The organism is Vibrio sp. Isolate25 (assembly GCF_022398025.1).
GTDB lineage: Bacteria > Pseudomonadota > Gammaproteobacteria > Enterobacterales > Vibrionaceae > Vibrio > Vibrio coralliilyticus_A.
The window spans coordinates 57,672-115,342 of the sequence record NZ_JAKEUT010000009.1 but is presented as its reverse complement, the minus strand read 5'-3'; the positions used below and the strand labels follow the sequence as shown (position 1 = coordinate 115,342).

The 57,671-nt window shown below is 44.5% G+C and carries 49 protein-coding genes, 1 tRNA gene and 1 other RNA gene (1 of these 51 only partly in view); 25 read left to right on the top strand and 26 right to left on the bottom strand.

The window, feature by feature from the left end:
- Window positions 1–1,452 carry the 5' portion of an N-acetylglucosamine-specific PTS transporter subunit IIBC gene (gene nagE / locus L1D15_RS16360; RefSeq protein WP_239837541.1) on the bottom strand. The gene continues 87 nt to the left of window position 1, outside the view, so 1,452 of the gene's 1,539 nt are visible here — the first part of the coding sequence; its start codon is at window positions 1,450–1,452; its stop codon lies beyond the left edge, outside the window.
- Between the two features lie 481 nt (window positions 1,453–1,933).
- Between nagE and nagA the strand changes: the two genes are divergently transcribed.
- The 5 genes from nagA to L1D15_RS16335 all read left to right on the top strand — a co-directional run bounded on the left by nagA (window position 1,934) and on the right by L1D15_RS16335 (window position 9,584).
- Window positions 1,934–3,070, top strand: coding sequence for an N-acetylglucosamine-6-phosphate deacetylase (gene nagA / locus L1D15_RS16355; RefSeq protein WP_239876443.1), 1,137 nt, complete (start codon window positions 1,934–1,936; stop codon window positions 3,068–3,070).
- Between the two features lie 2 nt (window positions 3,071–3,072).
- Complete coding sequence (locus tag L1D15_RS16350) at window positions 3,073–4,287, top strand: ROK family protein (protein ID WP_239837539.1); 1,215 nt, start codon at window positions 3,073–3,075, stop codon at window positions 4,285–4,287.
- An 80-nt stretch (window positions 4,288–4,367) separates the two neighbouring features.
- Window positions 4,368–5,957: a cation:proton antiporter family protein gene (locus L1D15_RS16345; protein WP_239876442.1), complete on the top strand. Its 1,590-nt coding sequence runs from the start codon at window positions 4,368–4,370 to the stop codon at window positions 5,955–5,957.
- A 223-nt stretch (window positions 5,958–6,180) separates the two neighbouring features.
- Window positions 6,181–7,845: an asparagine synthase B gene (gene asnB / locus L1D15_RS16340; RefSeq protein WP_239876441.1), complete on the top strand. Its 1,665-nt coding sequence runs from the start codon at window positions 6,181–6,183 to the stop codon at window positions 7,843–7,845.
- 347 nt (window positions 7,846–8,192) lie between these two features.
- Window positions 8,193–9,584, top strand: coding sequence for a peptide MFS transporter (locus L1D15_RS16335; protein WP_239867426.1), 1,392 nt, complete (start codon window positions 8,193–8,195; stop codon window positions 9,582–9,584).
- Window positions 9,585–9,668: 84 nt separating this feature from the next.
- Here the strand turns inward: L1D15_RS16335 and L1D15_RS16330 are convergent, their stop codons facing one another.
- The gene (locus tag L1D15_RS16330; RefSeq protein WP_239876440.1) at window positions 9,669–12,320 is read right to left on the bottom strand and encodes a beta-N-acetylhexosaminidase; all 2,652 of its coding nucleotides are present in this window, start codon (window positions 12,318–12,320) and stop codon (window positions 9,669–9,671) included.
- A 402-nt stretch (window positions 12,321–12,722) separates the two neighbouring features.
- Here L1D15_RS16330 and L1D15_RS16325 point away from each other — a divergent pair, with 402 nt between their 5' ends.
- The gene (locus L1D15_RS16325; RefSeq protein ID WP_239876439.1) at window positions 12,723–13,592 is read left to right on the top strand and encodes a TraB/GumN family protein; all 870 of its coding nucleotides are present in this window, start codon (window positions 12,723–12,725) and stop codon (window positions 13,590–13,592) included.
- Window positions 13,593–13,659: 67 nt separating this feature from the next.
- On the opposite strand, the gene L1D15_RS16320 is transcribed toward L1D15_RS16325, so the two are convergent.
- Window positions 13,660–13,736 (bottom strand) — tRNA-Pro (locus L1D15_RS16320).
- 357 nt (window positions 13,737–14,093) lie between these two features.
- Here L1D15_RS16320 and L1D15_RS16315 point away from each other — a divergent pair.
- From L1D15_RS16315 to rluF, 3 genes are all read left to right on the top strand, one after another.
- On the top strand, window positions 14,094–14,234 hold the full coding sequence (locus tag L1D15_RS16315; RefSeq protein WP_006959603.1) for a DUF3149 domain-containing protein: 141 nt from the start codon (window positions 14,094–14,096) through the stop codon (window positions 14,232–14,234).
- A 156-nt stretch (window positions 14,235–14,390) separates the two neighbouring features.
- Complete coding sequence (gene smrA / locus L1D15_RS16310) at window positions 14,391–14,972, top strand: DNA endonuclease SmrA (RefSeq protein WP_239876438.1); 582 nt, start codon at window positions 14,391–14,393, stop codon at window positions 14,970–14,972.
- Between the two features lie 127 nt (window positions 14,973–15,099).
- Window positions 15,100–16,134, top strand: coding sequence for a 23S rRNA pseudouridine(2604) synthase RluF (rluF, locus tag L1D15_RS16305; RefSeq protein WP_239876437.1), 1,035 nt, complete (start codon window positions 15,100–15,102; stop codon window positions 16,132–16,134).
- Between the two features lie 60 nt (window positions 16,135–16,194).
- Here rluF and upp read toward each other — a convergent pair whose 3' ends face one another.
- Window positions 16,195–16,821, bottom strand: coding sequence for a uracil phosphoribosyltransferase (upp, locus tag L1D15_RS16300; protein ID WP_239837531.1), 627 nt, complete (start codon window positions 16,819–16,821; stop codon window positions 16,195–16,197).
- A gap of 178 nt (window positions 16,822–16,999) precedes the next feature.
- On the opposite strand from upp, the gene purM reads away from it, so the two are divergent.
- From purM to L1D15_RS16275, 5 genes are all read left to right on the top strand, one after another.
- A complete protein-coding gene (gene purM, locus L1D15_RS16295; protein WP_239837530.1) occupies window positions 17,000–18,040 on the top strand; it encodes a phosphoribosylformylglycinamidine cyclo-ligase in 1,041 nt (346 codons plus the stop codon).
- Window positions 18,041–18,043: 3 nt separating this feature from the next.
- On the top strand, window positions 18,044–18,685 hold the full coding sequence (purN, locus tag L1D15_RS16290; protein ID WP_239867412.1) for a phosphoribosylglycinamide formyltransferase: 642 nt from the start codon (window positions 18,044–18,046) through the stop codon (window positions 18,683–18,685).
- 115 nt (window positions 18,686–18,800) lie between these two features.
- Complete coding sequence (locus L1D15_RS16285) at window positions 18,801–19,451, top strand: tellurite resistance TerB family protein (protein ID WP_239876436.1); 651 nt, start codon at window positions 18,801–18,803, stop codon at window positions 19,449–19,451.
- Window positions 19,452–19,577: 126 nt separating this feature from the next.
- Window positions 19,578–19,784, top strand: coding sequence for a YaeP family protein (locus L1D15_RS16280; RefSeq protein WP_239837527.1), 207 nt, complete (start codon window positions 19,578–19,580; stop codon window positions 19,782–19,784).
- Window positions 19,784–19,975 carry a DUF4250 domain-containing protein gene (locus L1D15_RS16275; RefSeq protein WP_006959611.1) on the top strand — a complete coding sequence of 64 codons (192 nt, stop codon included), beginning with the start codon at window positions 19,784–19,786 and terminating at the stop codon, window positions 19,973–19,975. Before L1D15_RS16280 ends, L1D15_RS16275 begins: the two co-directional genes overlap by 1 nt.
- A 58-nt stretch (window positions 19,976–20,033) precedes the next feature.
- On the opposite strand, the gene L1D15_RS16270 is transcribed toward L1D15_RS16275, so the two are convergent.
- Together L1D15_RS16270 and purL are read right to left on the bottom strand one after the other, a co-directional pair.
- The gene (locus tag L1D15_RS16270) at window positions 20,034–20,384 is read right to left on the bottom strand and encodes a DUF3622 domain-containing protein (protein WP_019275555.1); all 351 of its coding nucleotides are present in this window, start codon (window positions 20,382–20,384) and stop codon (window positions 20,034–20,036) included.
- 164 nt (window positions 20,385–20,548) lie between these two features.
- Window positions 20,549–24,460: a phosphoribosylformylglycinamidine synthase gene (purL, locus tag L1D15_RS16265; RefSeq protein ID WP_239876435.1), complete on the bottom strand. Its 3,912-nt coding sequence runs from the start codon at window positions 24,458–24,460 to the stop codon at window positions 20,549–20,551.
- Between the two features lie 329 nt (window positions 24,461–24,789).
- On the opposite strand from purL, the gene mltF reads away from it, so the two are divergent.
- Together mltF and L1D15_RS22070 are read left to right on the top strand one after the other, a co-directional pair.
- Complete coding sequence (gene mltF / locus L1D15_RS16260; protein ID WP_239876434.1) at window positions 24,790–26,310, top strand: membrane-bound lytic murein transglycosylase MltF; 1,521 nt, start codon at window positions 24,790–24,792, stop codon at window positions 26,308–26,310.
- A 211-nt stretch (window positions 26,311–26,521) separates the two neighbouring features.
- Window positions 26,522–26,656 carry a hypothetical protein gene (locus L1D15_RS22070; protein WP_255906193.1) on the top strand — a complete coding sequence of 45 codons (135 nt, stop codon included), beginning with the start codon at window positions 26,522–26,524 and terminating at the stop codon, window positions 26,654–26,656.
- A gap of 38 nt (window positions 26,657–26,694) precedes the next feature.
- Here the strand turns inward: L1D15_RS22070 and tadA are convergent, their stop codons facing one another.
- The 6 genes from tadA to L1D15_RS16230 form a co-directional block, all read right to left on the bottom strand.
- Window positions 26,695–27,204 carry a tRNA adenosine(34) deaminase TadA gene (tadA, locus tag L1D15_RS16255; protein WP_239837523.1) on the bottom strand — a complete coding sequence of 170 codons (510 nt, stop codon included), beginning with the start codon at window positions 27,202–27,204 and terminating at the stop codon, window positions 26,695–26,697.
- A gap of 145 nt (window positions 27,205–27,349) precedes the next feature.
- A complete protein-coding gene (locus L1D15_RS16250) occupies window positions 27,350–28,909 on the bottom strand; it encodes an AbgT family transporter (protein ID WP_239867402.1) in 1,560 nt (519 codons plus the stop codon).
- A 276-nt stretch (window positions 28,910–29,185) separates the two neighbouring features.
- Window positions 29,186–29,617, bottom strand: a complete 432-nt coding sequence (locus L1D15_RS16245; protein ID WP_239876433.1) for a prepilin-type N-terminal cleavage/methylation domain-containing protein — start codon at window positions 29,615–29,617, stop codon at window positions 29,186–29,188.
- Window positions 29,607–30,899: a hypothetical protein gene (locus tag L1D15_RS16240; RefSeq protein WP_239876432.1), complete on the bottom strand. Its 1,293-nt coding sequence runs from the start codon at window positions 30,897–30,899 to the stop codon at window positions 29,607–29,609. Before L1D15_RS16240 ends, L1D15_RS16245 begins: the two co-directional genes overlap by 11 nt.
- A 1-nt stretch (window position 30,900) precedes the next feature.
- On the bottom strand, window positions 30,901–31,452 hold the full coding sequence (locus L1D15_RS16235; protein WP_239876431.1) for a pilus assembly protein PilW: 552 nt from the start codon (window positions 31,450–31,452) through the stop codon (window positions 30,901–30,903).
- 77 nt (window positions 31,453–31,529) lie between these two features.
- Window positions 31,530–32,036: a GspH/FimT family pseudopilin gene (locus tag L1D15_RS16230; RefSeq protein ID WP_239876430.1), complete on the bottom strand. Its 507-nt coding sequence runs from the start codon at window positions 32,034–32,036 to the stop codon at window positions 31,530–31,532.
- Between the two features lie 88 nt (window positions 32,037–32,124).
- Between L1D15_RS16230 and L1D15_RS16225 the strand changes: the two genes are divergently transcribed.
- Complete coding sequence (locus tag L1D15_RS16225) at window positions 32,125–32,562, top strand: type IV pilin protein (RefSeq protein WP_239876429.1); 438 nt, start codon at window positions 32,125–32,127, stop codon at window positions 32,560–32,562.
- Window positions 32,563–32,609: 47 nt separating this feature from the next.
- Here the strand turns inward: L1D15_RS16225 and dnaJ are convergent, their stop codons facing one another.
- From dnaJ to grpE, 4 genes are all read right to left on the bottom strand, one after another.
- Window positions 32,610–33,755, bottom strand: coding sequence for a molecular chaperone DnaJ (dnaJ, locus tag L1D15_RS16220; protein ID WP_239876428.1), 1,146 nt, complete (start codon window positions 33,753–33,755; stop codon window positions 32,610–32,612).
- Window positions 33,756–33,935: 180 nt separating this feature from the next.
- Window positions 33,936–35,849, bottom strand: a complete 1,914-nt coding sequence (dnaK, locus tag L1D15_RS16215) for a molecular chaperone DnaK (protein WP_239876427.1) — start codon at window positions 35,847–35,849, stop codon at window positions 33,936–33,938.
- Window positions 35,850–36,088: 239 nt separating this feature from the next.
- Window positions 36,089–37,366, bottom strand: coding sequence for a dicarboxylate/amino acid:cation symporter (locus L1D15_RS16210; protein WP_239837646.1), 1,278 nt, complete (start codon window positions 37,364–37,366; stop codon window positions 36,089–36,091).
- Window positions 37,367–37,650: 284 nt separating this feature from the next.
- Entirely contained in the window at window positions 37,651–38,247 is a 597-nt protein-coding gene (grpE, locus tag L1D15_RS16205) for a nucleotide exchange factor GrpE (protein ID WP_239876426.1), read from the bottom strand.
- A 144-nt stretch (window positions 38,248–38,391) separates the two neighbouring features.
- Here grpE and nadK point away from each other — a divergent pair, with 144 nt between their 5' ends.
- From nadK to bamE, 3 genes are all read left to right on the top strand, one after another.
- Window positions 38,392–39,276, top strand: a complete 885-nt coding sequence (gene nadK / locus L1D15_RS16200) for an NAD(+) kinase (RefSeq protein WP_239867377.1) — start codon at window positions 38,392–38,394, stop codon at window positions 39,274–39,276.
- A 242-nt stretch (window positions 39,277–39,518) separates the two neighbouring features.
- Entirely contained in the window at window positions 39,519–41,183 is a 1,665-nt protein-coding gene (gene recN / locus L1D15_RS16195) for a DNA repair protein RecN (protein WP_239876425.1), read from the top strand.
- 189 nt (window positions 41,184–41,372) lie between these two features.
- Window positions 41,373–41,732, top strand: coding sequence for an outer membrane protein assembly factor BamE (bamE, locus tag L1D15_RS16190; RefSeq protein ID WP_239837510.1), 360 nt, complete (start codon window positions 41,373–41,375; stop codon window positions 41,730–41,732).
- A gap of 110 nt (window positions 41,733–41,842) precedes the next feature.
- Here the strand turns inward: bamE and L1D15_RS16185 are convergent, their stop codons facing one another.
- Together L1D15_RS16185 and L1D15_RS16180 are read right to left on the bottom strand one after the other, a co-directional pair.
- Window positions 41,843–42,196: an RnfH family protein gene (locus tag L1D15_RS16185; protein ID WP_239876424.1), complete on the bottom strand. Its 354-nt coding sequence runs from the start codon at window positions 42,194–42,196 to the stop codon at window positions 41,843–41,845.
- Window positions 42,186–42,629 carry an SRPBCC family protein gene (locus L1D15_RS16180; RefSeq protein WP_239837508.1) on the bottom strand — a complete coding sequence of 148 codons (444 nt, stop codon included), beginning with the start codon at window positions 42,627–42,629 and terminating at the stop codon, window positions 42,186–42,188. The genes L1D15_RS16185 and L1D15_RS16180 overlap by 11 nt, the downstream gene beginning before the upstream one ends.
- A 118-nt stretch (window positions 42,630–42,747) precedes the next feature.
- Here L1D15_RS16180 and smpB point away from each other — a divergent pair, with 118 nt between their 5' ends.
- Both smpB and ssrA read left to right on the top strand, forming a co-directional pair.
- Window positions 42,748–43,233: an SsrA-binding protein SmpB gene (gene smpB, locus L1D15_RS16175; RefSeq protein WP_008081122.1), complete on the top strand. Its 486-nt coding sequence runs from the start codon at window positions 42,748–42,750 to the stop codon at window positions 43,231–43,233.
- Between the two features lie 66 nt (window positions 43,234–43,299).
- Window positions 43,300–43,666, top strand: a transfer-messenger RNA (tmRNA) gene (gene ssrA, locus L1D15_RS16170).
- 151 nt (window positions 43,667–43,817) lie between these two features.
- On the opposite strand, the gene L1D15_RS16165 is transcribed toward ssrA, so the two are convergent.
- From L1D15_RS16165 to L1D15_RS16150, 4 genes are all read right to left on the bottom strand, one after another.
- Window positions 43,818–44,828: a succinylglutamate desuccinylase/aspartoacylase family protein gene (locus tag L1D15_RS16165; RefSeq protein ID WP_239837644.1), complete on the bottom strand. Its 1,011-nt coding sequence runs from the start codon at window positions 44,826–44,828 to the stop codon at window positions 43,818–43,820.
- Window positions 44,829–44,865: 37 nt separating this feature from the next.
- Window positions 44,866–45,771 (bottom strand): 30S ribosomal protein S6--L-glutamate ligase, encoded by a 906-nt coding sequence (gene rimK, locus L1D15_RS16160; protein ID WP_239837489.1) that lies wholly within the window; start codon window positions 45,769–45,771, stop codon window positions 44,866–44,868.
- 6 nt (window positions 45,772–45,777) lie between these two features.
- Window positions 45,778–46,212 carry an ATP-dependent zinc protease gene (locus tag L1D15_RS16155; protein WP_239867364.1) on the bottom strand — a complete coding sequence of 145 codons (435 nt, stop codon included), beginning with the start codon at window positions 46,210–46,212 and terminating at the stop codon, window positions 45,778–45,780.
- Between the two features lie 152 nt (window positions 46,213–46,364).
- Window positions 46,365–47,708, bottom strand: coding sequence for a magnesium transporter (locus tag L1D15_RS16150; protein ID WP_239867361.1), 1,344 nt, complete (start codon window positions 47,706–47,708; stop codon window positions 46,365–46,367).
- A gap of 96 nt (window positions 47,709–47,804) precedes the next feature.
- On the opposite strand from L1D15_RS16150, the gene L1D15_RS16145 reads away from it, so the two are divergent.
- The gene (locus L1D15_RS16145) at window positions 47,805–48,671 is read left to right on the top strand and encodes a universal stress protein (protein ID WP_239867358.1); all 867 of its coding nucleotides are present in this window, start codon (window positions 47,805–47,807) and stop codon (window positions 48,669–48,671) included.
- 375 nt (window positions 48,672–49,046) lie between these two features.
- Window positions 49,047–50,768 (top strand): diguanylate cyclase, encoded by a 1,722-nt coding sequence (locus tag L1D15_RS16140; RefSeq protein WP_239867355.1) that lies wholly within the window; start codon window positions 49,047–49,049, stop codon window positions 50,766–50,768.
- A 21-nt stretch (window positions 50,769–50,789) separates the two neighbouring features.
- Here L1D15_RS16140 and L1D15_RS16135 read toward each other — a convergent pair whose 3' ends face one another.
- The 3 genes from L1D15_RS16135 to L1D15_RS16125 form a co-directional block, all read right to left on the bottom strand.
- Window positions 50,790–52,199 (bottom strand): aspartate kinase, encoded by a 1,410-nt coding sequence (locus tag L1D15_RS16135; RefSeq protein ID WP_239867352.1) that lies wholly within the window; start codon window positions 52,197–52,199, stop codon window positions 50,790–50,792.
- A 381-nt stretch (window positions 52,200–52,580) separates the two neighbouring features.
- A complete protein-coding gene (locus L1D15_RS16130; protein WP_239867349.1) occupies window positions 52,581–52,925 on the bottom strand; it encodes an ATPase in 345 nt (114 codons plus the stop codon).
- A 9-nt stretch (window positions 52,926–52,934) separates the two neighbouring features.
- A complete protein-coding gene (locus L1D15_RS16125) occupies window positions 52,935–55,286 on the bottom strand; it encodes a S8 family serine peptidase (RefSeq protein WP_239867346.1) in 2,352 nt (783 codons plus the stop codon).
- A 549-nt stretch (window positions 55,287–55,835) separates the two neighbouring features.
- Between L1D15_RS16125 and L1D15_RS16120 the strand changes: the two genes are divergently transcribed.
- Window positions 55,836–56,600, top strand: coding sequence for a 1-acylglycerol-3-phosphate O-acyltransferase (locus L1D15_RS16120; protein WP_239867343.1), 765 nt, complete (start codon window positions 55,836–55,838; stop codon window positions 56,598–56,600).
- Here the strand turns inward: L1D15_RS16120 and L1D15_RS16115 are convergent.
- Window positions 56,597–57,568: a chemotaxis protein gene (locus L1D15_RS16115; RefSeq protein WP_239867340.1), complete on the bottom strand. Its 972-nt coding sequence runs from the start codon at window positions 57,566–57,568 to the stop codon at window positions 56,597–56,599. The genes L1D15_RS16120 and L1D15_RS16115 overlap by 4 nt on opposite strands.
- Window positions 57,569–57,671 lie beyond the last annotated feature (103 nt).

The following is a 57,671-nucleotide window of genomic DNA, read 5'->3' as shown; positions in this document are numbered from 1 at the left end:
AATAACTTGGACATTGTTAGAACCAAGCTTCACAACTCCCATCGCTCCCAAGTCTTTCAGTGTCTTCTCACTGATTAAGCTAGTGTCTTTGATAGTGAGACGTAGGCGAGTGATACAAGCATCGATATTATCGATGTTGCTGTGACCGCCAAGAGCTTTAAGGTATTGTTTCGCTAGCTCAGAAGAATTTTCAGAGCCTGTCACACCAGACGTTTCAGCGCTTTCGTCGTCTTCGCGACCCGGGGTCTTCAGACCAAACTTCACGATAACAGTACGGAAGATTGTGTAGTACAGAGCGAAGAACACAAAACCTTGAAGGATTAGCATATACCATTGGTTTGACTCAGGTTTCGCTGAAGATAGAACCATATCAACTAAGCCTGCAGAGAAGCCAAAGCCAGCGGTCCAGTTCATTAGGTCAGCAATGTATAGAGAAATCCCTGTTAGAGCCGCGTGTATAACATATAACACAGGCGCTAGGAACATGAATGAAAACTCAAGAGGCTCAGTAACACCAGTAAAGAACGATGCAAAACCAGCAGCAATCATAATAGAAGCAACTTTGGCTTTATTCTCAGGTTTAGCAGTGTGGTAGATAGCAAGTGCAGCACCTGGCAGACCAAACATCATTACAGGGAAGTAACCTCCCATGTAGCGACCTAGCTCACCAATAACACCAATCACTTCACCATCAGAGTTTAATTTAACAAGTTGACCACCTTGCTCGACAACGTTACCTGCCGCCCAGAAGTTACCCAAGTCATTAATGCCAGCCATGTCAAACCAAAATACAGAGTTCAGCGCATGGTGCAGACCTACAGGGATAAGTAGACGGTTGAAGAAGCCGTACAAACCAGAACCAACCTCACCTAGGTTAGTGATGCCTTCACCGAAAGAGACTAGACCCGTAAAGATGACTGGCCACACGTACATAAGCACAAAAGAGAGGATGATACCGGCGAAAGAAGTTAGGATTGGTACTAGGCGCTTGCCTGAGAAGAACGCCAATGCTTTTGGTAGCTCAACTTGGTAATAACGGTTGTAGAGCTCAGCAGCAACAATACCAGAAAGAATACCAATAAACTGGTTACCAACTTTAGCAAAAGCCAATTTAGTTTCTGGGTCATCAAGAGCTACTAGGCCAATTTGCTCAACCGTACCAGGGCTAAGTAAAGTGGTAATGACTGTGTAAGCAACGAAGCCTGCGAGAGCTGCTGCGCCATCTTTGTCTTTTGACATACCGTAAGCAACACCAATTGCAAACAATACAGACATGTTATCAATGATTGCTGCACCAGCTTGGACTAGGAAAGCGGCAACTGCACTGTTACCACCCCAACCTGCTGGGTCTATCCAGTAACCAATACCCATGAGTATTGCTGCAGCAGGAAGAGTAGCTACAGGCACCATAAGCGCCTTACCTACCTTCTGAAAGTATCCGAGAATATTCACCGTATAGTTCCCCCTATAGGATTTTTGTATTTTTGGCTGAGCGACTTTTTTTATTCGCTCAATTTAGTCCTGCTCAGTGTATGCCATTAATTTTGCCCCGCAAATTAAAACCTTATCAATTGTGATCATAATCACCAGAAAATGGCCTAATTCGAGGATTTTGCTAGCGAGATCATAAAACTTATTTTACAATACAAAAAAATAACAACGCACACCTAATATTCACGGTATTCTGAACTTATTATCATCATGACAATGCTCGTAGTTCAAGAAGTCTATCTGGTATTACCCAGTAAGCTTCTTCATATTCAGCAAGCTTTTAAATGAGACAGAATGTAATTTCAGATAGAATATCTCTTGCTTGCTCAAGATATTTTGCGACCTAATTGAAGCTCACGAATAAAGTATAAAGATACGTAATGAATGTTTCAGTTAGGCGGATAGAAGTATTAAAAATCAAACTTATAAGGATTAGCTAACCATGTATGCGCTAACTAACTGTAAGATCTTCACCGGCAACGACGTTCTTGTCGACCACGCAGTCGTCATTAAAGACCAACTGATAGATTCGCTATGCCCGGTAGCTGACCTTCCTCATGATATTGAAGTTCAGGACTTAAACGGAGCAAATCTTAGTCCCGGATTTATCGATCTGCAGCTAAATGGTTGTGGTGGTGTCATGTTGAATGACGAGATCACTGCTGAAACCATGCAAATCATGCATGAAGCAAATCTTAAGTCTGGCTGTACTAGCTTCCTTCCTACTCTTATCACTTCTTCTGATGAAGATATGCGTCAAGCAGTATCAGCTGCACGTGATTACCATGCTCAATACCAAAACCAATCACTAGGCCTGCACCTTGAGGGGCCGTATTTAAATGTGATGAAAAAAGGCATTCATAGCGTTGATCATATCCGACCATCAGAAGACAACATGATCGATTTCATGTGTGAAAACGCAGATGTCATTGCAAAAGTGACACTCGCACCAGAACATAATGACCCTGCACACATCAAACGCCTAAGAGCTGCGGGGATTGTCGTATCAATCGGTCATACCAATGCGACGTATTCTGAAGCTCGTCAGAGCTTTGACGCTGGTATCACGTTCGCTACTCATCTATTTAATGCAATGACGCCTATGGTAGGGCGTGAGCCTGGGGTAGTTGGAGCAATCTACGATACCTCAGACGTTTACGCGGGCGTCATCGCCGATGGGTTCCACGTCGATTATGCAAACATTCGCATCGCTCACAAAATCAAAGGCGAAAAATTAGTATTAGTGACAGATGCCACAGCTCCTGCAGGCGCTGACATGGATTACTTTATTTTTGTTGGTAAGAAAGTATATTACCGAGATGGTAAGTGTGTTGATGAAAATGGCACACTAGGCGGTTCAGCACTGACAATGATAGAAGCTGTACAAAATACCGTTGAGCACGTCGGTATCGCGCTGGACGAAGCACTTCGCATGGCAACCCTATACCCAGCGAAAGCAATAGGGGTTGATGAGCAACTAGGCCGTATCAAACAAGGCATGGTTGCAAATCTGACAGTCTTCGATCGTGACTTCAAAGTTCAAGCGACGGTTGTTAATGGACAATACGAGCAAAGTTAAGAATGAATGGCGGACAAATAGGTAACGTAGACTTAGTAAAACAGCTAAATAGCGCAGCAGTTTATCGACTGATCGATCAACAAGGGCCGATATCTCGAATCCAAGTCGCGGACGTTAGTCAACTCGCGCCAGCAAGCGTTACAAAAATCACCCGCCAATTACTCGAACGTGGTCTTATCAAAGAAGTCGCACAGCAAGCCTCAACGGGAGGGCGTCGTGCGATTTCACTGACCACCGAAGTCGAGCCTTTCCATTCAGTAGCCGTACGTTTGGGCAGAGATTACATTCAATTCAGCCTCTACAATCTTGGTGGTAAAGAATTGGTTTCTGGATATCAGGAATTCTTCTATACCACTCAAGAAGATTTAGTTGACGGTCTCACCTCTCACCTAAAAAACTTTATTCAATCTAACCACTCGGTCATCAACCAGTTGATCGCCATTGGTGTTTCTCTACCCGGTCTGGTAAACCCTGAAACTGGCGTTGTCGAGTATATGCCTAACATCAGTATCGATAACCTTGCCCTCGCCGAGCTGATCGAAAACACCTTCCATGTTCAATGCTTCGTCGGTAATGATGTTCGAGGTATGGCGCTTGCGGAACATTACTTTGGCGCGAGTAAAGATTGCCAAGATTCGATTTTAGTCAGTGTTCATCGTGGTACAGGGGCAGGTATTATCGTCAACGGCCAAGTTTTCTTGGGTTTCAATCGCAACGTCGGTGAAATTGGTCATATTCAGATCGATCCCCTAGGGGAACAATGCCAGTGCGGTAACTTTGGTTGCCTCGAAACGGTAGCAGCTAACCCCGCGATCGTTGAGCGAGTAAAAAAATTAATCAAACAAGGTTATGAATCCAGCCTGACAGAACTGGAAACCATTACGATTAAAGAAGTGTGTGATCACGCAAACATGGGTGATGAACTGGCCAAACAAAGTTTGGTTCGGGTAGGTAACCAGTTAGGTAAAGCCATTGCAATTACTATTAACTTGTTTAACCCACAAAAAATCGTTATCGCCGGGGATATTACCCGTTGCGAAGAGATTATTTTCCCTGCAATTCGTCGCAATGTGGAAAACCAGTCTCTCACTACTTTCCACAGTGGACTGCCGATTGTCGCCTCTGAGATCGATAGCCAGCCAACGATTGGCGCATTTGCAATGATAAAACGTGCGATGCTTAACGGCGTTTTGTTACAAAAATTGCTCGAAGATTGATCTAGTAAGCAATCAGTTGAGTTAGAATAACGGGTTACAATTATGTAACCCGTTTTTATTAGGACAAGAATCAGATTCATATGGAACTCATTTTAATCTCTTCCGCCTTTCTGGCTGGGTTCATTACCCTCAAGTGCAACTTGCCCCCTTTGGTCGGTTTCTTACTGGCTGGTTTTGCTTTGCACGCTTTTGGTTTTGAAACGAATGGCACCATAGTCACGCTAGCCGATCTTGGAGTGACCCTCTTGCTGTTCACAATCGGTTTAAAACTGGATATCAAAACACTACTATCCAAAGAAATCTGGGCGGGGGCCACCATACACAATCTGCTATCTACCCTTTTATTTAGTGCTGCCCTACTCTGCTTCAAATTCTTAGGTGTCAGCTCACTAGCGAGCATGTCAGCAGAGCAATTGCTCCTGCTTGGTTTCGCACTCTCTTTCTCTAGTACCGTTTTCGCCGTGAAATCTCTCCAAGAAAAAGGGGAGATGAATGCCACTTACGGCACTATGGCGATTGGTATTCTAGTTATGCAGGACATCTTTGCTGTGGTGTTTCTAACCGCTTCAACGGGCAAACTGCCTGAGTGGTACGCCATTGTACTCTTTGCTCTGCCATTATTGCGCCCTGCCTTTTACAAGATGCTCGACTGGGTTGGCCATGGCGAAATGCTGGTACTATTCGGTATTTTCTTTGCGCTAGTCGTCGGTGCTGGGTTATTCGAGCTGGTCGGAATGAAGCCAGATCTTGGCGCTTTGATCCTAGGAATGCTCCTTGCTGGGCACCGCAAGGCATCAGAACTTTCTAAATCACTGTTTAATCTAAAAGAACTTTTTCTCGTTTGTTTTTTCCTCAATATCGGTTTGGCAGCGCAACCTACCATGTCAGGTTTTGCCTTAGCTATTTTGTTCTTACTGCTATTGCCACTGAAAGGGATTCTATATTTTGCCGTACTGAACACCTTTAAGTTCCGTGTACGGACTTCATTACTCACCACACTGAGCCTATTTAACTTTAGTGAATTCGGTCTCATCGTTGGTGGACTCGCCTTTAAAATGGGCTGGATGAGCGGAGATATATTGGTTGCTTTAGCATTGGCGGTCTCCATCTCCTTTGTTCTAGCATCACCACTCAACCGTAAAGGCCACGAGTTATACCGTCGTTCTGGCCGCTGGTTAAAAGAACATGCAGCGGAGAAACTTCACACTCGCGATCAGCTCATTAATCCGGGGAATGCTCAAGTTCTGATCCTTGGTATGGGACGCATAGGCACTGGTGCCTATGATGAGTTACGCTCGCGTTATGGAAAGATTTGCTTAGGTATTGAAGTGAGAGAGGACGCGGCTGTACAGCATCAAGCTGAAGGACGAAATGTGATCGCCGGAGATGCCACTGACCCTGACTTCTGGGAACGTATCCTCGATACGGCCAACGTAAAGTTAGTTCTACTCGCCATGCCTCATCACCAAGGGAACCAAACTGCACTAGAGCAGCTACAGAGCAAAAAATTTCAAGGCCAGATCGCAGCTATCGCAGCATACCCTGATCAGCTTGAAAGCCTGAATGAAGGAGGGGTAGACGCTGCGTTTAACATATATAGCGAAGCAGGGAGTGGCTTCGCTAGGCACGTCTGTGAGCAATTGAAACCGACCTTCAGCACTTCACAATAACGTACGAACAAGGCAGCGACATAGCTGCCTTTTCTTTACTAACACCTTAAATCGTTTAAAAAACGAACCAAACATAGAGCCCATTCATCAAATCAAGGTTAATGTTAGATAAAATTTAACAACAACCTTGTTAGTTAAACTTTTTTATCAGTGACTGTTGATTTTTTTAATCAAAATGGCAAATTGAACTCAGCAGATTAAATAAGGTTTATAAGGAAGTTGTATGTGTTCTATCTTCGGTATTCTAGACATCAAAAGTGACGCTCAAGCTCTTCGCCCTGTAGCGCTAGAAATGTCTAAGAAACTTCGTCATCGTGGCCCTGACTGGTCAGGTATCTACTCTTCAGAAAAAGCCATTCTCGCTCATGAGCGTCTTGCTATTGTTGGATTAAATAGTGGAGCACAACCTCTGTATAGCGCTGATAAAAAGCACATCCTTGCGGTAAACGGTGAAATCTACAACCACAAGGAAATCCGTGCACGTTATGAAGGTAAATACGATTTTCAAACCGACTCTGACTGTGAAGTCATCCTAGCGCTTTACCAAGATATGGGCGCTGACCTTCTCGAAGAACTCAACGGTATTTTCGCATTCGTTCTGTATGATGAAGAGAAAGACACCTATCTCGTCGGCCGTGATCACATTGGTATCATTCCGCTTTACCAAGGTTACGATGAACACGGTAACTACTATGTCGCTTCTGAAATGAAAGCATTGGTGCCAGTATGTAAAACCGTCAGCGAATTCCCTCCTGGTTGTTACTATGGAAGTGGTGATGCAGAACCTAAGCGCTATTACATCCGTGACTGGAATGAGTACGCTGCAGTCCAAGGCAACTCCACCAGCAAAGAAGAGTTGACTGAAGCACTTGAAGCTGCAGTTAAGCGCCAGCTCATGACAGACGTGCCTTACGGTGTGCTTCTCTCTGGCGGCTTGGACTCTTCTATTACTTCAGCGGTAGCAAAACGTTTTGCGGCGATGCGTATTGAAGATGATGAGAAGTCCGAAGCATGGTGGCCACAACTGCACTCATTTGCGGTCGGCTTAGAGGGTGCGCCTGACTTAAAAGCAGCGCGAGAAGTGGCAGACAAAATCGGTACTGTTCACCATGAGATGACTTATACGATTCAAGAAGGTTTAGACGCAATTCGTGATGTTATCTACCACATCGAGACATACGACGTTACGACTATCCGTGCTTCAACGCCAATGTTCCTAATGGGTCGTAAGATAAAAGCGATGGGCATTAAGATGGTACTGTCTGGTGAAGGTGCCGATGAAATCTTCGGTGGTTACTTGTACTTCCACAAAGCGCCAAACGCAAAAGAGTTCCACGAAGAGACGGTTCGTAAGCTGCTTGCTCTCAACATGTTCGACTGTGCACGCGCGAACAAATCACTTGCGGCATGGGGCGTTGAAGGTCGAGTGCCTTTCCTAGATAAAGAATTTATCGATGTGGCAATGCGCCTAAACCCAGAAGATAAGATGTGTGGTAACGGTAAGATGGAGAAACACATCCTGCGTGAGTGTTTCGAACACTACCTACCAGATTCAATCGCATGGCGTCAGAAAGAGCAGTTCTCTGATGGTGTCGGATACAGCTGGATCGATACGCTTAAAGAAGTGGCTGAAGCAAAAGTCTCTGATCAGCAAATGGAAACGGCTGCCTACCGCTTCACATACAACACGCCGACAACAAAAGAAGGCTATGTATACCGTGAAATCTTTGAAGAACTATTCCCGCTTCCATCGGCGGCAGAATGTGTCCCTGGCGGCCCATCAGTCGCTTGTTCTTCAGCTAAGGCGATTGAATGGGACGAGTCATTCAAGAACATGGCTGACCCATCAGGCCGAGCTGTTCAGAGCGTTCACAACGATTCATACTAACCAAACTTAAAAGAGGCTCATTGAGCCTCTTTCTTATTTCACAACAAACTTCTTCAAATACTGCAAAGCAATCAGTTTGCTCACTTACTAGCCCCCCTTTCTCAGCGCTGCCCACTTCTCTTTTTTTCAGATATGACAGCATATTGTAAAAATCATAATCTCGATTTTGCAAACTAAGTTTATGGTACGTTATTTTCAGCAATTAAAAGCCATTATTTCTTTTATTTCAAACGGTTACAACAAAACCATAAGCATGACTAATAAATAGAGCCATTGCAGATAGATCTACTACGGAGTATATGTAGAAAACAAATAAAATTCTTTAATAACAAACATTAGTAATATTTATGTCAAACCAACATCAACAATTCTTTGGACACCCTCGTGGCTTGTTCCTTTTGTTCGGTACCGAACTTTGGGAACGCTTTTCTTACTACGCAATGCGTGCAATCCTTGTTCTTTACCTTACCGATGCAACACTTGACGGTGGTTTAGGCTGGTCGACTAAAGATGCTTTGGATCTCTACGGCATCTATACTGGACTCGTTTACATCACTCCCCTTATTGGCGGATGGCTAGCCGATAACTACCTCGGACAACGCCGCTCTATTCTTATTGGTGGCGCTTTAATGGCCGTCGGCCAATTCACCTTAGCCATGCCAGCAGATATGTTGGGGCTAGGTACCGTACACACCTTTTATCTCGGTCTTGCGCTTTTAATTGCGGGTAATGGCCTATTTAAGCCAAACATCTCAACCATGGTGGGTGACTTGTATCAGGAAGGCGATAACCGACGCGATGGAGCGTTTACCATTTTTTACATGGGTATCAACATAGGCGCGCTACTAGCAGGAGTTGTTGCGGGCTCTGTTACCAATGAATTTGGCTGGAAGTCTGGCTTTGTTGTCGCGGGTATCGGTATGCTCATCAGCCTGATCATGCAGATGAGCCTCGCTCAGTCATGGCTTGGGGACATTGGCCGTGAGCCTGCAGCCAAGAGAGATTTGGCCCTCAAAAAGTCCTCTAAGAAAGAGCCATTAACGAAAGAAGAGTTTGACCGCATCAAAGTTATTTTGGTGATGAGCCTGTTCACTATTGTCTTCTGGGCTGGCTTTGAGCAAGCGGGTGGCCTGATGAACATCTACACCCAGCAATACACAGATCGTATGATTGGCGGCTTCGAAGTACCTGCGGCTTGGTTCCAATCACTCAATCCATTCTTCATCATTACACTTGCTCCTTTACTTGCAGTACTTTGGGTCAAGCTTGGGAAACGAGAGCCAAACTCACCGGTCAAATTTGCTCTCGCTATGTTCTTCCTCGCACTTGGTTTCCTATGTATGGTTGGTGCGGTAATTGAACAAGGTGGTGATACCACGGTGAAAACCTCCATGCTATGGCTAGTTGGCGCTTTCTTCTTCCATACTCTCGGTGAGCTTTGCCTGTCTCCAATCGGTTTGTCATTAGTGACTAAGTTAGCCCCGCTCCGCCTCGCTTCTCTGATGATGGGCGCGTGGTTCGGCTGTAATGCGATTGCTAACTATGTCGCTGGCTATGTTGGCTCACATGTTGGCGAACTTGGCGCATTTGCTATCTTTAGTGGCATCGCGGTTACCGCGATCATATCTGGTGTCATTTTGCTCTTGTTCTCAAACACACTGGTTCGTTGGATGCACGGCGCAGAATCTCCAATCAGCAATGCTGAGCAAATAGAAGAGCAGCAAACTCAAATCGCTTAATCGCAGCTTCATATATGAAAACGCCCGACCTATCATAGATCGGGCGTTTTTGTTTGCTTTTCCCTCTATCGGAAAGGGAGAAAATCACTTCACGCTAGTCACGCGGCTTACTCTCTCGCCTGTATCAGACACAGAGCGGATGAAGACTTCACCTTTCACATTTGGACGAGCATTATCTGCGTAAGTTAGCCAGTTCTTACCATCTAGAGAGTATTGAAGCTTGACACCAGGGAACTGAACGTTCATCACTAGCTTGCCCTCTTCTACTTTCGCACCTGGTACAGGTAGGCGGTAATCAATACCTGATTTCTCTAGCTTAGCCAGTTCACGTTGGCCAACTACGTTGGCAAAGCGGTTGTAGTCTTGGTTTAGCGCAGCTTTGTCTACTAGGTTAGAGTTTTGCGAGTATTCAACACCCACTTTGTAGTCGTTTTCCCAGTCAGCACGGTGCCATGCACGCTCAGCTGCTGCTAGTACGCGAGGGAATACCATGTACTCATATTGCTCGTCGTTACGTACTGTCTCAGACCAAAGCTGTGCTGATAGACCGTAGAAAGGTTTCGCTTCGATTTCACCTTTGCCAGTAAAGCCGTTGCCATCGCGGTCTACAGAAGTTTCTGCATTCTGAGGCATGTTCTCTGGTGCAAAGCCAAACATCTTACGAGTGTCTGTTGCACGCGTTGCCCAGTAGTAACCACGCTCTTTCGGGTCAACTTCGTATGGCATATCCATGTAAACGTAGTCTGGGTTAGAAACGATCACGTCGTAACCTTTCTTAGACCACTCGTACACTGATGATGTGCCACCCCAGTAAAGTACATCCCAGAAATTAACGCGTGTGTTTTCTGTTGCGAACGCTTTCTCACCTTCACTGTATTTAAGACCATCTTGCCATGCTTGGAAGTTTGCAATGCCCTTCTCTGCCACAATCTTCGATACTTCTTCCGCAAAATGGCTTGGTAGATGAGCAAAGTCGCTTACCGTACCGTCTGCAATTAGCGTCTGACATTGTGGAGACTGTGCGAATGGCTTGTCTTGCTTAGATAGGTCAATCGTGCCTTTCCAGCTTACTTTCTCTTCAGCGTTCACATCTTGGAAACCAGCACCTAGCTTGATGTTCTTCGCTTCGTCACCACCAAAGTGCCATGTTGTTAGCGGCGCACCAGCCTCGTTGTGCATTGTTGCGACTTCTGAAATCACTTTATCGACAAAGCGAGTTGAAGATTCCATACATGGGTTGATGAAGCTTTGCTTGTTGTAGAACTGAACCGTGGTTACGTTCGATGTATCTTGTGGATCCATCAATCGATATTCGTTCGCTTCTATTTCTTTACCTTCTTCCATTAGGCGGTCGTAACGTGCTTCCATTGATACCACAGCGGCACGAGCGTGTGCTGGCATATCGATTTCAGGAATCACTTCAATGTTACGCGCTTTCGCGTATTTCAAGATTTCCACGTAATCTGCTTTGCTGAAGAAACCAGAACCAAAGTTGTCTGTCGTTGCACCTGAGCCAAGCTGAGGTAGTAAACAGCTTTTCTCTTCCAAATCGAAACAACGGTTAGCACCCACTTCAGTCAGCTCAGGCAGACCCAGGATTTCTAAACGCCAGCCTTCATCATCTGTTAGGTGAAGGTGTAGTTTGTTCATCTTGTACGCTGCCATTTGGTCAAGCGTTGCAAGGATTGCGTCTTTAGAGTGGAAGTTACGAGCCACGTCCACCATCACACCACGGTAATCAAAACGCGGCGCATCTTTAATAGACAGTTGTGGTAGAGAATCAGCATTTTGGCTATCTACCAGACCAAAGAGTGATTGTACTGCGTAGAAAGCACCTGCTTGGTCGAACGCTTTAATCACAATACCGTCGCCTTTGATGCTCATTTCGTAAGCACCAGATTTTGCCAACTCACCGCTGAAGTCTGCAGGAACAACAGTGATACCTACAGGAAGGGAGCCTTGAACATCTACACCTACCACTTCGCCGCGTGTTTGAATTGCTGCGTATTGAGTCGCATCGAATGCGTCTTTAGGCAGCGCAATACCCGCCGCGATATCTACCGTACCTTTACCTGCTTCAACAGACATTGGCGTTGGTAGTAACGTGGTTGATACGTCTTGTTTTTCTAGGTCTTGGTTCTTCTCGAAACGAGACACAGCGTTTGCAAATACGTTGTTGTCATTTGGCGTACGTGTTAGGTTGTTGCCCTCAAGGCCAGTCACAAAAGATGCAACGTCTTCGGTGTTAAGAGAAGCGATCATCTTAGGCTCTGCATTTGGTGCAGCAACAAACGCGCCTGGCATGAAGTCAGTTTCAAATAGCTGCCAGTATTCAGCAACAAGAGGAAGCACAACCTCTTCACCCGCAGCAAAACCATCAAACTTATCTGTTGGTTCTAGTTTGTGTAGGTCACCCGTTACGCGAGAGATTTTGAACTGCTCGTTGTCAACATCCAGAATCAGACGAATGCTGTGGAAATAAATAGCCCAATCTTTAGAGTCAACCGCTTCACCTTGGTTAACTAGCGTCATGTTTACTTTGTTACAAGACGCCCACTCAGCGCCCATGTCTTGACATGCAAGACCTTCATTTGCGCCGTGGTTAGTCAACACTTCATATTGAATATCAAGATTACTGGCGAGCGAATTAACAACACTTTGCTCATTAGATTGAAACGCAGAGCAACCTGCTAGTGATGCGACAACCGATACCGCGATCAGACTTTGTTTAAACATCTTACTTACCCCAACACGTAAATAGAGCCGAAAAAGTCAGCTCGAAAACTAAGAATAGAAACAACATATCTCAATTTATTTTTAGTCGTAAAATTAAACTCTAGTGAAAGTGATCGTGTTCGAAACTCAAGATTTATAAAAACAAAATGATATTTAAAAACAAAAGCTTACAATCTACGTTAAAATCAACACAAATCATTTGACGGTATTACTGAGAATTTGATCGCACCTATTCATAACAACAACAAATGAATTAGGACTTAGATCACAAGACAGCAATCATCCGATTACGCTAAGCTAGGATGTAAAATAGAAAAGTGTGATTTTAGACGCAGTTTGCTCTCGTTAAACCACGTCAAAACCTAACCATTTCAACAAATTTTCCGTAAGGCGACAGACCCTATGTATAAATTTTGTCTACTGTTTCTGGCTCTGGCTATCTCAACCTCCTCTGTAGCAGAACCTCTTTACTGGCAAGCTCAGAAGGGCAAACTCAACTATTTAATTCTGGGTTCAGTACATGTCGGAGATGAAAGCATGTACCCACTGCCTCAAACAATCACTGAACGGCTTAAGTCCAGTGACGGGCTAATCATGGAAACAGACATACGCAAAACACAGGGAGTCAGCTACCCGCCCGTGACGTTACTGACCAAGGATGTCCTGAGCCCAGCACAGCAGAACGAGCTTAAAGGGATGGCTAATCTACTTAACATGGACCAACAACAGCTGATGCTGTCCCCGCCATGGGCAACCGCGCTGGCATTACAGATGAAACAAATCGAGTACCTCGGCTACCAGGCAGCTTATGGCATCGATACTCATTTGATGTACAAAGCTACTCTCCAAGACATTCCCGTTATTAGTTTGGAGTCGATTCAGTTTCAGATTGATTTACTTACAGGACAAAAAGAAGCGGGTAAAGAGCTATTGGTTAGCGCTATTGAAGAGTTTGACCACTCAGAAGATGCCACTCACTGCCTGATAGAAAGTTGGAAAGCGGGTGATTTGGATAAATTAAATGAATTCGCCAGCCTGACAGAAATGTCTCCAGAATTCGAACAGAGTTTTATGACCCAAAGAAACATCGACTGGGCGGAACAACTGTCAGAACCAAGCTGGTCACCTAAACGCAAAGGCTCTTACGTGATGGTTGTCGGTGCATTACATCTAGTTGGTGAGCAGAGTGTTTTGGATTTGCTCAAAGATAGTGGCTTTAAGGTATCACAACTTTCGCAGAGTAAGGCCGCGAACTGTGAGTTTGAATATTAGTCGTTGCAGCAATAAGTTTGCTGTTGAAAAGAGAAAAGCCCGCTCAAATAGCGGGCTTTCTTATATATGGTCGGTGAAGAGGGATTCGAACCCCCGACCCTCTGGTCCCAAACCAGATGCGCTACCAAGCTGCGCTATTCACCGAAAATTTTTGCTAGGATTTCGCTGCATCAGAGGGTCGCCCTCTACTCCCGCTATTCCTAACCTCAGGATGCGCTACCAAGCTGCGCTATTCACCGAGATGTTTCTTCGAGCTGATTGCCCGTCAACGAAGGCGTATATTACGGATTCTGATCGTTAACGCAAGCCATTTTACTAAGTTTTTTTACATTTAGGCTTGTTTGACTAAAACACCACCAACGGGTGATAAAATGTGAGCACAAACACAGCACAAGAAACAAATACGCAACCAAAACCATACAATTGATCCAGATCATTACCGGTATTGTAACCGTCTATTAATTTAATCCATGTCATCACTACTTTGGATTTGGAGGGAACATGGACTTTTGGCTGAATCTCCTGTTTGGTAATGCAGTAGGACTATCTTCAATGTTAGTCATCTTTGGGGCTTTGGGTCTGATGCTATTTTATGGCGGTTACTTCATTTACAAAGTAATGAACGACAAATCTCCTCACTAGATCGCTTAGCCCTATTTTCGAATAGAGTATCGCTATGCACCGAAGTAGATTCTTTGTCTACTTCGGTTTTTTACTTTCAGCATTAGAAATTTCTGCTCTATTATCCGTTGTCATGGGTATAATACAGTTACTCATTCCCTACTCTGAGATGCAGTTATGTCTCACGATGATGATTTCGCCTTATTCCAAGAAATGATGGGAGATGTTAAGCCCATTCAACATGATACAGCCGAACATAAAAAGCACCATCAAGTCACCGAAGCACAACTCGCAAAGCGTGAAGCCGCCATTTGGCTAACCGAAGACGATCCCGAGTATTTGTCTGTTGACCATGCTCCCATGCTTAAACCAGAGGATATTATCGAGTTTAAACGCGATGGAGTGCAAGAAGGTGTGTATCGCAAGTTACGCTTGGGGAAGTATCCTATTCAAGCCCGCTTAGACTTACACCGGCATACGTTAAAACAAGCCCGTGATGAAGTAGTCAAATTCCTCAAGCAATGCGTACAAATGGATATTCGCACCGTGGTTATTGTCCATGGCCGCGGTGAGAAATCTAACCCACCAGCATTAATGAAAAGCTATGTCGCACAGTGGTTACAACAAATTCGTGACGTACAATGCGTTCATAGCACACAGCGCTTTCATGGTGGCAGCGGTGCCGTTTATGTCATGCTACGTAAAAGTTCAGAAAAAAAACTCGAAAATCGAGAACGCCATCAAAAACGCCTTGGCTAGACAACGCACGGTTTGAAATGAGATTAAGCTTACTCCGTCATCATAAGAGTGCTAGAATATCAAAGCAGCCAAAGGGCTGCTTTTTCATTTCCGATTAATGCCGTTGTGAAACGTTAGAGAGAACAACATGTCACAAGATGCCAAACGCCTAAACAAATTCATTAGTGAGACCGGTTTTTGCTCACGCCGAGAAGCTGATCGCCTAATCGAACAAGGTAGAGTTACTATTAACGGAAAAGTACCCGAAATGGGGACTAAGGTTTTTCCGGGAGACGATGTTCGTGTCGATGACAAGCCAATCAGCGCCGCCACAGACAAGCCTATTTATATCGCTTTGAATAAGCCGACTGGCATCACCTGTACCACTGAACGTGATATTCCCGGCAACATTGTTGATTTCATTGGCCACAAGAAGCGTATCTTTCCTATCGGTCGTCTAGACAAACCATCTGATGGCTTGATCTTTCTGACCAATGACGGTGATATCGTCAACAAGATCCTCCGTGCCGGCAATAATCACGAAAAAGAGTATGTTGTTCGTGTCGATAAACCGATTACCGAACAGTTCATCAAAAAAATGAGCTCAGGTGTCGATATTCTCGATACCAGGACGTTGCCATGTAAGGTCACTAAAGAGACTAAATTCTCTTTTCGTATTGTCCTCACACAAGGCCTTAATCGCCAAATCCGTCGTATGTGTGAAGCACTGGGTTATGAGGTTTTCAAACTTCGCCGAGTTCGTATCATGAATATCACCCTCGATGGAATCCCAAATGGCCAGTGGCGCTACCTCAGCGATGACGAGATCAGAGAAATTCTCGCAATGTGTGAGTCATCGAGTGGAACGGAAGACGCTTCAAAAGTAGATTCACGCGGTCGTAACATTCGCAAAGCGACTGACGCCAAGCTATTTGACAGTCGTGAAGAGAATCAGGAATCAAAAGCAAGGCGCAATCAAAAACAGCGCACATTCAAAGGCAAAAATGCCGAAGAATTTCGCCACGCCCCTAATTCGAAAAAAGGGCGGGGAGGAAAATCAGATTCCAAATCTAAACCGAGCACCAATAAAGGCAAAAGCGTCTACAAAACAAAGTCAGATAAACCCGCTCAGCGACCATCTGACAAGCCTCGCACTGTCGGCACATTAAGTTTAAAGAAATAACTTGTCCTATAAAAACGGGAGCCAGCTGGCTCCCGTTTTTATTTGCTGAGATACTTCAATTTATACCGTACCGAAGATCTTATCGCCTGCATCACCAAGACCAGGAACGATGTAACCTTTGTCATTTAGTTTTTCATCAATGGCGGCAGTAAACAGTTCAACATCTGGGTGAGCTTTCTCTAGCGCTTCAATACCTTCTGGCGCTGCAACTAGAACTAAGACTTTAATCGCTTTACAGCCTTGCTCTTTTAGCAGGTCGATCGTAGCGATCATTGAACCGCCCGTGGCAAGCATTGGGTCTACAACCAGCGCAATACGCTCATCAATATTAGATGTTAGCTTATTAAAGTAAGGCACCGGCTCTAGTGTTTCTTCATCACGGTAGATGCCCACAACACTGATACGCGCACTTGGCATATGTTCAAGCACGCCATCCATCATGCCAAGACCAGCACGTAAGATAGGTACAACCGTCACTTTCTTACCTTTAATCTGGTCTACTTCTACCGGCCCATTCCAACCTTCAATGGTTACTTTCTCTGTTTCAAAGTCTGCAGTTGCTTCGTAAGTCAGTAGGCTACCGACTTCAGTTGCTAGCTCACGAAAGCGCTTAGTGCTAATCTCACCTTCTCTCATTAGACCCAGTTTGTGTTTAACAAGAGGGTGTTTTACTTCAACAACTTTCATTTCCATCTCCGGATACATAGGTGATTTTTAAACAAACCTTCAGATTATAAACGATTTCGTTCTCAAATTCTTGCGCTAGAACAAAAGAAAAAACCAGCGCAAACGTTTGCTATATTGGTTTATCCGCTGTTAGAATAGCGCCGATTTCATATCCAACTTTCAAACTGAGGACTTCCTTGTGAGTGCTGATAACACTTCTCTTAGCTATAAAGACGCTGGCGTAGATATCGATGCAGGTAACGCACTAGTAGACCGCATCAAAGGTGCCGTTAAACGTACTCGTCGCCCTGAAGTAATGGGTGGTATTGGTGGTTTTGGTGCTTTGTGCGAACTACCAACCAAATATAAGCAGCCGGTACTGGTCTCAGGTACTGACGGGGTTGGAACCAAACTTCGTCTTGCTTTGGATATGAAAAAACACGACACCATAGGCATCGACCTTGTCGCTATGTGCGTAAATGACTTGATTGTGCAAGGTGCTGAGCCACTGTTTTTCCTCGATTACTACGCGACAGGCAAACTGGATGTTGATACTGCGGCAGACGTTGTTTCCGGTATCGCTGACGGCTGTGTACAAGCCGGTTGTGCGCTTATTGGTGGTGAAACTGCTGAAATGCCTGGCATGTACGAAGGGGAAGACTATGATGTAGCGGGCTTCTGTGTTGGCGTCGTAGAAAAAGAAAATGTTATCGACGGCAGCAAAGTCGCGGCAGGCGATGCGCTTATCGCGGTAGGTTCAAGTGGTCCTCACTCAAACGGTTATTCACTCATTCGTAAGATTCTCGAAGTATCGGGCGCAGATAAGAATGAAGAGCTAGCAGGCCGTACTATCGGCGAACATCTGCTGGAACCAACAAAGATTTACATCAAATCGGCGCTAAAAATGATTGAAGCGCACGACATTCATGCAATTTCTCACATTACTGGCGGTGGTTTCTGGGAAAATATTCCTCGCGTACTGCCTGAAGGCACCAAAGCTGTTATCGATGGCAATAGCTGGGAATGGCCTGTGATTTTCAACTGGCTGCAAGAAAAAGGCAATGTGACCACTCACGAAATGTACCGCACATTTAACTGTGGTGTTGGTCTAGTTATTGCGCTGCCAAAAGAACAAGCAAACGCGGCAGTGGCGTTGCTTGAAGCAGAAGGTGAGAAGGCATGGGTTATTGGTGAAATCGCTGATGCCAGTGCTGATGAAGAACAAGTAGAGATCAAATAAATTATGAAGAGTATTGTTGTTTTAGTTTCAGGAAATGGTTCGAACTTACAGGCGATTATTGATGCTTGTGAAACCAAGATCAGTACTGGCCGAGTGACCGCTGTTTTTTCAAACAAAGCAACAGCTTATGGCTTGGAGCGAGCTAAGAAAGCAGGCGCAGCAGCCCACTTTTTGGATCCAAAATCATTCGATACCCGCGACGCGTTTGATCATGAATTGATGAAGCAAATTGATGAATATAAGCCAGATGTCATTGTTCTCGCAGGGTACATGCGCATCTTAAGTGGTGAATTCGTTCGCCACTATAGAGGCCGAATGATCAATATCCACCCTTCTCTACTGCCGAAATACCCAGGTCTGAACACCTACCAACGAGCCATTCATGCTGGTGATGAAGAGCATGGCACCAGTGTTCACTTTGTTACTGAACAACTGGATGGTGGCCCGGTGATCCTACAGGCTAAAGTGCCCATCTTTGATGAAGACACGGTTGAAACACTTACAGAACGAGTACAAACTCAGGAACATAAGATTTATCCTCTGGTCGTGCAATGGCTGGTTGAAGAACGCTTGATCATGAAAGACGAAAAAGAAGCTTACCTTGATGGTAAGTTACTTGGAATTCATGGGTACGCTGAAGAATAGTATCAGCCGTGCAAACTCTGCGATCAAAGGCGAGCTCTGTGCTCGCCTTTTTGCTTCTATTAATCTTCAATTCATATTGACTCAGTTAGTCTGAACAAAACTAAGGAGGTCCAGAATGGATTTAAAAAGTTTATTGAATCAGGCTCTAAACTCAGATCTTGTTCGTCAAGGCCAACAGAAAGTGCAACAGCAATCTAGCTCTGGAGCGCTAAAATCTCTTGGAGCAGGTGCAGTGGGTGGTGGCTTAGTCAACCTACTCATGGGGTCTAAAAAAAGTAAAAAGCTTGGCAAAAAAGTCGGTAAAAATGCACTTAAAATTGGAGGGGCAGCGGCTCTAGGGGCGCTGGCTTATACCGTTTACAATAATTGGCAAGGCAAGCAAAAAGCAACCTCAGTACAAGAAGATTTTAATGCCAACGATACTATTCATAACGAGCTCATCATCAAAGCTATGATTGCCGCTGCAAAAGCAGATGGTCATGTCGACGCAGAAGAAATGCAGCGCATAGATTCCACACTGAAAGAAGCTGGTGCGGATGCTGGGTTACAAACCATGCTCCACAATGAGCTAAACAAACCTCTCGATCCAAGCGAAATTGCTCGACTCGCTCAGTCACCACAACAAGCTTCAGAGATTTATCTCGCGTCTCTAATTGTTGTCGATGAACAGAATTTCATGGAGAAAGCCTATTTGCAGGAGCTAGCCAAACAGTTACAACTGGCGCCGGAGGTAACTTTCCAGCTTGAGCAACAACTGCAAGACTAAGCCAAAGCGAACAAAAATCCAGCATCGCTGCCTTGAGTTTGAGCCAGAACAAACAGTTGCTTTGAGTTTCAATCACAGCCTGTGTATATTTGAGAGCAGTTCTCATTTAATTATTAGGTTAACAACATGAAAATATATGATTGCTGCGACTTGGTTCGCGAGCTCTATGCGCAAATTGGCAGTGGCGATCAGGCCTATGTGCCTAAAGCGATTGCTTGTTCACTACGCGCGTTAAACGATATTGCAGCGGATACCAGCCTCCCGCAACATGTAAGAGACAAAGCGGCATTTGCAGCAGCGAATCTGCTGATTTCAGATTTCGAGGATCAATAATGAACTTAGCGAACTTTGAAACGATGGATCCAATCATGCTGATGAGCATCGTCAACATGAAGCTACGAGATGACTTTGGTGGTGATTTAGATAAGCTGGCGACGTATTTTGATATCGATAAGTCAGCACTGGAGACTAAACTCGCTTCCGCAGGTTTTGATTTCCTACCAGAAGCAGGACAATTTCGCTAATCAAAGCGTTATCGGATACAAAAAACCGCCTAAGCAGGCGGTTTTTTATTAGAAGTGATTACTCTTCGTCGAAAAAGTCATCTTCATCATCTAATTCAGCTTGCGCTGCGGCTGCGCGCTTCGCTTCTTCGTAACGTGCTTTCTTTTCAGCGGCTTCTTGCGCTAGACGCTCTTCACGCTCAACACGAACTTTACGTGCTTCACCTTTACGTTCGTTACGGGCCGCTTGGTTTTGGATGAAACCCGCTAGCTCTTTCTCCGCCCACTCTTGCGCTAAAGCTTCTGTTTCAAAGCCAGCTTCACGCTTAGACACAGATGTTTTACGTGATGTCACTTGACGAGTGATCTCTGCACACCAACCATTACGCTTTTCAGTCACACGAATGGCAAATTTTTTGTTGTTCGACATATTCATTTCCTAAGGGATTCTAATAGAGTATTGAGGGATTTAGCCATCCCTTGGCAAGCGCGGTATTAGAGCGTAAAAAAGAGCCGTTGGCTATAGATTTTTCAACAAATAAAAAGCGCAGACTTCGGTCTGCGCTTTTACTTTCCAATAACAGCTAATACCTGTTAACCAACATTCTTACGTGCGTTTTGGAACATACGCATCCAAGCACCGTTCTCGCCCCAACCTTCTGGAGACCATGAGTTCGCCACAGTGCGGAATACACGCTCTGGGTGAGGCATCATGATAGTTACGCGGCCATCTTGAGTCGTTAGACCTGTGATTGCGTTTGGCGAACCGTTCGGGTTGTTCGGGTATTGCTGTGTTGGGTTACCGTGGTTGTCCACGTAGCGAACGGCCACTGTACCTGATGCTTCAATCGCGGCTAGGTGGTCAGCATCACGCACTTCTACGCGACCTTCACCGTGAGACACTGCGATTGGCATACGAGAACCTGCCATGCCGTCGAAGAATACAGAGTCAGATTTCTGAACTTCCACTAGGCTAAAGCGAGCTTCAAAACGCTCAGATTCGTTACGAACGAAGCGTGGCCATAGATCTGCACCTGGGATTAGCTCTTTCAGGTTTGATAGCATCTGACAGCCGTTACACACACCTAGAGAGAAGGTATCTTCACGCTGGAAGAAGCCTTGGAACTGGTTGCGAGCTTGCTCGTTGAACAAGATAGATTTCGCCCAACCTTCACCTGCGCCTAGTACGTCACCGTAAGAGAAACCACCACAAGCCACTAGGCCTTGGTACTCTTCTAAAACAGCTTGACCGGTTAGGATGTCGCTCATGTGAATATCTGTCGCTTCAAAGCCAGCGCGGTCGAATGCTGCTGCCATCTCAACGTGAGAGTTAACACCCTGCTCACGCAGAATTGCCATCTTAGGTTTGGCGCCTGTATTTATCATAGAACCGGCGATGTAAGGCGCTGCAATGTCTTCGTTCACATCAAAGCTTAGTTTAACATTCAGACCTGGGTCAGAGTTGTCTTTCTTCGCTTCGTGCTCTTGGTCAGCACATGCTGGATTATCACGTAGACCTTGCATCTTATGCGTTGTCTCAGCCCAGATAGTACGTAGTTCAGTACGGTTACGCTCTAGAACCACTGTCTCACCAGAAGTGATCACCAGCTCGTCAGACGCTTCTACAGAACCGATTACGTGTGAACATGCCTCAAGGCCGTTTGCAGCTAGCGTTGAAAGTACAGCATCTAGGTCGTCATTCTTAACCTGAAGCACTGCGCCTAACTCTTCGTTAAATAGCACTGCTAGAGCGTCGTCACCTAGTACTTCAATATTCGCTTTAACACCACAGTGACCCGCGAATGCCATCTCAGCAAGAGTAACGAATAGACCGCCATCGCCCTTATCGTGGTAAGCCACGACTTGGTCGTTAGCAACAAGTGCTTGAACGCCTTCGTAGAAACCTTTTAGCTGCGCTGCGTTGTCTACGTCTGCTGGCTTATCACCAAGCTGCTTGTAAACTTGCGCTAGAGCTGTTGCACCTAGGCGATTTTGACCGTTACCTAGGTCGATAAGTACAAGGCTAGTATCGCCTTTGTCTGTGCGTAGCTGAGGAGTAATTGTCTTACGAACATCTTCAACACGAGCAAACGCCGTGATGATTAGAGATAGCGGAGAAGTGACTTCTTTCTGCTCGCCATTCTCTTCCCACTTAGTCTTCATCGACATTGAGTCTTTACCCACTGGGATAGTCAGGCCAAGTGCTGGACATAGCTCTTCACCCACCGCTTTCACCGCTTCGTAAAGACCTGCATCTTCACCTGGGTGGCCTGCTGGAGACATCCAGTTTGCAGACAGTTTAATGTGTTTGATATCACCGATGTTGGTCGCAGCAATGTTAGTGATAGCCTCACCCACCGCTAGACGAGCAGATGCGCCAAAATCTAGAAGAGCAACGGGTGTACGCTCACCCATTGACATCGCTTCACCGTGGTAAGTGTCGTAGCTTGCTGCTGTTACTGCGCAGTTAGCTACTGGAACCTGCCATGGGCCAACCATTTGGTCTCGAGCCACAAGACCAGTTACGGTGCGGTCACCGATAGTGATAAGGAATGTTTTCTCAGCAACCGTTGGTAGGCGAAGTACACGCTCAGCCGCATCGTTTAGCTCAATGCCATCACGGTTAATCGCAGGGTTGTTCGCTTTTAGCGTTTTCGCATCACGGTGCATCTTAGGCGTCTTACCAAGAAGAACGTCCATTGGCATATCGATTGGCGTGTTGTCGAAGTATGAATCTTCAAGTTTCAGTTCACGCTCTTCCGTTGCCACACCTACTACAGCGTATGGTGCGCGCTCACGCTTACAGATAGCATCGAATGTGTCCATGTTTTCTGGAGCAACCGCCAGTACGTAACGTTCTTGAGATTCGTTACACCAGATCTCAAGTGGGCTCATACCAGGTTCGTCGTTTGGTACGTCACGTAGTTGGAAGATACCACCACGCTCACCATCGTCTACAAGCTCTGGAAGTGCATTAGAGATACCGCCCGCGCCTACATCGTGGATGAATGCGATTGGGTTCTCTTCACCAAGCTGCCAACAACGGTCGATCACTTCCTGACAGCGGCGTTCCATCTCTGGGTTCTCACGCTGTACTGAAGCAAAGTCTAAATCTTCTGCTGATTGACCAGACGCCATTGAAGATGCTGCACCGCCACCAAGGCCGATGTTCATTGCAGGACCACCAAGAACGATTAGGCTTGCACCGACTGGGATCTCTTTCTTCTGCACGTGCTCGTCACGGATGTTACCCATACCACCAGCGATCATGATTGGCTTGTGGTAACCACGAACTTCTTCACCTGCGTGAGAGTTAACTTTTTCTTCGTAAGTACGGAAGTATCCAAGTAGGTTTGGACGACCAAATTCGTTGTTGAACGCTGCGCCACCAAGTGGGCCTTCTAGCATGATGTCTAGAGCGTTAACGATGCGACCCGGCTTACCGAAATCTGTTTCCCATGGCTGTTCAAAACCTGGAATACGTAGGTTAGAGGTAGTGAAACCTACAAGACCTGCTTTTGGCTTACCACCAATGCCTGTCGCGCCTTCGTCGCGGATTTCACCACCAGAACCTGTAGATGCGCCCGGCCATGGAGAAATAGCCGTTGGGTGGTTGTGCGTTTCCACCTTCATTAGAATATGGGCTTTCTCTTGGTTGTAACCGTACTGGCGAGTTTCTGGATTCGGGAAGAAACGACCAACCTCTGAACCGACCATTACTGCTGCGTTATCTTTGTAAGCAGACAGCACGTTATCTGGTGTCGTTTCGAATGTGTTTTTGATCATCTTGAACAGAGACTTCTCTTGCTTAATGCCGTCGATAGTCCAGTCTGCGTTGAAGATCTTGTGACGACAGTGCTCTGAGTTCGCTTGGGCGAACATCATTAGCTCGATATCTGTTGGGTTACGATCTAGCTTATTTACGAACGCATCGTAAAGGTATTCAATTTCATCGTCTGCAAGTGCAAGACCTAGGGTAACGTTTGCGTTTTCAAGCGCAACACGACCACCAGAAAGCAGGTCAACGTCCGCCACTGGTGCAGGTTCTGCCACTTGGAAAAGTGCATTCGCTGAGTCAAAGTCAGCAAAAACCACTTCCATCATGCGATCGTGGATAATTGCTTTTAGCTCAACCAATTGAAGCTCAGTTAGCTCTGCAGATGTTTCAACGTAGTACGCTGTACCACGCTCAAGACGAACCAACTTGTCTAGACCACAGTTATTTGCGATGTCTGTCGATTTTGATGACCAAGGAGAGATAGTACCTGGACGAGGCGTAACTAGAAGCAGCAGACCAGTTGGCTCATGCTCTTCAATAGTTGGACCGTAAGTCAGCAACTTTTCTAACTTCTCAACTTCAGATGCGTCTAGATCTGCCGTTAGATCAGCAAAGTGGGTAAATTCAGCGTAAATACCTGTTACTGGCAAGCTCAATTCACGACAAAGCTCTAGAAGCTTGTTAACACGAAATTCAGATAGAGCTGGGGAGCCACGAAAAATTCTCATGTGCTTAGGTCTCTTATGCAATTGGTTAAGGTCTACTGACCTGAGGTGATATTGGAATAAATTCAGTGGGTTAGACTGTTTTACTTCGAAGCTATTCCCTAGGATTCTAAAACCTATGCCGATTCCACCTCTCCTTTGCGGGCGCATTATAAAGGATTTATTTTTGTGATGTAACACCAAAAGCAACCGTTTGCGTCATTTTTTTCATCAAATTTGAATTACCGCAAAAATCCTAATTTTAAATCTTTAACCCGAACTCACTCTGATTGTCTTGCCTTGTTATGACACTTTGATATAAATGCCCTACTAGAAGTATGAGAATGATGTGAATGAAGAAGCATTACTTGAACTGTTGGACATCAATTAGCGCCTTGCTGTTTGCTGTATTAATGTTGTCCGGCTGTCAAATTGAATCAGAGCCTAAAAGTGATTTAGACCAAATACGCGAGCGTGGCGTATTGCGTGTCGGCACCTTGAATAATCAGTTGTCTTACTATATTGGTCCCGATGGCCCTGCGGGCTTGGATTATGAACTGGCTCGTGAGTTTGCCAATGAGCTAGGCGTACAACTGGAAATGAAGCCGGCCTACCGAATCTCATCGCTCTACCCTGCACTGGCCAAAGGTGAAATCGACATTATTGCTGCAGGTTTGACTCAGTCACCTGAACGTATGGAGCGATTCCGCCCCGGCCCTGCTTATTATTATGTCAGCCAACAAGTGGTCTACAAAAAGGGCCAATGGCGACCACGTAATTTAGAACGGCTTCTCAGTAAACAACCTGATCAAATTGAAGGGGAAGATGATCAACCTATCCTAAAAATCGTCAGTGATTCACATGTGAAGCAGACTCTGAACGCCATAAAGCAAGAAGCCTATCCTGACTTTGCATTTGAAATAGATCCTGAAGCGGAGGTAAGCGATCTACTTAAACAGGTATCTGATGGTGATCTGATGTTCACTATCGCCGATTCCGTCGAGGTATCCCTATCGCAGCGAATCTACCCTGATATTGCATTAGCCTTTGAACTCACAGAAGATCAACCCATCTCTTGGTTTATTCGCCGTTCAGAAGATGAAAGCTTATATGCATTGATGATTGAATTCTTTGGTTACACCAAACAATCAGGCCATCTCGCCTCACTTGAAGAAAAATATATTGGTCATATCGGCAGCTTTGATTATGTTGACACACGCGCATTTATCCGTGCCCTTGACTCCAAACTGCCTAAATGGTCACCGTTATTTAAAAAATATTCTGAAGAGTTTGACTGGCGTTTAGTGGCCGCGTTGGCTTATCAAGAGTCACACTGGAATCCTCGAGCTAAGTCACCAACGGGTGTTCGTGGCATGATGATGCTGACATTACCCACCGCTAAAAGCGTCGGGGTCACAAACCGACTTGACCCTAAGCAATCAGTACGAGGAGGTGTAGACTACTTGCGTCGTATGGTTTCTCGTATACCCGATTCTGTCGATGACCATGAAAAAATCTGGTTTGCTCTCGCTTCTTACAATGTTGGCTACGGTCATATGATGGACGCAAGGAGACTAACCAAAAGACAAGGGGGCAATCCGGATTCATGGGCCGATGTAAAAGATCGCTTGCCATTACTACGCCAGAAAAAATACTACAGCCAGACTCGATATGGCTACGCTCGCGGTGATGAAGCAAGAAACTACGTCGAGAACATTCGCCGTTATTACCAAAGTATTATTGGTCATGTGGAGCAACAAACGGCAGATAATAGCGACATCAGTATAGACGACCTTGCCGTCATCGAAGTGCCGGAAAGTTCAGTCTCTTCAGCTTCAGCCAGCTCAGCGGCAGAACCAACAAATCAAGAGTAAAAACCAGCTTTCAAGTGTACTATCGCTGTTTAGTGATTGTGCACTTGAATTCTTGCGTGCTTACCCACACATAGTCTCGTAAGCTAGCGATCTTGCAAACATTATTAAAACAGTAACAATTGGCTGGTAAAAGACGAGTTACTCAAGGTAATCAGTACCTTCGAATCAGAAAGCCATAATTCAGATATAACTCATAGTAGGAGGTTGTTTTATGAGTAGACGTAAAATGCGGTCAAAACGCCTTAATAAAACAGTGGCAGCAAACCGCCGTAAGAGAATGCTCAGTAACAATAAGAAAAAAGTAATTGCTCGTCATCGAGCCTTCATGCAGCTAATTTGCGCATAATCCTAGCAAGCACCTAGACACGGGTGTTTGCTAGAGTCTTATCCTTCAAAACGCTTTGCCTGTTTCTGCGCTTTGTTCTCTTTACGACGACGCTTAAAGAATGCTTGCAATTGCACTCGACACTCTTCTTCCAATAATCCAGCTTCAATATCCGCGTAGTGATACGCAGCCTGGTGCTCAAACAAATTAAGTACTGTTCCAGCTGCTCCCGCTTTTAAGTCTGGAGCGCCGAATACGATACGTTTGACTCTGCTATGAAGCAAAGCTCCGGCACACATTGGACACGGCTCCAGCGTCACATATAAGGTTGTATCAAGGAGACGATAATTCTCCAAAACTTGGCCTGCTTTACGCAGTACCTGCATTTCTGCATGTGCCGTTGCATCATGATGACCAATAGACTGATTCCAACCTTCAGCAACCACTTCTCCGTCCTTGACCAAGACAGCACCAACAGGTACTTCTCCCTCTAACTCTGCCTGAGCAGCAAGCGCCAGCGCACGACGCATGAAGAATTCATCTTGAGAGGAAAACTGAGAATCTGACACTTAAGGCTCCAAAATCTAACACAGATGCAGTGGGAGTATGATTCTACCCATAACCCCGCGAGAGTAAAAGAGCGCTCAATTGCCACTATAAAATAAAAAAGCGCCAGTCTCTCAACCGGCGCTCATCAATCCTCATGCTATCAACTTACATTGTATATGTGTAAGGAGCTTGAATGCCCAGTGGGATACCCAGTGCCCAGTATGCCACTAGGAAAATAGACCAACCGATCAACATTGCAATTGAGAATGGCATCATTAGAGATGCTAGGGTACCAATACCAGTCGACTTGACGTAGCGCTGACAGTAAACCACGACGAGAGGGAAGAAGACCATCAGAGGTGAGATAATGTTCGATACAGAATCACCAACGCGGTATGCCGCTTGAGAAAGCTCTGGCGAAATACCTACAGCCATTAGCATTGGTACTAGAATTGGACCAATTAAAGCCCATTTGGCAGAAGCAGAACCAATTAGCAGGTTTACAGAAGCCGTCAACAGAATCATACCGATGATCGTTGCTTCACCCGGAAGGTTCATTGCTTTCAGACCTTCTGCACCGTATAGCGCTAGCATAGTACCAATATTCGACTGTGCAAATGCAGCCAGGAACTGAGCACAGAAGAACGACATAACAATGTACGCACCCATTGTCGACATAGTGTCCGCCATCGCTTTAATGATGTCGTTACTGGTCTTAAATGTCCCCGAGACTTTACCATACACGTAGCCTGGAATGATGAACAAAATGAAGATCAACGGAACAATTGACTTCATTAACGGCGCGGTAAACGCTGTAATTTCACCTTCAGGAGAACGCAGTGCCGAGTTTTCAGGGATAATGGCTGCGATCAATACAGCAATACCTGCCAGCATCGCCCAACCCGCATAGCGGAATGCTTTTGACTCAAGTTCAGTGAAAGAACCTAGATCTGGTGCTTTTTCTGCATCTTCGTCGATTGGCGTTTTCGCTAGGCGAGGTTCGATGATTTTTTCTGTTACATACCAACCAATCGCTACAATGATGATTGAAGATAGACCAGTAAAGAAAATATTCGCAAGTGGGTTTACAACGTATTCAGGATCAAGAACCTGTGCTGCAGTTTGTGTGAAACCAGCGAGTAGTGGGTCGATACCCGAAGGGATAAAGTTTGCAGAGAAACCACCCGATACGCCAGCGAATGCTGCAGCGATACCCGCTAATGGGTGACGACCAGCCGCATGGAAAATGATACCACCGAGTGGAATAACAAGAACGTAGCCTGCATCCGCCGCGGTGTGCGAAACAATCGCAACCAGAATAAGCATTGGAGTAAGTAGCTTAGCTGGAGTGAAGTTAAGCATCTTCTTGAGGCCTGTGGTAATAAAGCCTGAAGAATCCGCTACCCCTACACCAAGCATCGCAACCAGTACGATACCTAGAGGCGCAAAACCAGTGAATGTTGTCACCATATTCGCGAGGAAGCTTGCTAGAGATTCGCCGGTTAAAAGGTTGTTGATTGCAAGTGCTTCGCCAGTGCGTGGGTTTAACAAGTCAAACGAGACGTTTGAAAGGAGAGCAGACGCAGCCCAAGTAATAACTAGAGCCCAGAAAAACAAAATAGCAGGATCTGGGATCTTATTACCCGCGCGTTCAATAAAGTTTAAAAAGCGATCCATACCACTCGGCTTGTTGGATGGCGCTTGATTTATAGCTTGGTTACTCATGGTAACTCCATATGTGATGTTGTTGCCTTAGGTCTGTAATGATTGTTGTAGCGACCTATTATTCAACGACACATTTTATTAAAAGCACCTCTAAAAAGCACAAGGTTCCACAATTTTTTCCATATTTGGAGACATATTTTGCAAAACTGGCGTTATCACGCAACAAAGTAAAAACAACAATCGTCCATAGATTGAAACAGGTTTGAAACTATTTTGAAAAAAATAGAGAACACTAACAGGTAAACACTCAACAACCAACATTGAATATAAAACAAACTACATAGCAAACTCATTGAACTCAGAGACAAATGTTGTTAACTCAATAGATTGATTTTTCCCATAACGATCTTGCCAACAGACAGCAACGCTAATGAGTTGAGTTTCGATACCATTCAGCACAATAGACTTGGAGTCACACTGTAGTTGAAACTCTTCTTCTAATGAAATCTGGCAACGTTCAAGAGTAAAGCAGGGATCTTGATTTATCGTATCAAACGAATAATTTTGGGGCTCCACAACTGAACTGTGACTGATAAAATACTCAAGCTGTGACTCTGCTAGATAAAGCGCTTTTGTCGCCTGATTAGCCCAATCTGATTTCGTCTCTATATAGGTATGCAGTTTTACTAAACCAATAGCGCTACTACTTACAAGAAATAGCCCAATTAATACTTCAATCAAGCTCACGCCTTTTTGATTAGAAATCATACCAACTTCCTCTCACCCATAGCGTTTGATGGTGCTTTCTAGCCGGGCTGGCTGTTATATCTTGATTAAACTCGGTATCCAAAGAAGTATCGATTAACGCATAACGCTCAGGTACATCTAAAATCAAACCACCAATCGGATAAAAACTCCCACTCTGAAAGTAACTTACCCGCTCTTTTTCAATAGCGACAACAGAAGACAGTGCATCTATGGTTTGGGTTAAGTTTACAGATAATTCGTCATTTTCAATCGTTTCCAAACCAGCGTCGTCAAGAGCGGAATCATCAGAGACAAAATGATAAACCAGAGCCTTCAACGCTTGATGGCCTGACACTGCAAACGCTCCGTTATGCAAAACTAAAACCAAGCCTCCGGCCAAGTAGGTATCGATAGCACCATTGATTGTTTGTAGATCATCTGATGTCAGTTCACAGCTTCCATAGACCCAGATAAATTCATGAGAAGCCTTAATAAGCTCACTGATCTTTTCACCACAGTCTTCTATCACTTGAGGAGCAGGCAAGTCGCTGGCGTTTGCTGGTAAGAAGCTCGCTAAAGACGATGGAACGTAACCAAATAACCCTGTGTCTGACATCACGTCAAACCAGTGATTACGTGAAACATTAAAGACTTCTTTAAAGGGGTCAAGATTCTCATGCAGGGCGAAATCATCTTGAGTAGAAGAAAGTTGCCAGGCAAACCCAGTATAATTTTTGTCGGCACAATGCTGCTGATTTTCAACCTCTCCCAAAGGAAAATAACGAGGAAGTACAGCCCTTTGTTTGGGTTGTTTAGTGGAGTAACTCTGAGCATAAACCTCGTTTTGATACCGGAGTGATACACATGCCCACTCGTTCTCACTGACTTTATCTCCATGATGCGGGGCAAGGTTTAACGAACCGTATACATATAGATGAGCAGTGGTTGTCATTGCGCTTTTAATTTGTAGCTCTGGCAGGAAAAATGCCTTACTCAAAGTAAGAAAACCACTTGATGAGCGGATCTTATGTGGTGTTCCCGTTTCTATTTCCAGTCCATCCAAACCAAGCCAACCTTGGCAACCATTTAAACTTTCAGGAATCAGACCTTCACTTGATACACTAGCAAATGCACACTCTAAACCGCCTTCAGCAAGCCAGTGAGCTGTGCGGCTGTCGACCTCATTATTACTCCGCTTTACCTGATAAAATACGCCTTTATAACTCCCCATAATGACCATCAAGGTCACCGAGAGTAACAGGCAGGTCGTCACAATCAACGCCGCTCCACTTTGTTTCTTCACCTCACCAGTTCCTCGTTTTGACAGAAAAACCCAGTGATTGCGTAACTTGCGGTTGATCCACTAACTGGGTTGAAAGAACGACACTCACAAGAGCTGAAGAGATAGACAGGCCCACCAAGGGCTCAACATTCAACTCAAATACTTCAATAGCGATACGTCGACTATCAAACAAAGTGTTACAAGTATTGCCAAAATAAGTCGTAAAGCTCTCTGCTTCTACGACAGACATAACGCGTGACAATTTCTTCTCACAAACTCTGAGGATCTGCTCAGATTGTCTATCTCTTTGATAAACAACATTTGTGTATGCATCCTCATCGTCAGCATTCCCTGAAAGGTAGGCGTAAGCAATTAGACTCATTTGATTATCATGCCTGATATAATAAGTTTGTGCCGCGCCGGATAGCTTAAGGCTAGAACCCATACCTCCGCTGTAGCCAGCCCGATGTAAGTCCTGCTTCATCATTTGAAGAACACTATTGGTGCTTTGGAGTAGCATAAGTTCCTTAGCTCGATAAACCGCTGTACGCTGATGATGGATCAACATGCTCATCACCACACTTATCACTAGTATGCTAAGCGAGGCAGCAACAAGGAGCTCGAGCAAACTCCCCCCTCTCTGCCGATAAATCAGCATACTTCGTAGCCCAAGTGAGTCTTATTTGGAGAACAAACACGAACAATAGCAGAGCGAAAGTGCGTTCTTAGCTCAAGAACTAGCTCAGGTTGCTGGCTAGGATAGAAAGTAAATCGGCCACTTTTAGGACGGCCATGGGTTGCATCAAAGCTGATTTGATTCGAGCTATACGTTGTGTCTAGTTTAATCCCTGAAAATGAAGCCCCAGACAAACGCATTAATACCACCCCTTGGAACTCCTTTTTGTTATCAGTTAATTCCAGCGCCCATTCTCCGCTAACGGTTAACAAGTGAATCCATAACGGTTGGCGGCGCAAAACAGCTTGAGATTTAGCCATTACGACAAGTCCATTCAACTCTGTCGCTAGCCTAGCCATTTTGGCGGTATTAGAAACGGAAACAAAGCTAGGGAGTGCCCATAGCGCGACCACGCAGACCACCGATAAAACAATCAACACTTCTATCAATGTAAAACCACGAGGCATTTCCCAAACTCTCATGTAACACTCACAAGGTTCAAAACCATACTTGGTTCGATGCTACCACTGAGAAACAATGCCCAGATGCAAAAGAAAAGAGGGATTCGGAGTGTTCGGTGAAAATCGATGTAATCAGAGTAAACAAAGTCTAAATGGAATGACTTTGCTCGAACTGTTGGTGGTAACAGTCGTGATAGTGATTTTATCTGCTATCGCTTACCCAAGTTATTTGGACTTCGTGCGTCAATCTCATCGGACAACGGCCATCTCTGACTTAGCGCGAATCCAACTGGCGTTGGAATCGAACTACAGCGGACAATATCAATGGAGCCACATCGTATCTGAAGGCCAATGCACTCTATGCCTGTCGGACCAAAACCGCTTTATTTTCTCTATCACTAGCGGAGCAAGCACCGCATATACGATCAAGGCCACCGCTCAAACAAGCAGCCAGCAACATCTCGATACCTGCCTAATAGAGAACAACATTGATTACATCAGCTTAGACGCAAGAAACACAGAGTTTCCTGCGTCTTGTTGGGAATAAAAAAGCCTGCACATTTGGCAGGCTCTCTCACAACAATCTTTCGAAGGTTAACTCGTTAGGTCATCGAAAAACTTCTTGACCCCATTGAAGAACCCTTCCGCTTTCGGCTTGTGCTTAGTTGCCGCTTCACCACCGCAAGACTCTTCAAACTCTTTCAATAAATCTTTCTGACGTGAACTTAGATTAACAGGTGTTTCAACTACTAACTTAACAATCAGGTCACCAACACCACCGCCTCGAACACCCTTCACCCCTTTACCGCGCATACGGAACATTCGCCCCGTTTGCGTTTCAGTCGGAACTTTCAGGTTCACACGACCATCCAGTGTTGGTACTTCAACTTCACCACCCAGTGCGGCCATTGCAAAGCTGACAGGCACTTCACAATATAGATTATTACCATCACGCTCAAAGATGTGGTGCTCTTTCACATGGACCTGTACGTACAAGTCACCCGCTGGAGCGCCCATTTCTCCCGCTTCACCTTCACCAGAAAGACGGATACGGTCACCAGTATCAACACCAGCAGGAATCTTAACGTTAAGCGTTTTAGTCTTCTGTTTACGACCTTGACCATGACACGAGTTACATGGATCTTTGATGATCTTGCCTTTACCGTGACAGGTTGGACAGGTTTGCTGAACCGCAAAGAAACCCTGACGCATCTGAACTTGGCCATGACCATGACAGGTTCCACACGTTTCAGGAGACGAGCCTTTCTTCGCGCCGCTGCCATCACAAACGTCACAGTTAACTAGCGTTGGCACTTCAATTTCTTTTGAAACACCGCGAACCGCTTCTTCTAGTGACAGTTCCATGTTGTAGCGCAGGTCTGCACCGCGTTGCGCGCGTTGCTGGCCACCGCCACGTCGGCCACCGCCAAAGATATCACCAAACACATCACCAAAAATATCACCGAAATCAGCACCAGCACCACCGCCAAAGCCACCGCCGCCCATGCCACCTTGTTCGAATGCTGCATGACCATATTGGTCGTAGGCCGCTTTTTTCTGAGGATCCAGTAGGACTTCGTACGCTTCTTTTACTTCTTTAAACTTATCTGCAGCAGACTCATCACCCTGGTTGCGGTCTGGGTGGAATTTCATTGCAAGGCGCTTATACGCCTTTTTAATATCACGTTCTGATGCATCACGGCTTACGCCTAATACTTCGTAAAAATCACGTTTTGACATGTTCTTCGTCACCAATTTATTACTGCAAACGACCGATTGTCGCTTGGTGTTTGTATCGTTCTAGATAAAGGCTTTGTGCAAAAAGTGCTTATCTGGAAAGACAGCGTATTTACAAACAGGCGGGCGTGTGAGTTCCCTCAAACGCCCGCATATTACGTTAAGTTAAGTCAGAATCGAAAATTATTTTTTCTCGTCTTTAACTTCTTCAAACTCAGCGTCTACAACGTCTTCTTCTTGCTTAGGCTGTTCACCAGCTTCTGCACCAGCCTGTTGTGCCTGAGCTTGTTGCTGAGCGATTTCCATAAGTTTTTGCGCAGCGGTCATAAGAGCTTGTACTTTCGTATCAATCGCTTCTTTGTCTTCACCCTTACGAGCTTCTTCTAGCTCAGAGATAGCAGATTCAATCTTCTCTTTCTCTTCCGCTGGAAGTGCGTCACCCGCTTCTTCAACTTGCTTACGAGTACCGTGGATCATTTGGTCAGCTTGGTTACGTGCAGCCGCTAGCTCTTCGAACTTCTTGTCCGCTTCTTTGTTAGCTTCTGCTTCTTGTACCATTTTTTCGATTTCATCGTCGCTTAGACCGCCTGAAGCTTGGATAGTGATCTTCTGCTCTTTACCAGTCTGCTTATCTTTCGCTGATACGTGAAGGATACCATCCGCATCTAGGTCGAAAGTTACTTCGATTTGTGGCATACCACGTGGAGCTGGCTGAATGCCTTCTAGGTTGAATTGACCTAGAGACTTGTTGTACATCGCCTGCTTACGCTCACCTTGAAGAACGTGGATAGTTACCGCATTCTGGTTGTCTTCTGCTGTTGAGAAAACTTGGTTCGCTTTGGTTGGGATAGTGGTGTTCTTCTCAACTAGCTTAGTCATTACGCCACCCATAGTCTCGATACCTAGAGACAGAGGAGTAACGTCTAGTAGAAGTACATCTTTAACATCACCCGCAAGTACACCACCTTGAACTGCAGCACCCATTGCTACTGCTTCGTCAGGGTTCACGTCTTTACGAGCGTCTTTACCGAAGAACTCAGCCACTTTCGCTTGAACCATTGGCATACGAGTCTGACCACCAACAAGGATAACGTCAGTAATGTCGTTCACAGATAGGTCTGCGTCAGCTAGAGCAACTTTTAGCGGCTCAAGAGAACGTTGAACTAGATCTTCAACTAGAGATTCTAGTTTCGCACGAGTCACTTTAACGTTCATGTGCTTAGGACCAGTCGCATCTGCAGTCACGTAAGGTAGGTTTACGTCTGTTTGAGAAGTAGAAGAAAGCTCAATTTTCGCTTTTTCTGCTGCTTCTTTAACACGCTGCATTGCTAGAGGATCGTTCTTAAGATCGATACCTTGCTCTTTCTTGAACTCTTCAACTAGGTAGTTGATCATGCGGTTATCGAAGTCTTCACCACCTAAGTGAGTATCACCGTTAGTCGCTAGTACTTCGAATGTTTTCTCGCCTTCAACTTCATCAATCTCGATGATAGAGATATCGAATGTACCACCACCAAGGTCGTATACAGCGATAGTGCGGTCACCACCTTGCTTGTCTAGCCCGTAAGCTAGAGCTGCTGCAGTAGGCTCGTTGATGATACGCTTAACTTCTAGACCAGCGATACGGCCAGCATCTTTAGTTGCTTGACGCTGAGCATCGTTAAAGTAAGCCGGTACTGTGATAACTGCGCCAGTTACTTCCTCACCAAGGAAGTCTTCTGCCGTTTTCTTCATTTTCTTCAGTACTTCAGCAGAAACCTGAGGAGCCGCCATTTTCTGGCCTTGCGCTTCAACCCAAGCATCACCGTTGTCAGCTTTAACGATTTTGTACGGCATGATTTCGATGTCGCGCTGTACTTCTTCGTCTTCGAAACGACGACCAATAAGACGCTTAATTGCAAATAGCGTGTTTTCTGGGTTTGTAACTGCTTGACGTTTTGCTGGTTGACCTACTAGTGTCTCACCGTCTGTGTAAGCAATTACCGATGCAGTAGTACGCTCACCCTCTGCGTTTTCAATTACACGTGGTTTGTCGCCGTCTAGTACCGCAACACATGAGTTAGTAGTACCTAAGTCAATACCAATGATTTTACCCATCAGGCTATCTCCGAATAAATTTCTATTTTCGTTTTGCTATATCCCCTATGTGGGGATGGAGAGTCGGGTTTCAACCCTTGCTCACAAACAAAAATAATGATGTTTGCTTCTCTATGCCCAATAAATAAGGGCGTCAAATGACTTTTCAAGGGAAAGAGTAAAAAAAAGTGAAAAAAATTTAGGTCTTTAACAAGAAAGCGAGCCATATGGCTCGCTTTTAATTTTCAATGCGTTAGAGATTAAGCATTTGCCTGAGCAGGCTTGCCTTCAACTTGTGCTTCTTCTTTACCGATTTCACCTTCAGTTTTTGCAACAATAGTGTTTACCGCGGTATCACCCACTACGTTAGAAGAGGTACAGAACATATCGTTAATACGGTCAACTGCTGCGATGATTGCCAGACCTTCTGGTGGAAGCCCCAGTTGGTGAAGAAGAACACCAACCATAACAACACCACCACCAGGAACACCACCAGCACCAATAGATAGAAGCAGGATAGTAAGACCTAGAGTGAACACGTCAGCCGTGTTGATTGGTTGACCAAATGCGTTTGCAACGAAGATAGTTGCCAGTGCAATGTAGATAGACACACCAGACATGTTCATGGTTGCACCCAATGGTACACCGAAACCTGCAACTGATTTTGAAACTTGTAGTTTCTCCGTCAAAGTACGCATAGTTACAGGAATAGTCGCATTCGAGCTTGCTGTCGATAGAGAGAATAGGATCTGCTCACGAGTAGCACGTAAGAACGTCTTTGGAGAAGTACCTGTCGCAATACCTACTGCCATTGGGTAGAAGAAGAAGATCCAGAACACGAGCATAGCCACAACAAGCGCTACATAGCCTGCTACTGACATGAGCGTGTTAGCATCTAGTGTCGCGCCCAGTTGAATCATCAACGCAAACACACCATATGGAGCAAGGCTCATAACAAGACCAACAAGCTTCATCATGATTTCGTTCGCCATCTTGAATGTGCGGATAGCCGGCCCACCGCGTGAATCAAGCGCCTGAATCGCTAGGCCTGTTAGGATTGCCATAAAGATGATTTGTAGCATATCGCCATTAGCAAACGCCTGAACAGGGTTACTTGGTACGATGTTTACCACTAGGGAGAAGATATCAGGCGTTTCCGTTGTCGTTAGTTTTACTGTTTCTGAAATCGTACCAGCTAGGTTAGCGTCAGCACCTGGCTGGAAAATCATACCTACAGTCAGTGCCGCTGTAATCGCGATGATGGTATTAATAATGTATAGGGCGAAGGTTTTACCACCAAGACGACCAAACGCAGTGATGTCTTTCAAATCAACAATGCCACACACGATTGAAACGTATACCAAAGGAACAACAAGTAACTTGATCAGTGATACGAACATGCCACCAGCACCTTCCGCAGCGCCTAGAAGGTAAGTATCAAAAATTGCAATCCCGCTAAATAAGTACTGGATCGCAGTACCGATCAGTAGACCAGCAAACAAGCCTACAAAAATCTTGCTTGAAAGCGATTTATCCATCATCCATCTCCAGAATGTTGTGTTTTTAATTTATGGTTTTATAGTTTATTCCGCCAGTTTTCCCGACAGAGTTCGCACATAATACACACAAAGGTTACAAAATAAAGACTTTGTTTACGATAATGTTACAAGTTTCAAATCAGAAATTAATTTTTGGTTAAACTTCATGCTAAGAATAATTCACCAAATCAATTATTTATTAAAAACCAACACAACTGATCTGAGGGGATAAAAAAAGAGAGGTCTAAGCCTCTCTTCTGTTTAAAACACGTTCTGTATCAAGGTTATTTAGCAACCATTACCATAGCGGGTCGAATCACACGGCCATTAAGCTCGTAACCTTTCTGCATAACAAACATCACTGTATTTGATTCATGGTCAGGGCTCTCTTGAATAGACATCGCTTGATGCATTTCAGGGTTAAACGCTTCGCCTTCAGGGTTAATCTCTTTTAGACCAAACTTAGCCACCGTGTCTACAAACGTTTTATGCGTCAATTCTACGCCTTCAAGCAGTGGTTTAACTACTTCCGCTTCAGTATCTGCCGCTTGAATCGCTCGCTCTAGGTTATCGATAACCGGCAGTAACTCTTCGGCAAACTTATTTAACGCGTATTTACGTGCTTTATCGATTTCTTGCTCAGTACGACGACGCATGTTTTCGACTTCGGCTTTTGCACGAAGTACGCTATCTTGCTGTTCTTGAACTTTCGCTTCGCTAGTCAGTAACGCAGCTTCTAGTTGAGCAATCTTAGCGTCTTTCTCATCACCAATTTCTTCTAGCTCAGCTTCAGCCTCTTGCGCTGAAGCTTCCACTTTCTCTGCTTCTTCGATGATTTGATCTAGCTCTTCTTCTGTAACTTTGTTTTCTTCGTTGCTCATGATATCTCCAGAATACATACCCATTGGTACCTAACGCTTCACGTTTATTGCGTTTAGATACACAAAAACTCGCATAAATAGCTAACTTGCCATTATTATGGGGATGAAGATTGTCGAATCAAGCCTATTTAGTGCGGAAAACCTATGAAAAAGCCTTTTGAAGTGATCGCCATCATTGGTAAACCTCGGGATCAGCAAGCTATTCAGACTCACAGAGAACTTTACCTCTGGCTTCAGTCGGAAGGGTATCAGGTTTTTATTGACGATAGACTAGCGGAAATTTTAGACGATGTCCCGAATGAACATTTTGCGAGCCTAATTCAGCTTGGTAAAACGGCTGACTTGGCAATTGTCGTAGGTGGTGATGGCAACATGTTGGGGGCCGCCAGAGTGCTTTCACGCTTTAATACCTCAGTGATTGGAGTAAACCGAGGAAACCTTGGGTTTCTGACCGATCTCAACCCAGAAGATTTTCAGTCGGCACTTAAAAAAGTGCTTGAAGGTGAGTTCATCGAAGAAGAGCGCTTTTTGCTGGAAGCTGAAGTCCACCGCCATGGACAAGTAAAAAGTCATAATGCCGCACTCAATGAAGCCGTACTTCACCCTGGGCAAGTCGCCCATATGATTGAATTCGAAGTGTATATTGATGACAGCTTCGCCTTTTCTCTGCGTGCAGACGGGCTAATTATCTCTACGCCCACTGGCTCTACAGCCTATTCATTGTCAGGTGGCGGCCCTATCCTATCGCCAAGTCTTAATGCTATTTCGCTTGTACCCATGTTCCCGCATACTTTATCCAGCCGTCCGTTAGTCGTAGACAGTAAACGTCGTATTAAACTGGTGGTATCTCCGGATAACCGAGGGACTCAAGAAGTCGGCTGTGATGGCCAAGTCTCTCTGCCCGTTTCCCCTGGTGACGAAATCCATATTTATCAAAGCCCTAATGTACTCAAACTGATCCACCCCAAGGACTACAGCTACTATCATGTACTGCGCAATAAACTTGGTTGGTCGAGTAAACTGTTCTAGCAAATCAACTGGGGGTATCGAAGGGTTGGCGTAATATGCCAACCCTTTTCTTTATCAAATCAAGGCAAAGCTTTAGCAATATAACCTTAACCCCATTCACCAAGACAAAATTCCCCCTCCCGACTGACGTAAATGAAATTCGCGTTCGGTCACAAAAATTTTCACACCCTCCTTTACTGTATAAAGAAACAGTATATACTGTCTTCTTATACAGTATTGTTCATTTAAACAGGTACAACAAAATGCTGGCTCATCTAAGTGTTAATAATTTCGCTATTGTTAAATCTCTACAGCTGGAGCTATCTCATGGCATGACAACAATCACTGGGGAAACAGGGGCAGGTAAGTCTATTGCCATCGATGCCTTAGGCCTTTGCCTCGGTGGGCGCGCAGAAGCCAGCATGGTACGACAAGGAGAAGAAAAGACAGAAGTCAGTGCTGCTTTTTCTCTTGAAAACAATCTTCACGCAACGCGTTGGCTAGAAGATAATGATCTTCTCGAAGGCAGCGACTGTATATTACGTCGCATAATCAACAAAGAAGGCCGTTCAAGAGCCTTTATCAATGGCAGTCCAGTCCCCCTTTCGCAACTGAAAGCACTTGGACAACTTCTGATTAATATCCATGGTCAGCATGCACATCACCAATTGATGAAAAGTGACTATCAGATGGCTATGCTGGACCAATATGCTGGCCATACAAACCTTTTAAAAAGCACTCGTAATGCCTATCAAAATTGGCGTCAAGCCGATAACAACCTCAAGCAGTTAAAAGAAAACAGCGCTGCAAATCTCGCGCAAAAACAACTTCTTGAATATCAAATAAAAGAGCTTAATGAGCTTTCTCTTGGCGAGGATGAATATGAAGAACTCGAACAGGAACACAAAAGATTGTCTAACAGCGGAGAACTTGCGGCCACCTGCCAACAAGCCATCGAGCTTATTTACGAAGGTGAAGAAGTTAATGCGCTTGGTATTCTCCAATCAGCCAGTAGCACCTTAACCCAGCTCGCTGAACTGGATGAAACTCTCTCTGAGTTACCTAACATGTTATCAGAGGCGATTATTCAGATCGAAGAAGCTAATAATGAACTGCGTAGTTATCTTGATAATATCGATGTTGATCCTGCGCGTATGGTTTTTGTCGAAGAACGCTTTTCAAAAGTTATGTCGATGGCGCGTAAACATCATGTCCTTCCGGATGAGCTATATCAGCACCACCAAGATCTTCTCACACAGATCGAAGCTCTCGACTGCTCCGATGAAAAATTGGAAGAATTAGAGCAAGCGGTTGAAGAAAAATATCAATCTTTCTTAACGTCCTCTGAAAAACTACATAAATCTCGTAGCCGCTATGCCAAAGAACTCAATAAATTGATTACCGCCAGCATGCATGAGCTGAGTATGGAAAAGGCCCAATTCAGTATTGAAATAGACAAACAATGCACACACCCATCACCACTCGGCATGGATAATGTCTGCTTTATGGTATCAACCAACCCTGGCCAGCCCATGCAGCCTATTGCAAAAGTCGCCTCTGGTGGTGAGCTTTCTCGTATATCGTTAGCAATACAAGTGATCACAGCTCAGAAAGTCGATACTCCTAGCTTAATCTTCGACGAAGTTGATGTGGGAATCAGCGGGCCAACGGCAGCTGTTGTAGGTAAAATGCTTCGCACGCTTGGCGAGTCGACACAAGTTCTCTGTGTTACTCACTTACCTCAAGTGGCGGGTTGTGGACATCAACAGCTCTTCGTTGCTAAGCAAACCAAAGCCGGCAAAACAGAAACTCAGATGCATTTATTGAATAACGAGCAGCGCGTATCCGAGTTGGCTCGATTGCTTGGTGGAAGTGAAATCACAGAGTCGACCTTGGCGAATGCAAAAGAGTTACTGATTGCGGCTTGATAGACTCTATGGCTGATTTTCAACTTAAAAACAAAGTTCCGACTTAGGGAAATTTTGGTATGAGTTTGCAACTAAATTCAAAAATCGTGGTCTGAAACAGTTCAAAACAAGATGAGTTTTTTACATTAGCGCTCAGCTTGTTTATTATCAGCCCAATTTGAGACATATCCGTTACAAGAATTTATCCGTATGCAATTGAAAAAGTGGCTTATCGCTGTACCACTCTCTATGACACTGTTGACAGGCTGCTCTCTGGTAGAAAAGCTCGTTTACCGAATCGACATCAACCAAGGGAACTATGTTGAGCAGCAAGCCGTCGATCAGCTTAAGTTTGGTATGACAAAAGAACAGGTACGTTTTGTAATGGGCTCACCCATGCTTATTGAAAATGGTTATCCCGATACTTGGTACTATATTTATCACCACACAGAGGGTCACCAAGATTCTATTCAGAAGAACTTGATCGTGAACTTCAATGATAAAGGCCAATTGGTTGATATTAATGGTGACTTCCCGCCAAGTTCGGACTTCTTTGAAGGTATCAACTAAAGCAAAGCGTGTATTTGAGGGTTGGCGTTGTTCGTCAACCCTTTTGTTTATCCGCAGTCACAGCCCTACGCTTATCTTCAGATGACAGGTACAACCTAAGGCGATTGAGTTTACTCTTCCTTCCTTAACGGATTCTTTTTACCGCCAGTGACTGGGTCAGCAGCCCCTGATTCTTTTGCTTGCTCAGCGCGTTTACGACGAATTTCTTTCGGATCAGCTAAAAGTGGGCGATAAATTTCGATACGGTCTTTATCTCGAACTGTGGCCTCAAGCTTGATGTTACGGCTAAAGACACCAACTTTGTTTTTTGCTAGGTCGATTTCAGGGTACTGTTCTAGAACACCAGATTGTTTAATAATCTCTTCGACTGTCATCGATTTATTCACGACTAGCGTGTAAACACGTTGCTCCTGAGGTAATGCATATACTACCTCTACGTGGATCATATCAGACTCAATACTCATAACACGGATACACCTGCTTAGCGCGCTGAGTGAACGCATTGACCATATTACTGGTCAACTCATTGAAAACTTTGCCGAAGGCCATTTCAATCATCTTGCTAGAAAACTCAAATTCTAGTTTGAGTTCAACCTTGCAAGCTTTCTCATCTAATGCGGTAAAGAACCACCCTCCTTTAAGCGTTTTGAAAGGACCATCCACTAGATTCATGAGAATCGCTTCACCACTCACCAATTCATTCGATGTAGTGAACGTTTTACTGATCCCAGCCTTTGAGACATCAACGGAAGCTACCATTGCAGAATGACTGGACTCAATCACTCTCGACCCGGAACAACCTGGCAAAAACTCAGGATAACTGGCCACGTCATTTACCAGATCAAACATCTGTTCTGCACTGAATGATACCAACGCAGAACGGCTGACTTGCTTCATATAGACTCCTCAAAACACACGCCTAAACGACAGGCACGCACTATTTTTACTTTTATTTGCATTAAGCGCAAATAAAGGGATTTCATAACTAGATTCCTAACCGTATAATGCAACCATTATGGCAAAGAAAAAATCGAAACAAAAAGCGGGTAGCAATACCATCGCTGTCAATAAGAAAGCTCGCCACGAATATTTCATTGATGATGAAATAGAAGCAGGAATGGAGCTTCAAGGCTGGGAAGTTAAAGCCCTACGTCAAGGCAAAGCCAATATCGCAGAAAGCTACGTATTTATGCGAGATGGAGAAGCTTTTGTAAGTGGCATGACCATTACCCCTCTAAACCAAGCATCGACACACGTAGTGGCGAACCCTACTCGTGTGCGTAAACTACTTATGAGCCGCCGTGAGCTTGATAACCTATTAGGTCGAATCAATCGCGAAGGTATGACACTCGCAGCCCTTTCACTCTACTGGTCTCGTTCTTGGGTGAAAATGAAAATTGGCGTCGCGAAAGGTAAGAAGCTGCACGATAAACGTACTGATCTTAAAGAAAAAGATTGGGCTAGAGAAAAAGCACGCGTAATGAAGAGTTCACTGCGCTAATATTGAGCACTTAAACGCACAAGTCTAGACAGGTTATGCTTTTCTGGTACTATGCAAAGAACACTTGGGGCTGATTTAGGATTCGACAGGAATTTTGCAGTCTAAGGTGCATGCCGTGGGGCGGTTGGCCACGTAAAAAGCCGCAAAAAAATAGTCGCAAACGACGAAAACTACGCACTAGCAGCTTAATAACCTGCTCAGAGCTCTCTCGCCCTAGCTTCCGCACGTAAGACGGGGACCAACGAGAGATCAAACCCAAACGCGCTAGCCCGGATTCTCCCGCCTGAGAGATGAACGGCGAATTTTAATTCAGGATAGTCATTTACTGGCGTGTCGGTTCGCAGGTACTTGGTGAATTTAAAGATCGACTAAGCATGTAGTACCAAAGATGAATGGTTTTTGGACGCGGGTTCAACTCCCGCCAGCTCCACCAAACGTTTGGAAAGGCGCTAGCTCAGAGCTAGCGCCTTTTTTATTACCCTCGACGATATCAATGCGAAGCCTAATCACTCCCCAAAAACAGAGTGAAAGAGATAAATCAAAAGCCATCGTCAACCTAGCTATGTGCAAGGCATGCTAGTCATTCACATTTTTCCAATGCCGTACTTAATTTCATTGCCAAGGTCATCAAGCACATCCCCTAGGTAGTTTTCCACTTTTTCCTCAACAAGCTCATCAGACTCCTCAAAGTAAGCAAGGTGATAAATTGCATCTCCTTGGTTGACGAGAGGTAAGGTTTGTTGACCAATGATTATCCCTCCTTGAGCGGCTTTCACGGCCACTTCATCATTTCCAAGCGGATCACTAATAATGGCTAACACTTGCCCTTTGTCCACTTTTTGCCCAAGTGCGACATGAGAACGTAAGATTCCATCAAATTCAGCTCTCACCCAGCGTGTAGCCCTTGCTACGACAGGGGAGCGCGCGTGAGATAGCTTCCCATGGGGTAACATAGAGAGGTGCCGCATAACTCTCTGTACCCCCCGAATCCCCGCTGTTATCGCAAAAGGTTCAAACCTCAGCGCCTCACCCGCTTCATAAGTAATGACAGAAATACCTGCCTTTTCTGCCTCTGCACGTAAAGAACCATCACGAAGTGAGGCATCTATGACAACCGGCGTACCGAATGCCATCGCCATTTCTGCAGACACAGCATGATTCATGTTGACTCTTATCTGAGGTAAATTTGTTCTATGGATAGCAGCGGTATGTAAATCGATGATGTGAGTAGATTTTTTTACGATATCGTTAAAGAAATAGTGAGCAATCCTTCCCGCAATTGAACCTCGCGGAGAGCCGGGAAACATCCGATTTAAATCTCTTCTGTCTGGTAAGTATCTCGACTTTTGAACAAACCCAAACACATTGACCACAGGCACCGCAACTAACGTACCTTTCAATTTCTTAGGGTCGGTCTTAGCAATCAGCTGTCTGACAATTTCAACACCATTGAGTTCATCACCATGAATCGCCGCACTGACCAAGAGCGTAGGGCCTGCAAGGCGACCATTGACGATTTCAACCGTAACAGAGAGAGTGGAATGTGTATATAAACGTGCCACTTCGAAGTCGATAGTTTGAGTTTCGCCGGGCATAACTACAGCATCGCCGCAATGAAATGGCTGATTTTTACTAACCTTTGCCACGAGTTTTTGTCCTATGTGGGCTGGCATTTTTCTCAATATACTGAATGATCATCCCCGCAACATCTTTCCCCGTAGCGGTTTCTATACCTTCCAAACCAGGAGAAGAGTTCACTTCCATGACCAGAGGACCACGCTCAGAACGTAAAAGGTCGACACCAGCAACATTGAGCCCCATAACTTTAGCTGCATCAACAGCCGTTTTTCTCTCTGCGGGCGTGATTTTAATGAGGGATGCATTGCCTCCCCGATGTAAATTCGATCTAAACTCTCCGGGTTGGGCTTGACGCTTCATCGCAGCGATCACTTTGTCACCAATCACAAAGCAGCGAATATCTGCTCCTCCGGACTCTTTTATGTACTCTTGTACCATGATATTGGCTTTGAGCCCCATAAAAGCCTCAATGACACTTTCAGCCGCTTTTTGAGTTTCCGCGAGCACAACACCAATCCCTTGTGTCCCTTCTAATAGCTTGATGACAAGTGGCGCGCCTCCAACCATTTTTATTAGATCTTTAATATCGCTTGGTTTACTGGCAAAACCTGTAATAGGCATACCTATATTCTTCCGAGAGAGTAATTGCAACGAACGTAATTTATCCCTTGATCTAGTTATCGCGACAGACTCATTAACGGGAAATACTCCCATCATTTCGAATTGCCGTAGAACCGCACAGCCATAAAAGGTAACAGATGAGCCAATGCGAGGAATAATCGCATCCAAACCGGCTAGCTCTTCTCCTTTGAGGTGGATAGATGGAGAATGAGAATTTATGTTCATGTAACACCTAAGTGCATCAATCACTTTAGGGTCATGGCCTCGTTCTCTACATGCTTCGATTAACCTCTTCGTTGAATAAAGGTTCTTATTCCTAGATAAAATGCCTATTTTCACAATGCACTACTCCTTAGAAAGCAAAAAAGAGCTGGCAGGATCCACAAGTATATTGGTAGCTAAGGAAGTTCTTCCTAGAAGCATCCTAAATTTCATGTCATCCCTAGGGGTCAGTGTCATTTCAATAGGGAATGAAAGCTCGCCTGCAACCAGTAATGTTTCAATAACATAACGTTGCGTTTGGTGCCCACCAGAGTCTCGGACTAAGCGCTGGTCAACGACTGGCGATTCACACTGCACCACTGTCTGTTCATCAGCTTGATTGGGATGAACCCAGAAACGCACCCAAACTTGATGACTTTTCCTGAATTCCTCAATGGAAAACGTATGGAGGCAAGATGTACGAGCCCCTGTATCGACTTTGGCTTTGATTCTTTCTATACCTAACTGTGGCAGGCTAACCCATTCTCTCCAGCCCACAACCACCTTGCTCCCATCCAACAAGCCAGACTCCTTACCAGTGATTAACCCGCTTTAAAACACTCGATTAAGTATAGTTTACTGATGGAATCCATCTTCTTTACTTTCAATCTATAGTGACGACACTCACCGATAGCCGCTCTGCTGTCAGGCGAGTAGCAAATATCATTTTCTTAAATCAGTAAAAGTGAGCCTAAGCCTAAGAAAACTAAAAAACCTACAACATCGGTAACGGTTGTTAGAATAACGGAACCGGCTACTGCTGGGTCTATGTTTAGCTTTTTGAGTAGAAATGGGATCAGTGTTGCCGAGCCTGCAGCCGCTAGACTATTGACGACAATGGCACAAAAAATAATGATAGCTAAAGCGATACTTGAGAAAACAAAATAAACCACAACGGCAATTAGTACCCCAAGAGCGACACCATTTATAGCGGCGATACGACACTCTTTATTCAGTAGTAGCTTCAAGTTACTTTGGTGTAGGTGATTTAAAGCGATACCCCTTAGGGCAACCGCTAATGTCTGACTTCCTGCAATCCCCCCCATGCTTGCAACAACCGGCATCAATATCGCTAAAGCGACGACTTGCTCAATAACGTTATCAAACAGCCCAATAATGGCAGAAGCAAGAAAGGCCGTTAACAAGTTGATGACCAACCAAAGCGCCCTTAATCTTGCAGCAACTTTCAAGGGGGTAAACAAGTCTTCTTCACTTTTCACATTGTCTGCCACTACCGCCTTTAAGTTCAGTTCCCTTAGCGCGCTCACCAAGTTATACATGGAGAGGACTCCCGTGACTTTTCCATTCGTTAAAACAGGAAACCACTGGAGCGTACCATCAATAGCGAGCTGTTGACTGACCTCATTAATATCCTGATGGCTATCCAACAATGGGGTTGGGGAAACCAGAGCCCCTAACAAAATATGTCCTTCTTGGACCAGTAAACTGTCGGGACTAATCGCACCTAGAATGCCTTTCGAGTCTCTTACAATTATCAGCCGAATCGGGGTCTCAAACTTCTTAACCATTTCTTCCTTTAGAGCTTTTACGCTATTTCGCGCATTAGCCACAAGAAATTGAGGGGTGGTGTAGCGTCCTACTAAATTATCCGAAAATGAAAGCGCCTGCTGCAAATAACTGGCTGTGTCTTCACTCTGATCTAAGAGGAACTCATCAACAAATTCTCGGGGAAGCAGCTCATCAAACGTGAGTACATCTGCTTCCTTCGCCTGAGTAAGACAAGATTGAAGTTGCTCAGGTGAAAGGGACTGGTGAATGTGTTTTGCGGTCTCATATTGTACGAGGTGCAATGTTCCCCAGTATTTTTCAACAGGAATATGAGCAATGATTTTTTTCCTCAAAGCATTGCTCACGGATTCTAAAATACTGGCAATTTCATCTTCTTGTAAGCTCTCTAGGTAACTCAAGTCCTCATTTGTTTCTATCGTTTTAAGAAACTCAGACAACCTTGCTGTTCTATTTTCAGGAGTTTCCATTTCTTTCACATTGTCCATTTGTCTTAACACCTATACTAGTTGTAGTAGTAACTTCATAGAATTTCTGAAAATTGTCCAGTCGTCTTTGAAATGACGCGATCAAAAGGGTGTGATATGGGCTCAACTTACTTCTTGACACATCAACGCAAAATTCCGTCAAAAAAAGTGCTAGCGAAATTACTAGTGCTTGCTAAAAATCAAAAAATCACTGTGCTGATTCAAGATCACCGTAGAGGGGACGATCATTTATTCTCAGACTTTTTACGCAGTGATCCAGAGCAAATCGAACAGAGAATCAAGGAAGTACAGCTTTGGATTGCTGCCACTAAAGACAAAATTGCCGAATACTGCGCTGATGAAGACATTACGGTACCAGAGATTGAATTTGAGCCAATTGAAGGCAACAACTGGGTAAACTTATTGGTGTCTTTCATTCGTCATCGTACTGATTTACTCATCGTCGATGCCACCATGAATGTTCGCAAGCTCTTACCGGAAATGTCAAAAATCTCGTGCGATATACTCTTGCTCGGCCATCAATACTGGGCAAGCAACATAAAAACCTTGTGCGCCATTGACCCTCTCCATCGAGAAGATCAAGAGTGCGAAATAGATATGGCGGTGACGGCAAGAGGGAATTGGTTGTCAGAACAATATGGCGCGAGAGTATCACTTATTTACTGTTGTTACGTGGCACCATACTTAATGAGGTATAAAGCTCAAATTTTAGCAAATCAAAAGAAAGGGTTGGAAGAGTTCATTGGGAAGAAGCACTTACAGTCCCTGCCCATACATATGCCTGATGGTAACCCGGAGGAAGCACTTCCCAAGGCGATCTCTCAAATGAAGGCCAATATACTCATTATGGGCGCCTGCCAACGTAGCGCGACATCTCGCTTTTGGTCTGGCAGCACAACCGATGCATTACTGGAAAGTCTTCCTTGCGATCTGCTTTTAGTCAATAAAAATAGACATGACTAAATGCACTCATTTCACTGGATAAACTTACGCACACAATATGAGCTTGATTTAATATAAATACTCACCTAGTGTTGAAGTAAGTAACAAAAAATAAATGTAAGACACACGAATTTGCTGGTACTAGATTTACTTTCTTACTTCCTCCTTTCTGTAAGAGTGTAAATATGAGTCCCAGCTATTTTTTAGTCTTAATAGATCATAACCAAAGTATCCAGATCAGACGATGATATCCCTTTGAAATCAACAACTCCCCAATAAGCATCTACCCCCACACACCACTTCATTAAACCTCCAACCCAGTAGTGATAGATTTGTTAATAATCCTCACAACTTCTAAGCTTAATTGATATGCAGTAGAAGCTTGAGAATGACACTATGCCTATAAATAAAACGTATAAGCCCACTGGTATTGGTATCAGGCAAAAAATCACCGTTATTTTACTAAGTATTATTATGCTTTCTTTGATCATTACCGGATCGGTTTATCACTATAAAAGCCAAGAATCGATTGAAATGGTTGTCGTTAACCACCTTAAAACCGTTGCGAATAATAAAAGAAATGCGGTTTTTCAAATTATCAAAAAATACCAAGAACGCATTGCATTAATAAGCTCAAGAACACAATTGAGAATCGCACTAAGTCAATTAAAGCAATCTGAAACAAGTGATGAGAGCACAGCACATGTCCATAAAATATATAAAATAATCACGGATGCTAAAGCATCGATCAAAAGTATTCAGAACATCATAGTGACCAACACAGATGCTCAAGTAGTCACTTCCTCTGCTAACATCCACGCCAACGGAGAAATCAAACGGCAGTTGCTTCCCGCCAAAGACAAGCGGTACGCCATAGCATTTAATCTAAATAAAGAAACTGATGTGACGACTTTGTTTATTTCACAGAGATTGCAGCTTGATGGGCACCTTATTGGGTACGCCATACTCGAAATGAATTTGAGTGATTTTTCTGTGGTCACTGATACCCAGTTTGGGCTTGGCAACTCAGAAGAGACAACACTGGTTTATCAAGACCCAAGTACGGGTAGTATTACCCCTATTTACCCAGTAGCTCTGACTTTAGGGTATGAGCAGGGTTCGTGGGTTGACCCTTTCGCCCTAGTTAGGCAGAAAGATGATGATATAACCACCTACATCGATCACAAAGGTCATGATGTACTTGCCGTCGCTTATGCATTCAAAGAGCTGAACCTAGGACTTGTGTACAAAATAGATCATGCCGATGCGCTTGGGATAATCAGTGAACAAAGGCAGTTTCTGATCATCTCTTCTCTGGCAACTGCACTCGTAGGGGGCATTGTTGTGCTCATCCTCTCTCGAACGATCACTAAACCCATCATTGATTTAACTTACGTGGCATCCATGATTGCCAACGGTGATTTATCCCAAAGAATTCAGTATTTTACGAAAGATGAACTTGGAATGCTTGCTCAAGCTTTTAACCAAATGGCAGATAAACTCATTGATGCTAATCAAGTGCTGGAACAAAGAGTCAGTGAAAAAACCTTAGAACTCTTCCAAGCCAATGAAAGCCTAGCTCGACTCAACAGGGATTTAGAATTACTGTCGCTAAAAGATGCTTTAACAGGTATTAGTAATCGAAGAGCGTTTGATGATTTACTCGAAGAAGAGTGGAAAAGATGCCATCGAGACGGAACTTCCCTTGGCTTGATCATGATCGATATCGATTTTTTCAAAAAGTACAACGATAGCTTAGGTCATAGTGCTGGTGATGCTTGCCTCAAACAGGTTGCGAATCTCATTGACCAAGCCGTTCATCGAAACAGCGACATGGTCGCTCGGTATGGAGGAGAAGAGTTCGTCGTCTTACTGCCTAACACCCCCCTCGATGATGCGCTCTCTGTGGCACACCGAATTCAAGAAGCGATGGCCAAAGGAAAAATATTACACCCAGACTCTCCCATTTCTTCACATGTCACATTAAGTATTGGACTGGGAGCCATCGTCCCTGAAAGAAACACATCACCTCAAGCATTTTTAGAAGCCGTAGACGCGACTCTTTATCTTTCAAAGGACAAAGGACGTAATACGATTTCAACAATACAGGATATCTAATACTGGGGCTGAAGCTAAAAATTAGTGATTGCGATCTGCGGTAGTATTTAAAAATACATCATGCAAAGCACATAGAGCCGCTCTGAGCTGAACACTTGCCACCGCAAACTTTACGCTATTATCACCTTCAGAGTAATGAATATTATCAGGTAATATCCCTTGCATCTCTAGTGCTTGGCAGCCTAGGCGTAAAGTCTGCTCACCTGATATTTTCGCCCCCAAAACGGACAGTAAAGCCACTCGTTGAACGGTTAGTTCAGCGTTAGGTAAGCACTTTTTGGCTTGAGTCAATATCTTACCAAAATTAGACACCGAGCAATCAAAGTAATAACAGAGTGTTTCTCTCCGCTCATCATGGTGCAGAAGGTTAACATTGGGTAAGGAGAAAAGCTGATGTTTTAGATCAGCCAAATCCGAATTACCCTCGGTAAGAATTATTTTTAACACACAAACATCGTCTCTCCCTGTCACAACGTCCACTTTCTGCTCTGTTGAGCAATGGCCATGGCTAATAACAGTCCCCGGATGTTCAGGTTCAAAGGTGCATTTCACCTGCAAGTCAATATTCTCTTGGGAAAGCTCTTCAATGGCATCAGGATGAACAAGATCGTGAGACAAGGCTGACAGTTCATTGGCTACTTGATAGCTTGATTGCCCAATCGGGTTTACCTGCTCAGTACCAATTAAATCGGGATCGCCCGAACTCAGATGAGAACATTGATGTATCACCGCCTGTTTAGCTTCAGTTAATGCCGCTATTCTACTCAAGGTTAAATCACCGTAACGGCGATCATCATGACAAGTGTCACTCCTTTCACAAGATGCGTAAGCGGTAACAACTGGAAGTTCGCAGTTTAAGTCTACCCCCTCTAAACGATTCCAAACTTGGCTATCAAGAGATTCACGCGGCTCATTAGGAGGGCCAGCTAAGTCGATGAAACGAGTTTGCACACCATGACGCTTTGCCTTCAAAGCAGTATTGTAAGCACTATGAGCCTCACCTATTGATGCCAGCCGCTCTCGAACCGGCTGCCAATAGTATTGATGAGATGCACCATCTATCGGCTTCCTAGTAGATAAATAGTGGTGGATCCACTGACGAGTACAAGATACACGTTCCAAAATGAATTCATCCGCTTTTCTGCGTAATATGGGATCAGCGAATACACTCTCATTCACTAGTAATAACCTTTGAATAACACTGTCTAACTGACTTTCCCACTCCTCCCCTCCAGACAAAATATACTGATAAACCCCAGGCTCAAACGTACGATGATTTTCTAGAAGGGCGTCTGTAATGCCTTGGTAGGCAGGCACAACAAAAATACGGTTATATCTTGCTCTAGGCTCAGGTTTCAGAATGATATTATCCAAAACTGCATCAAACGCAGACATTGATGAACCACTCACTTTCTCTACCGTGTGGGACATAGTTTTCTCTCTTTATCTAAATCACACCCCTAAATACTTAGAGGTCTAAGTATTTATTATAACCAAAAACCACAAATTAACAAAACAAAGCCTATTTAAAAAGTGCTTAAAGCCGGGGTTTATAATTTGAACTATAAACAAAAAGAATAAAAACCAAGGTTGAAAAGTAAAATAAGTCAGAGTCACTGACTATCACTCTTAGGATATGAAAATTTGATGAGTAATAGGATGCGATGGAGAAAGAAGAGCAGCAACTCAGTCACCAAACGGTGAACTGACAAACGCTTCATAAGAATGCCAAGCCAGCTACACAATTGTAACCACTTTATTGTGTAAACAACGCCAGTAAAGCATAAAAAAGCGCCCCGTAGGGCGCATTGATTATTGTGAGTAAAGACGTCGGATAGGCTCTGGCTCTGTATAATCAATCAGCTCATTATCGTTTAGCTCATCGATTTGTTCCTGAGTCGCAGATACCACCAGCACCTGCTGATTATCTAAAACATCAACCACTTCAATATCATGAGAACGAAGAAGCTCTCTGGCCTGCTGCTCTTTGCCTTCATGATACTTCACAAAGAACCTTGGTTGCTCAGCAGCCTGTGCTGGTCTCTTTTCCACTGGGGGAAACGCCGGATTTCCTGCCATTGCATTGGCGGAGAAAGTCGCGACCAGTAGGCTGAGAGCGCCAACATAGGAAAATGATTTTAATCTCTGCTTCTTCATACTCATTCCTTATTGAAAAGATAGAGTCCAGCTGTTGATGCTGCCCGTATCTTGACTGGCATTGTCTACAGCACTCAGCTTCCATGTACCTTTCGACTCATACCCACTAAAGTTAGCCTGATAAGTGTTGGCAATGTTGTTGGCTGAACCACCCGCATTGTCATGCAAAACCACTTCATGGCCCGTTGGAGATGTCAAAGTAACACGCAAATCACCAATGTAAGTATGGCTGATGTCAAGTTCAACAGAAACGGTACCAGCATCACCAGAACGCAGTACGTCGAGTGTGCTCGTTACACCAGCACTGCTGTTATCTGGAATGGCGACTGCATCAGAGTTTGTGTAGCTAGATGGTGCCTGGCTACTAGAATCATTACCATTATGAGAAGCAACGAGTGAAGCGCCTGAGTAAGCGGAATAACCATAAACTAGAACTTCATAAGTACCAGCAGAAGTGACATTGAGAGAACAACTCTCACCGTTACCCTGCTCCCATGAACGGCAATCGTAAACACCTGTGCTAGGTGTACCATTGAAGCGAACATACATATCGGCATCGCCTGTGCCACCACTTAGAGTAAACGTCGCTTGGCTAGCATCGGCAGGAACATCGAAAGTGTAAGTCGTGCTTGATTTACTTCCGCCAGACAATGACGTTTTCGCGACACCATTCTCCAGAACTTTACTAAGGTCAACAGGGCCATTACAGCCTACATCCAAGTATGCCTTCGCGGCATCCGCATTCACTAGACCATAGCCAGTACGGTTATCACGGCCTTCTGAGTCGATGTCAGTTGCTGTCGCGGTCAGTGCCTTACGTACTTGTTGCGCTGTACACGTTGGGTGGTAGCTCCATACTAAGCCTGCAACACCAGTGACATGAGGTGTTGCCATGGAGGTACCATTATAGTACTCGTAATCTTCACCCTTGGTGGTTTTGACTGTGACGGTCTGACCAAGCTGATTCGCCAGTTCTAAACCGAACTCGCGGTCAACTGTAACGGAAACCATACGATAATCGTTGTTGTCATCCAGTACGAATGGGTTCTGTAAGCCTGACAGCTCCTGATTACTGTATACAATCGCAGCTTTGGCACCTGCGTTGTAACATGCCTTAACTGGGTTGACTTCTGGGCGCACGCCTGTTGCCTGATTATCAATGCGCTCAGTCAGACAGATCTTGTCCGACATGTCGCCACAGTTATAGCTGCCTGACGAGATATCACAAGCAGCAAGAGGGGCGGTAAACGTACCGGCAATCGGGTCTGAGATGTAGTCACCTGACTGGAGAATTTTACGATTGTGTGGAACGACACCACGATCGAAATTACTCACTCCGTTAATCGTAATATCGGACAGTACACCCTCACCGACGGTCACAGTTGACAGTACCGCCACACCTGGTGCTGCAATATCTACCTGATCTGTTGCTTGAGAGAAAGCTGCATGATGATTTTTGTTATCCACTGCTGCAACGGACATCACAGCGTCATAAGAGGCAGGATAGCTGTGTGCAGTATTGCCTGAGTTACCTGCCGCAGCAATAAGTAGAACACCATCATCATAAATCGACTGAAGGGCATTTTGCTCAGTTCGGCTCGCTTGGCTACCACCGAGACTCATATTGACTACATCTGCACCGTTATCCGCACAGGTCTGGATCGCCTTCACTAAACTCGATGAATACCCCCACCCTGATTCATTGAACACTTTAACAATATGCAAATTCACGTTCTGGTTTGGCATCACGCCTTTGACGCCTTCGTTGTTAGCAATCGCTGCAATAGTACCCGCAACGTGAGTACCGTGAGCATTATTGTTACCCGGAGAACTCCATGATCCCGTACCACTGTCGTTAGTACCTTGTACACGGTTGCCGCTCAGGTCGTTATGACTGATGTCGTAACCTGAATCAATAATACACACTGTACGGTTGCCCGTATTGGAGTCACTTAATAATTGGGCATTCACCGCATTGAAGCCCCAAGGGGTAGTTTCACTTAATAAGTAACGTGGAGGATCCACCTCGACATATTCAACTTGGCTGTTTTCACGTAGTGCCGACAACTCACTGTCGTCTACTTCCACACTGTAAAGTGCTTGGTTACCCAATTTTTCAACTTTGCGCGCTTTCACTTCATCTAATACCGCTTCACGCGCTTTCGATGGTGCCACTGCTGAGCTCGCCATTGAGAAAGGTGCAGGTGACTCTTCTTTAAACTTGACTATATATTTAGTCGGCAAATCAGCCTCGTTAAAGCCAGTTGGCAACGCTGCGAACGCAGACGTAGCACCAGCCATAGCCACGGTAATTGACGATAGGACGAATATTCCTTTGGTTTTATTTATCATGTTGTGCATTTGCTCTGATCCTTTTTGAGCTATTTTTATTCACTTTATCTCCATGAACAGTCATCTTTTATAACTACTCAAGAGAGCCCTAGCTATAAATCACGCTTATAAAACATCCAACATTTTATAAAACAAAACCTTCATAAACAGGCAACAAATCAATTAAACAACAGTATTAGTAAACATACTTTGGTTAATAAAAAACCTTAAAAAGCAATTAGTTAATAACAAGAAGTGCATTTAAAATTGGTTTTAATGATTGATTATTTACCAACAAGCAGAAGTGATAGTTTTAACATTTGTTAAAAAACAAAACATCAGAAAAACAGACAACTTTAATTTTGATAATTTAATCATCATAAGGAGTTCGGAAATTGGTATCTGGCAACCGTTGTCCACAGGAATAGACTGAGCTTTCAGCGAAGGTAACTTTTACACTTGATAGAAGCTTTTACGCATTTTTTGTTGCAATTGAGTTAAATAGAATGAAGACTCTAGACTCAACTGAATAATTTGCATCAGTTTAATAACGCATGCGCATTTAAAGAGGAAAGTATTTTGCTTGGTATTATTCGTCTGACCTTGGCTGCAATTTTTATTGTCTTTACCACACTATTTGCTTTGATCTATTGCTTATTCAGCCCAAGAAACCCAAGGCATGTTTATTTCTTCTGCCGCTGGTTTAATCAGCTACATAAACTTGTCGGCATCAAACTGATACAACGTGGCTTAGATAGAGCTCCAACACCAGCCAATAGCGTTTATATCTCTAATCATCAAAGTGTGTACGACTTTGTCACAGCGCCGGGGATGCTTCGCCCAAGAACCGTCACTCTTGGCAAAAGAGACTTGCTCTGGCTCCCTTTCTTCGGTCAACTTTACTGGATCACTGGCAACATACTGATTAACCGAGAGAACAAATCTCAAGCACGCGATACGATCAAACAAGTCGCAGAAGCGATTCATCAACGCGATCTGTCTGTTTGGGTTTACCCCGAGGGAACAAGAAGCAAAGGAAGAGGGCTGCTACCGTTTAAAACTGGTGCATTCCGTATGGCCATTGAAGCGGGAGTCCCCATCACGCCAATGTGTGTCAGCACTACCCATAACAAGATTGACTTAAATCGTCGTAACAATGGTGTGGTGATTTCTGAAATGCTCGAGCCCATTGATGTCTCTGGGTATAAAATCGAAGATGCACGAAAGCTGGCGGAGCATTGCCATACATTAATGGCAGCAAAAATAAAAGAGCTGGACAACGAAGTCACCCAGCTTGAAATACAAAAGAATAAAGCGCTTTCAGAACAACAGCATAGTCATTAGAAAATGTATTGGTCCATCATTGCGACCATACGACCAATCTCTGGCTTAGTAATAGTGTCATTTGCACCTAAAGCCAGAGCTTTGGCACGGTTATCATCACTCATCAGCGAAGAGAACATAACTATCGGTAACTCTTTGTAAGCATCGGATTCACGTAAACGCTTCACCAAGTGCATACCGTCCATACGTGGCATCTCCACATCCGTCACTACCGCATCAACCAGTTCAGTCACAGGTAAATTTTCCTTCTTCGCGACTTCGGCAATTTCCATTAACTTCTCATGTGCCTCACCACCATCTTTACATGCGATGATGTTATAACCCGCCGAGCTTAATGTGTCCTGGATCAAGCTGCGGATAAAGGCCGAATCATCCACCACCATGACAGTCTTCGAATTACGCTTAGAAACCATTTTCTGGTTGAGATCGACACTTTTATCCACTTTGACATCGTATTTTTCCATACTCAGTTCTGGGTTGATGTCAGCGATGATCTTCTCAAAATCAAGGATCATTATCAGATTGCCATCTTTGCGCACGACTGCCACTACACAGTCTTGTTCGCCAGCTTCAAGAAATTGGCTTGGAGATTCGACATCATTCCATGAAATACGATGAATACGGCTAATGCTATCAATCAAGAATCCATTGGTCATGCGGTTAAAGTCCGTCACAATAACAAACTTTTTCTCAAGCTCTTGGCTTGTCGGTACGCCTAACCAGCCAGCTAAGTCAACGAGAGGCGTCAAAATGTCTCGTGATGAAAAAACGCCCACCATATGAGGCTGAGCATTGGGATAATCGGTAGTTTCCGGCACCTGAATGACTTCACGTACTTTGGCGACGTTGATGCCGTAATAACAGGTTTTTTTAGAGCCATCGGGCATCTGTTTAACTAAGTGAAATTCAATAATTTCAAGTTCATTTGTGCCACTTTCTGTAAGAATTGTACTGCTTGAAACGCTCATAGTTGATTTTACTCATTCCCGGTATCATTCACACTTACGTAGAGTGTTTCTCATCTACGTAACTACCTAATCTGCCGCCTCGGGATTTGTATTTTTCGTTAAC

Bases quoted from the DNA above. Each gene is read 5' to 3' on its own strand.
- nagA (WP_239876443.1), top strand. From the start codon at position 1,934: ATGTATGCGCTAACTAACTGTAAGATCTTCACCGGCAACGACGTTCTT.
- L1D15_RS16350 (WP_239837539.1), top strand. From the start codon at position 3,073: ATGAATGGCGGACAAATAGGTAACGTAGACTTAGTAAAACAGCTAAAT.
- L1D15_RS16345 (WP_239876442.1), top strand. From the start codon at position 4,368: ATGGAACTCATTTTAATCTCTTCCGCCTTTCTGGCTGGGTTCATTACC.
- asnB (WP_239876441.1), top strand. From the start codon at position 6,181: ATGTGTTCTATCTTCGGTATTCTAGACATCAAAAGTGACGCTCAAGCT.
- L1D15_RS16335 (WP_239867426.1), top strand. From the start codon at position 8,193: ATGTCAAACCAACATCAACAATTCTTTGGACACCCTCGTGGCTTGTTC.
- L1D15_RS16330 (WP_239876440.1), bottom strand. From the start codon at position 12,320: ATGTTTAAACAAAGTCTGATCGCGGTATCGGTTGTCGCATCACTAGCA.
- L1D15_RS16325 (WP_239876439.1), top strand. From the start codon at position 12,723: ATGTATAAATTTTGTCTACTGTTTCTGGCTCTGGCTATCTCAACCTCC.
- L1D15_RS16315 (WP_006959603.1), top strand. From the start codon at position 14,094: ATGGACTTTTGGCTGAATCTCCTGTTTGGTAATGCAGTAGGACTATCT.
- smrA (WP_239876438.1), top strand. From the start codon at position 14,391: ATGTCTCACGATGATGATTTCGCCTTATTCCAAGAAATGATGGGAGAT.
- rluF (WP_239876437.1), top strand. From the start codon at position 15,100: ATGTCACAAGATGCCAAACGCCTAAACAAATTCATTAGTGAGACCGGT.
- upp (WP_239837531.1), bottom strand. From the start codon at position 16,821: ATGAAAGTTGTTGAAGTAAAACACCCTCTTGTTAAACACAAACTGGGT.
- purN (WP_239867412.1), top strand. From the start codon at position 18,044: ATGAAGAGTATTGTTGTTTTAGTTTCAGGAAATGGTTCGAACTTACAG.
- L1D15_RS16285 (WP_239876436.1), top strand. From the start codon at position 18,801: ATGGATTTAAAAAGTTTATTGAATCAGGCTCTAAACTCAGATCTTGTT.
- L1D15_RS16280 (WP_239837527.1), top strand. From the start codon at position 19,578: ATGAAAATATATGATTGCTGCGACTTGGTTCGCGAGCTCTATGCGCAA.
- L1D15_RS16275 (WP_006959611.1), top strand. From the start codon at position 19,784: ATGAACTTAGCGAACTTTGAAACGATGGATCCAATCATGCTGATGAGC.
- L1D15_RS16270 (WP_019275555.1), bottom strand. From the start codon at position 20,384: ATGTCGAACAACAAAAAATTTGCCATTCGTGTGACTGAAAAGCGTAAT.
- purL (WP_239876435.1), bottom strand. From the start codon at position 24,460: ATGAGAATTTTTCGTGGCTCCCCAGCTCTATCTGAATTTCGTGTTAAC.
- mltF (WP_239876434.1), top strand. From the start codon at position 24,790: ATGAAGAAGCATTACTTGAACTGTTGGACATCAATTAGCGCCTTGCTG.
- L1D15_RS22070 (WP_255906193.1), top strand. From the start codon at position 26,522: ATGAGTAGACGTAAAATGCGGTCAAAACGCCTTAATAAAACAGTGGCA.
- L1D15_RS16250 (WP_239867402.1), bottom strand. From the start codon at position 28,909: ATGAGTAACCAAGCTATAAATCAAGCGCCATCCAACAAGCCGAGTGGT.
- L1D15_RS16245 (WP_239876433.1), bottom strand. From the start codon at position 29,617: ATGATTTCTAATCAAAAAGGCGTGAGCTTGATTGAAGTATTAATTGGG.
- L1D15_RS16235 (WP_239876431.1), bottom strand. From the start codon at position 31,452: ATGAGCATGTTGATCCATCATCAGCGTACAGCGGTTTATCGAGCTAAG.
- L1D15_RS16230 (WP_239876430.1), bottom strand. From the start codon at position 32,036: ATGAGAGTTTGGGAAATGCCTCGTGGTTTTACATTGATAGAAGTGTTG.
- dnaJ (WP_239876428.1), bottom strand. From the start codon at position 33,755: ATGTCAAAACGTGATTTTTACGAAGTATTAGGCGTAAGCCGTGATGCA.
- dnaK (WP_239876427.1), bottom strand. From the start codon at position 35,849: ATGGGTAAAATCATTGGTATTGACTTAGGTACTACTAACTCATGTGTT.
- L1D15_RS16210 (WP_239837646.1), bottom strand. From the start codon at position 37,366: ATGGATAAATCGCTTTCAAGCAAGATTTTTGTAGGCTTGTTTGCTGGT.
- grpE (WP_239876426.1), bottom strand. From the start codon at position 38,247: ATGAGCAACGAAGAAAACAAAGTTACAGAAGAAGAGCTAGATCAAATC.
- nadK (WP_239867377.1), top strand. From the start codon at position 38,392: ATGAAAAAGCCTTTTGAAGTGATCGCCATCATTGGTAAACCTCGGGAT.
- recN (WP_239876425.1), top strand. From the start codon at position 39,519: ATGCTGGCTCATCTAAGTGTTAATAATTTCGCTATTGTTAAATCTCTA.
- bamE (WP_239837510.1), top strand. From the start codon at position 41,373: ATGCAATTGAAAAAGTGGCTTATCGCTGTACCACTCTCTATGACACTG.
- L1D15_RS16185 (WP_239876424.1), bottom strand. From the start codon at position 42,196: ATGAGTATTGAGTCTGATATGATCCACGTAGAGGTAGTATATGCATTA.
- L1D15_RS16180 (WP_239837508.1), bottom strand. From the start codon at position 42,629: ATGAAGCAAGTCAGCCGTTCTGCGTTGGTATCATTCAGTGCAGAACAG.
- smpB (WP_008081122.1), top strand. From the start codon at position 42,748: ATGGCAAAGAAAAAATCGAAACAAAAAGCGGGTAGCAATACCATCGCT.
- L1D15_RS16165 (WP_239837644.1), bottom strand. From the start codon at position 44,828: ATGCCCGGCGAAACTCAAACTATCGACTTCGAAGTGGCACGTTTATAT.
- L1D15_RS16150 (WP_239867361.1), bottom strand. From the start codon at position 47,708: ATGGACAATGTGAAAGAAATGGAAACTCCTGAAAATAGAACAGCAAGG.
- L1D15_RS16145 (WP_239867358.1), top strand. From the start codon at position 47,805: ATGGGCTCAACTTACTTCTTGACACATCAACGCAAAATTCCGTCAAAA.
- L1D15_RS16140 (WP_239867355.1), top strand. From the start codon at position 49,047: ATGCCTATAAATAAAACGTATAAGCCCACTGGTATTGGTATCAGGCAA.
- L1D15_RS16135 (WP_239867352.1), bottom strand. From the start codon at position 52,199: ATGTCCCACACGGTAGAGAAAGTGAGTGGTTCATCAATGTCTGCGTTT.
- L1D15_RS16130 (WP_239867349.1), bottom strand. From the start codon at position 52,925: ATGAAGAAGCAGAGATTAAAATCATTTTCCTATGTTGGCGCTCTCAGC.
- L1D15_RS16125 (WP_239867346.1), bottom strand. From the start codon at position 55,286: ATGCACAACATGATAAATAAAACCAAAGGAATATTCGTCCTATCGTCA.
- L1D15_RS16115 (WP_239867340.1), bottom strand. From the start codon at position 57,568: ATGAGCGTTTCAAGCAGTACAATTCTTACAGAAAGTGGCACAAATGAA.